Annotated in this window: 38 protein-coding genes and 1 tRNA gene (1 of these 39 only partly in view); 21 read left to right on the top strand and 18 right to left on the bottom strand. The window is 37.7% G+C overall.

All coding sequences use genetic code 11. The features are described from left to right. Window positions 1–185: 185 nt before the first annotated feature. The 8 genes from ACFO3O_RS12185 to ACFO3O_RS12220 form a co-directional block, all read right to left on the bottom strand. Window positions 186–2,864 (bottom strand): T9SS type A sorting domain-containing protein, encoded by a 2,679-nt coding sequence (locus ACFO3O_RS12185; protein ID WP_379979161.1) that lies wholly within the window; start codon window positions 2,862–2,864, stop codon window positions 186–188. Window positions 2,865–3,283: 419 nt separating this feature from the next. Further along, window positions 3,284–3,931, bottom strand: coding sequence for a response regulator transcription factor (locus ACFO3O_RS12190; RefSeq protein WP_379979163.1), 648 nt, complete (start codon window positions 3,929–3,931; stop codon window positions 3,284–3,286). Next, a complete protein-coding gene (locus ACFO3O_RS12195) occupies window positions 3,918–7,031 on the bottom strand; it encodes a sensor histidine kinase (protein WP_379979165.1) in 3,114 nt (1,037 codons plus the stop codon). Before ACFO3O_RS12195 ends, ACFO3O_RS12190 begins: the two co-directional genes overlap by 14 nt. 50 nt (window positions 7,032–7,081) lie before the next feature. Further along, complete coding sequence (locus tag ACFO3O_RS12200) at window positions 7,082–7,522, bottom strand: retropepsin-like aspartic protease (protein WP_379979167.1); 441 nt, start codon at window positions 7,520–7,522, stop codon at window positions 7,082–7,084. Beyond that, window positions 7,506–10,088 (bottom strand): CHAT domain-containing protein, encoded by a 2,583-nt coding sequence (locus ACFO3O_RS12205; protein WP_379979169.1) that lies wholly within the window; start codon window positions 10,086–10,088, stop codon window positions 7,506–7,508. Before ACFO3O_RS12205 ends, ACFO3O_RS12200 begins: the two co-directional genes overlap by 17 nt. A gap of 27 nt (window positions 10,089–10,115) precedes the next feature. Next, complete coding sequence (locus tag ACFO3O_RS12210) at window positions 10,116–12,122, bottom strand: DUF7849 domain-containing protein (protein WP_379979171.1); 2,007 nt, start codon at window positions 12,120–12,122, stop codon at window positions 10,116–10,118. A gap of 3 nt (window positions 12,123–12,125) precedes the next feature. Next, on the bottom strand, window positions 12,126–13,112 hold the full coding sequence (locus ACFO3O_RS12215) for a hypothetical protein (RefSeq protein ID WP_379979173.1): 987 nt from the start codon (window positions 13,110–13,112) through the stop codon (window positions 12,126–12,128). A 139-nt stretch (window positions 13,113–13,251) separates the two neighbouring features. Beyond that, window positions 13,252–14,298 (bottom strand): hypothetical protein, encoded by a 1,047-nt coding sequence (locus ACFO3O_RS12220; protein WP_379979175.1) that lies wholly within the window; start codon window positions 14,296–14,298, stop codon window positions 13,252–13,254. A gap of 209 nt (window positions 14,299–14,507) precedes the next feature. On the opposite strand from ACFO3O_RS12220, the gene ACFO3O_RS12225 reads away from it, so the two are divergent. The 9 genes from ACFO3O_RS12225 (at window position 14,508) to ACFO3O_RS12265 (ending at window position 30,177) form a co-directional block, all read left to right on the top strand. After that, entirely contained in the window at window positions 14,508–15,092 is a 585-nt protein-coding gene (locus ACFO3O_RS12225; RefSeq protein WP_379979178.1) for an RNA polymerase sigma factor, read from the top strand. A gap of 2 nt (window positions 15,093–15,094) precedes the next feature. After that, window positions 15,095–15,829: a tetratricopeptide repeat protein gene (locus tag ACFO3O_RS12230; protein ID WP_379979180.1), complete on the top strand. Its 735-nt coding sequence runs from the start codon at window positions 15,095–15,097 to the stop codon at window positions 15,827–15,829. A 77-nt stretch (window positions 15,830–15,906) separates the two neighbouring features. Beyond that, entirely contained in the window at window positions 15,907–16,686 is a 780-nt protein-coding gene (locus tag ACFO3O_RS12235; RefSeq protein ID WP_379979182.1) for a TatD family hydrolase, read from the top strand. 74 nt (window positions 16,687–16,760) lie between these two features. Further along, on the top strand, window positions 16,761–17,882 hold the full coding sequence (locus ACFO3O_RS12240) for a 1-acyl-sn-glycerol-3-phosphate acyltransferase (protein ID WP_379979524.1): 1,122 nt from the start codon (window positions 16,761–16,763) through the stop codon (window positions 17,880–17,882). Further along, window positions 17,879–18,904 carry an asparaginase gene (locus tag ACFO3O_RS12245; RefSeq protein WP_379979184.1) on the top strand — a complete coding sequence of 342 codons (1,026 nt, stop codon included), beginning with the start codon at window positions 17,879–17,881 and terminating at the stop codon, window positions 18,902–18,904. The genes ACFO3O_RS12240 and ACFO3O_RS12245 overlap by 4 nt, the downstream gene beginning before the upstream one ends. A gap of 484 nt (window positions 18,905–19,388) precedes the next feature. Beyond that, entirely contained in the window at window positions 19,389–21,050 is a 1,662-nt protein-coding gene (locus tag ACFO3O_RS12250) for an alpha/beta fold hydrolase (protein ID WP_379979186.1), read from the top strand. A gap of 336 nt (window positions 21,051–21,386) precedes the next feature. Beyond that, a complete protein-coding gene (locus ACFO3O_RS12255; RefSeq protein WP_379979188.1) occupies window positions 21,387–23,732 on the top strand; it encodes a T9SS type A sorting domain-containing protein in 2,346 nt (781 codons plus the stop codon). 1,085 nt (window positions 23,733–24,817) lie between these two features. Then, window positions 24,818–28,384 carry a leucine-rich repeat protein gene (locus ACFO3O_RS12260; RefSeq protein WP_379979191.1) on the top strand — a complete coding sequence of 1,189 codons (3,567 nt, stop codon included), beginning with the start codon at window positions 24,818–24,820 and terminating at the stop codon, window positions 28,382–28,384. Window positions 28,385–28,527: 143 nt separating this feature from the next. Next, a complete protein-coding gene (locus ACFO3O_RS12265) occupies window positions 28,528–30,177 on the top strand; it encodes a helix-turn-helix transcriptional regulator (protein ID WP_379979193.1) in 1,650 nt (549 codons plus the stop codon). 123 nt (window positions 30,178–30,300) lie between these two features. Here the strand turns inward: ACFO3O_RS12265 and ACFO3O_RS12270 are convergent, their stop codons facing one another. After that, on the bottom strand, window positions 30,301–30,498 hold the full coding sequence (locus tag ACFO3O_RS12270) for a hypothetical protein (protein ID WP_379979195.1): 198 nt from the start codon (window positions 30,496–30,498) through the stop codon (window positions 30,301–30,303). A 353-nt stretch (window positions 30,499–30,851) separates the two neighbouring features. On the opposite strand from ACFO3O_RS12270, the gene ACFO3O_RS12275 reads away from it, so the two are divergent. The 12 genes from ACFO3O_RS12275 (at window position 30,852) to ACFO3O_RS12330 (ending at window position 47,681) form a co-directional block, all read left to right on the top strand. After that, a complete protein-coding gene (locus ACFO3O_RS12275; RefSeq protein WP_379979197.1) occupies window positions 30,852–37,223 on the top strand; it encodes a leucine-rich repeat protein in 6,372 nt (2,123 codons plus the stop codon). A 334-nt stretch (window positions 37,224–37,557) separates the two neighbouring features. Then, the gene (locus ACFO3O_RS12280) at window positions 37,558–39,174 is read left to right on the top strand and encodes a tetratricopeptide repeat protein (protein WP_379979199.1); all 1,617 of its coding nucleotides are present in this window, start codon (window positions 37,558–37,560) and stop codon (window positions 39,172–39,174) included. Window positions 39,175–39,692: 518 nt separating this feature from the next. Further along, window positions 39,693–39,953 carry a hypothetical protein gene (locus ACFO3O_RS12285; RefSeq protein ID WP_379979201.1) on the top strand — a complete coding sequence of 87 codons (261 nt, stop codon included), beginning with the start codon at window positions 39,693–39,695 and terminating at the stop codon, window positions 39,951–39,953. Continuing rightward, the gene (locus ACFO3O_RS12290) at window positions 39,953–42,526 is read left to right on the top strand and encodes a T9SS type A sorting domain-containing protein (protein WP_379979203.1); all 2,574 of its coding nucleotides are present in this window, start codon (window positions 39,953–39,955) and stop codon (window positions 42,524–42,526) included. Before ACFO3O_RS12285 ends, ACFO3O_RS12290 begins: the two co-directional genes overlap by 1 nt. Before the next feature lie 23 nt (window positions 42,527–42,549). Next, complete coding sequence (locus tag ACFO3O_RS12295; RefSeq protein ID WP_379979205.1) at window positions 42,550–42,759, top strand: hypothetical protein; 210 nt, start codon at window positions 42,550–42,552, stop codon at window positions 42,757–42,759. A gap of 516 nt (window positions 42,760–43,275) precedes the next feature. Then, window positions 43,276–43,824, top strand: coding sequence for a YceI family protein (locus tag ACFO3O_RS12300; protein WP_379979207.1), 549 nt, complete (start codon window positions 43,276–43,278; stop codon window positions 43,822–43,824). A 345-nt stretch (window positions 43,825–44,169) separates the two neighbouring features. Then, a tRNA-Ser gene (locus ACFO3O_RS12305) sits at window positions 44,170–44,257 on the top strand. A 230-nt stretch (window positions 44,258–44,487) separates the two neighbouring features. Further along, window positions 44,488–45,282, top strand: a complete 795-nt coding sequence (locus ACFO3O_RS12310; protein WP_379979209.1) for a MotA/TolQ/ExbB proton channel family protein — start codon at window positions 44,488–44,490, stop codon at window positions 45,280–45,282. A gap of 28 nt (window positions 45,283–45,310) precedes the next feature. Further along, window positions 45,311–45,775 (top strand): hypothetical protein, encoded by a 465-nt coding sequence (locus tag ACFO3O_RS12315; RefSeq protein WP_379979211.1) that lies wholly within the window; start codon window positions 45,311–45,313, stop codon window positions 45,773–45,775. A gap of 6 nt (window positions 45,776–45,781) precedes the next feature. After that, complete coding sequence (locus tag ACFO3O_RS12320; protein ID WP_379979213.1) at window positions 45,782–46,399, top strand: ExbD/TolR family protein; 618 nt, start codon at window positions 45,782–45,784, stop codon at window positions 46,397–46,399. Between the two features lie 4 nt (window positions 46,400–46,403). Continuing rightward, on the top strand, window positions 46,404–46,871 hold the full coding sequence (locus ACFO3O_RS12325) for an ExbD/TolR family protein (protein WP_379979215.1): 468 nt from the start codon (window positions 46,404–46,406) through the stop codon (window positions 46,869–46,871). Between the two features lie 105 nt (window positions 46,872–46,976). Continuing rightward, the gene (locus tag ACFO3O_RS12330; RefSeq protein WP_379979217.1) at window positions 46,977–47,681 is read left to right on the top strand and encodes a porin family protein; all 705 of its coding nucleotides are present in this window, start codon (window positions 46,977–46,979) and stop codon (window positions 47,679–47,681) included. A 24-nt stretch (window positions 47,682–47,705) separates the two neighbouring features. On the opposite strand, the gene ACFO3O_RS12335 is transcribed toward ACFO3O_RS12330, so the two are convergent. The 9 genes from ACFO3O_RS12335 to ACFO3O_RS12375 all read right to left on the bottom strand — a co-directional run. Continuing rightward, the gene (locus ACFO3O_RS12335; RefSeq protein WP_379979219.1) at window positions 47,706–48,311 is read right to left on the bottom strand and encodes a hypothetical protein; all 606 of its coding nucleotides are present in this window, start codon (window positions 48,309–48,311) and stop codon (window positions 47,706–47,708) included. Continuing rightward, window positions 48,311–49,762, bottom strand: a complete 1,452-nt coding sequence (gene rpoN, locus ACFO3O_RS12340; RefSeq protein ID WP_379979221.1) for an RNA polymerase factor sigma-54 — start codon at window positions 49,760–49,762, stop codon at window positions 48,311–48,313. Before rpoN ends, ACFO3O_RS12335 begins: the two co-directional genes overlap by 1 nt. A gap of 100 nt (window positions 49,763–49,862) precedes the next feature. Continuing rightward, entirely contained in the window at window positions 49,863–50,492 is a 630-nt protein-coding gene (locus ACFO3O_RS12345; RefSeq protein WP_379979223.1) for a response regulator transcription factor, read from the bottom strand. Further along, entirely contained in the window at window positions 50,485–51,282 is a 798-nt protein-coding gene (locus ACFO3O_RS12350) for a sensor histidine kinase (protein WP_379979225.1), read from the bottom strand. The genes ACFO3O_RS12345 and ACFO3O_RS12350 overlap by 8 nt, the downstream gene beginning before the upstream one ends. 87 nt (window positions 51,283–51,369) lie before the next feature. Beyond that, a complete protein-coding gene (locus tag ACFO3O_RS12355; RefSeq protein ID WP_379979227.1) occupies window positions 51,370–51,972 on the bottom strand; it encodes a hypothetical protein in 603 nt (200 codons plus the stop codon). Between the two features lie 124 nt (window positions 51,973–52,096). Beyond that, the gene (locus ACFO3O_RS12360) at window positions 52,097–52,732 is read right to left on the bottom strand and encodes a hypothetical protein (RefSeq protein ID WP_379979229.1); all 636 of its coding nucleotides are present in this window, start codon (window positions 52,730–52,732) and stop codon (window positions 52,097–52,099) included. 118 nt (window positions 52,733–52,850) lie between these two features. Beyond that, complete coding sequence (asnS, locus tag ACFO3O_RS12365; protein ID WP_379979231.1) at window positions 52,851–54,293, bottom strand: asparagine--tRNA ligase; 1,443 nt, start codon at window positions 54,291–54,293, stop codon at window positions 52,851–52,853. Between the two features lie 239 nt (window positions 54,294–54,532). Then, window positions 54,533–56,959, bottom strand: coding sequence for an efflux RND transporter permease subunit (locus ACFO3O_RS12370; protein ID WP_379979233.1), 2,427 nt, complete (start codon window positions 56,957–56,959; stop codon window positions 54,533–54,535). Between the two features lie 65 nt (window positions 56,960–57,024). Then, on the bottom strand, window positions 57,025–57,671 hold the end of the coding sequence (locus ACFO3O_RS12375) for a DUF5686 family protein (RefSeq protein WP_379979235.1). 1,471 nt of this gene lie beyond the right edge of the window; 647 of the gene's 2,118 nt are visible here — the last part of the coding sequence; its start codon lies beyond the right edge, outside the window; the stop codon is at window positions 57,025–57,027.

Consider the following 57,671-nt stretch of genomic DNA (forward strand, 5'->3'; position numbering starts at 1 on the left):
CGTTAATCACATCTCTAAGTATCATTGAAAAGTATTAAGATTATAAGGTTATTGAACGATTATGACTGTTTTATAAGGAATAAAAGACCGAACATACGTTCGGTCTTTTCTATAAAATGGTTTCGTGATCCCCCAATCAATACGCCATTTTAGGGTGAGTGTTCTTATATGATAGGAGCACCCAATTATCGTATTAGTAGCTTTTTAGTAACGGTAGTTTCCTGCGATGTAATCTGCATAAAATACATCCCTGTTGCAAGATCCCCTAGATCCATCGTCTGTGTTTGATCAAAGTTTTGAAGATCGATGCGTTTGATGATTTTTCCGTTGATGTCTGTAATGACAGCTTTTTCAAGTGTTGAAGGTCCAGCATAAGCCACTGTCACCTGACCCTGTGATGGGTTAGGATAGAGGTTAATTACGCTTTCGCGAAAGCTTTCTCCGTCTGCACTCAATACGTCACGATCTTGGAATACAATCGTGAATCTGTCTGTGTGTAACCCTTTCTGAGCTGTAAATGTATAAGGTTGTTCATTTAAATTGACAATGGTATTTAACACATGATCAATAATAAACACGGTTGCATTTTCTATAGCGATTCCTTCAAATTTATCAATGCTTATAGTGTACGGAGTTACTTCTTCAATAGACGTAGAAAAACCAAGGGCAATCTCCATATCTGTATTAAAAGTTTCTCTGGCTTGAATGCCTAAAAGTTCCCCAGAATCCACCGTTGTAAATAAGGATAAAAACGTTCCCAATCGCGGGGTATCATAGCCTTTGTCAATAGCTGGAGTAGCATTAGAGGTAAAGCCAATCCCTGTTTGTGCCATCGCTTCTTCAAAAGCGGTAGTGGTCAGATTGAGCCAAAGTTTATCAATTCCTGTTTGAGTTTCAGGATTTCTAAAGCCATCATTATTTCCTGTTACTCGGATGCTATTGGTAAAGACTACAGGTGTCCCTGCCATCATTTCGGCTTGATCTGCTTTGATTCCAAATCCCTGTCCAGAGGCCATAAACTGGCCAGGCTCTGTTCCACCGTTTACAGCAGCAATACCCATCATGGCATTGCGTACAGAAACATCATTCATAGAGAAATTACTGGTTCCAAAACCAGGAAGATCAGATGATGGACTGGTGATATGATCCCAATAATACACTTCATTTACCGCATCATTTGCATTGATAAACGCAGTGACATCTATTGCCGATGGATACGGATTACCAAGAAGGTTATAGTTATTTGTTGTTGCAGGACCATTGTAATTAATAGGAACAGTGATGGTGCCAGAATTGAGAGTTCCTATGGTATAATCTAGATTATAGGTTTGTACTGGATCATCTACGGAAGAAGATGGGAAAACCAATAGAGCTTGACCTGGATTGCGCATACCTGGTATTGGTGGTGGTCCTTCACCTGGTACAAATGGATCATAAGGAATTTCAAATAGATAATCATTGTTGTCATCTAGGAAATTTTCTGAAAATTCAAATTCAGGGAAAACATCAAAATCAATTGGAAAAGGAACGAAATTCCAAGGGATAATAGAAAATACAGCCCTGGAATTTTCATAAACGTTATCACGAATTCTACCATTAGTCATAGGTTCACCCATAACTACAAAATTATTAGCAGCAATAGGTGGGGTGATTTTATGTATAGTAATATCCCCATTTTTAATGGTAATGGCATCTTCTGCTACTTGTACCACACTACCAGTGTTTGCTACATCAAGCATTCCGTTTATGGTGATATCGTTTTCTACGCTTATAAAATTACCATCTGAAACCGTAAGAGTGGCTCCTGTATTTACAATCAATTCGCAGGCGGTGATATCACCAAGACCCATAGTGGCTGTATCATAATCTTCAGTAATGATCGCTCTTACAGAAGATGTAGGTGCGCCATTGTCCCATCCTCCTGCAATGGTATAGGTAGTGGTTGTAGGACAAGAAACCGTAAGAATAACCTCTGTAGAAGTATATGTGATGTTAAATACACCATTTGGAATAGTAGGGAAGTTTACAGTATCAAATGTACCAGAAATTGAATTTGAAGTTAAAATGGTAAAACTATCTCCTATTTGAGGAACAAAGGCAGACGGTAAACTCACATTGAGGGTGCCAGCCAATTGTGTATTTCCAATAACCTCCACTTGATCGTAGTCTGTTCCTACTGTTGTGGCTCCTACGATTTGGATGTCTAGACGTGCCGTCATCTGATGCGTATAGTCGTTGTTAAAACGGTAGATACCAATGCCATTTCCAGGAACTAAAATACCTGAATTGATTTGATTACCTATATGAAAGCTATTTCTTCCGAAAAGAGTGCCATTTTGTGAGAGTATTATAGAACCACTATTGTTTATTTGTCCAGATCCATTATCATTTCTTAGTAATGCACCCCCATTATTATTCAGAGTCCCACTCAGGTTATTGTTTATAGTAGCAAAGTTGACAATGGTTCCTCCGCTGTTATTATTTATGACATTATTGTTATTTATGAAACTACTAGCATTATTATTTAAGACCCCACTATTATTAATTGTTAGTGTTCCTGTGTTGGTGTTGTTTAATACTGAACGGTTTAAGAAACTTCCAGTAATAGTTAAAAGGCTATTATTGTTAAATTCTCCAAAATTAAATACCTGCCCTTGTATCATTGTAGAAGTAGTAGTACTAACAGTTGCCCCTGCTTCTATAAATGCGGTATCTCCCGTATTTAAGGTGGTGCCTGGATATGAGGGACTCCAATTTGCAGTGTCTGTCCAATTACCCGTTCCAGTATAGGTAAAGGTGGTTTGCGCTTGTAATACACATATAGTAAGTACGGAAATAGAGAGTAATAGTAATACTTTTTTCATAACTATGGGGATGTTAGTTTAGGATGTAAAAATAGGCATAAGATTTTTCTTTATATACGTACCTACCGCAAAAAATACGTAGGGGGACGTAGTGTTTGAAATTGATGTCGAAAAGAGAGTGAATGTTTTGAGAATACTAAAGTTGTTAATGATGAGGTTTCCGCCTTCACGAGAATGAAAAGGGATAGAGAATATGATATAGCCCTAAAAAAGAGGCTTTATATATGTTAGTATCGGGAAAGTGTATGTCTCTTCGAGAGGAGTTAAGAAGTTTTTGATAGTTAGTTCATAGCTACAAGAGCTCTAGACTGTTCCTTCGACAGGCTCACGATGACAGCTTGAGGTAACCTTTATATGTGATGCGTATCACGATGAGGTTTCAGTTTATATGATAAGATTCCCGCCTTCACGGGAATAAATTAGATGGAGAGGAGGAGTTCTTGATGTTCTTGAGTCCATATAGATAAGGAATCTATCCCTGTAGGTAATTCTAATTTGTTAATGATATTTGCGCGATGTTTTTGTACCGTACGTATAGAAATGGTCAATAATTCTGCGATTTCTTTAGAGTTCTTGCATTGAGCAATGAGACGTAAGATGGTACGTTCAGAAGGGGAGAGGAGTTTTACTTTTTGTAACTCTGGATTAATTTGCCGTTCAAATATGGCATCAAAAGTAGCACTAAAATAGGTGTTTCCTGAGGCGACGGCTTGGATACATTTATCAATCTCACTGAAGGGTTCATCTTTAATTATATACCCAGCAATGTTGAGTTTTTTAGCTTTTAAAATAAAGCCTTTCTCTTTATGTGAGGTAAGTATGATAAAACGGGTTTTAACATGTAGCTCTTGACATTTTTTAATGACTTCAAATCCTGTTAATAAGGGCATTTCAATATCGAGTAGTGCGACATGAGGTTTTTCATTTTGAACATAATCTAGTGCCAAAGCGCCGTTGCTTACCGCCTCTATATGAGGATATCCTTGGGCATGTAACGCATTTTTTAGCCCTTCTAATAATAAGGGATGATCATCTGCAATGAGTAGTTGGATGTCAGTTCTTTGCATGGCTATGGGGGATTTGTGCTGTAATTACTGTTCCAGATGTTGGATTACTTTCTATGGTTAACGTCCCTGCTAATATACGAATACGTTCTTCCATGGTTTTTAAACCGAGACTATTGTTTTTTTGTTTTTCAGTAACATCAAATCCTTTCCCATTGTCTTGGATGGTTATAAGAATGGTTTTTTGCTGTTGTTGAATGGTGACTGAGATCGCTTTCGTGCTTCGACGTTGCTCAGCATAAACTTCTTCGTCGCTTTGCTCCTCGAAAGCGTGCTTCATCACATTAGATACATTTTCTTGAACAAATCGGTAAATATGTAATGCGGCTTTTGAATCAAAACAATCATCTATGTCGGCAATATCGGCAGATACAAAAAGGTCGGTTTGTTCATCTATATCATATAGCATTTGTTCAACACTGCCACTAAGACCCAGTTGTTTGATAATACTAGGATACAATCCGCGAGATATATGGCGTATGTCTTCAAGTGCTTTATGTGTAAGTTCACTTACGTCTGTCTTTCCTTGTTCTTGAAGTTTTTGTTTGATGAGCGTAAGTTGCTGACCCACACTGTCATGCAAATCTTTTGAAATCCGAGCGCGTTCTTCTTCTTGTGATTGCATTAAGTCTTGTGAGAACCCTTCCTGTAGGCGTTTTCGTAATTGCTGTTGTCTAAGCATCCAAAGAAGAATACTCATAATGCTAAGTGTGATTGCTAGAAAAAACCACCAGGTTTTATAAAAGAAATCTTCAGAATGTATCGGGACTAAAAGTGATTTTCCAATTTTTTTACCTGAAAAATTCAAGGCTTCAATTTCAAGTATATATCGTCCTGCGGCAAGGTTTGGAAAGCGTATGGATTGTGTATTTCCAATAGCTACCCATTCTTTGTTATCAAGTCGATAGCGGTAACGTTCGTTTCTGGTAATATCGAGTTGGGTGAGTGCAAAATCAATTTCTAATGCACGATTTTCTGACGGGAGAGTGATGGTTTCCGCTTTACCACTTCGCTCTCCCGATGGTCGTGAATCTCGCAAGCTCGATTTCGCGCCATACCTGTCGGCAGGTAAAAAAGCGTACTGATCATGAGATATGGTATACTTTTTTTCTTGTGTATTATAAGCGCTCACCCTTAAAAGCGTAATTTGAGCATCGTTAATTTCTGGTTGTAAAACGTCAGGCTTAAAAAAATTCAATCCTTGTATCGTACCAACTAAAAAGCCTTGTTTTGTTTTTAAAGCACTGTACCGATTTGCTTCATTGTTTGTAAATCCGTCTTTTACAGAAAAACGATTTGTTTTTTTTGATTCAAGGTTGAAGGAGACAATACCGTTAAACGTATTGATCCACCAGTTGTCTTGATCGTCAAAAAGTATCGTAGCGATACCTGCTTGCAGTTCATCTTGATAAAGGGTTTTGAATTCTTTGGTTGCGAGGTCAAAAGTGGTTACGATTCCTGAGCGCGATCCTTGGATATATCCGTATTCAGGGTGGTACTCTCCCATGAGAAGAAAGGGGTCGGGAAGTTGTGTAGGGTCATTGTAAAATGCATGCTCCTTTGAATTGAGGTCATAGGTAAGTAATCCTTTGTTTGTACTTGCTACGATATAGTTGTCAGCCTGACGCCATTCAAGATCAAAAATATCTAAGGAATCTGTTGATATTAAAGGAGTATGAGTTTTCTGATGTGTATTAAACTCCATAAGATGATATCCATTGGTTCCATATATGATGGTAGAGTCTGTTGGTCGTACCATACAGATGGTTGGATAATGTCTGTAATATTGTGTTTCTCTTGTTAAGGTGTCTACCTTAATAATTCCTCCAGAAGTATCATTACTCCAAATGGTACTGCCTTCTAGAAAAAAATTACGGGAAGAGTATGGTTTTAAAACGTCTCCTTTTTCGAAAGTGGCATAGGGTTTTATGGTGTTATTCGTACTATTAAAGAGATACCATCCATCTTTCTCCGTGGCAATAAGATATTCTTTTTGAGAGAGGGAAGTGATGGCTCTTATTTCTTTGTTAGGAAGTAAGGTTGTGATGATGTCTGATGAGAATTTTATATAATGTAGTGTGTTATTAGCCGTAAACCAAACATCATGATTTGTATCTTTTGATACGATTTCTATGCGTCCAGTATTACCAAAACTTTTATTATTGTATACAGTAGTTAATTGATTGGTGTCGTCTAGCGATTGTATAGATAGTTCTTTATTATACGAAGAGATAATGGTATGTCCTCCTTTTGGGTCACTATACGTCTTTAAGTTGTCACTGAAAAGTTGATTTTCATTAGAAGTTACTGCAATTAACTCCATGGTCTTAGGTGCGATGCTATATAATTGAGGATTATTGTATAAGAGGACGTAGTGTTGTCCATTTTTTAGAAAGTGTGCGTCTATCCATTTTTTGCGTAAAGAGCGCTCTCTTTCATTTTCAAAATCGCTGGCATCAATAGTTTTTAAAACTTTTCCATCCCAATTAACAAAGGTGATAGGAAAATTGTCGTCACTTATTACTATGATATCCTCAAAAGGAATAAACTGTGTTTTTTTATCTATTAGAATACGATTTACCGTTGTAGTAAATCGAAATCGTTCTACGAGACGTAGATCAGGGTGTATGCTATTGATAATGATTTCAAGCCCATTTTGAGTGATGATATAGTTTTTCCCTTCATATTCAAAAACAGGGGATATTCCTGTGTCTTCCGGCACTTTTATTTGTGTAAACTCTGTGCTAATTGGATTGAAAAGGAACAATGAACTATCTGTAACGATGTAAAATTGCCCATCCTTTCTTTTGAAAATATCAATAATGTTGTTGTTTTCTTTATCGGTGGGGAGTGGGATGGTATGAAAAGAGTTTCCGTTGAAACGTTGTAACAGTGTTGGGTTGGTATTGGTTAAAATTTTAGAGCGAGATGGGTTTGTGCCACCTCCTAGCCAAAGAAATCCATTTTGATCAAATGCGAGTGCCTGTACCTCGTCTATTTCTAACCCGTCTTGTTGGCTAAATTGTTTTTTATATAGGCTGTTGTCTTGTGCAAGACCTACTATATTGATAAGCAAAAAAATAAACAGCAGTAATACTCTCATTAGGGATGAGGATTTTGAGTAACATCACAGCTTACAAGATAACTATATTTTTATTTCTTAAGATAAAGGCAATTGTATTGATAATCAATGATCCCTTTTCCAAGGTTGAGAATATCAGCTCCCAAAATTCCGTGTACAGCGGGTGTATTGTGATTTTCCAAAGCGATGTTCACGTGAGAGAGGTCAAAAAGAACAAGATTAATATTCTGTCGTTTCCAAGTGCCTATTTTGATACTATTTTCTTTTGATAATTCGGTACGCATATCGGTAGCGCCAGCTCCAGCGGCTAGGACTTCACTCTCTTCACTTGTGATTTTAAAATGCTCTGCATATTTAAAATCAATGCAGGAGTTAGAAGCTCCAGTATCTAATATAAAAGAACCTTTTACGCCATTAATTTTTGCCGTAATTTCTAGATGTTGCGTAAGTGTCGGAAATAACCGTATGCGTGTGTATCCTTTTTCTATTAAAAATTCACGAAGTGATGCCATACTTTTTGTAAACAATGAGCATCAAAAATAGTCCAAAAATTATGATTCCGAGAATCCATATCCACGAAAATGAGGTCACTACTTCTTCAGGTGTACCATAATAGACAAAGGCGCCCCAATAATAGGGTGATTTTTTTGCGTTAGAAATGGTTTTGTCACTTAGGTAGGTTTGTTGTGCCTGTTTGAGACTTATTGTTTTTGAAGACGTATCCTTCAGGTTTTTGTAAAAATCACCCATCAGTTGGGAGGTGGCTTTATCATTTACTTTCCATAGAGAGAACAATAGGTTGGGAGCACCCGCATATTGAAACCCTCGCGCTAGACTCAACGTTCCTTCCCCTGTAGCGATACTACCCACTCCTGTCTCACAAGCACTCAAAACGACAAGATCTGGTTGTAAGTTGAGACCATACAATTCATTAACAGTGATTGTCTGACCCATAAATTGTAGCTCGGCTGGAGTGTTAAAGCCTCCGCCACGCGCATGGGTAGAAAAATGTAAAATGGTATAATCATTTGTAATACCGTCCTTAAATGCGTTAGAGGGAAATACCGCTTCTGCGCCTGCTTCATCTCTCATTAATAGTTTCGTAGGAAATATTTCCTTGATCGCATTGGCTTCTTCAATAGAGTACGTAAGTGCCAATTCTGAACCTTCAAAAACTGGAAAAACCCCCAGCACAGACGTGGGTTTTGTTGATGTTTTTGGTGCCTTGAGATACTGCGTTGCTGAAAGCTGATACGTAATGGTTGTCGATTGAAGTAAAAAAGACATTTGATCAAAAATAACCCCTTCCGATGGTTCAGTTAGTAAAGTACTAAAAGGTAAAAAAGCGAGCATTCCATCTGGAATAATGATTATTTTTTCAGTCACAGGGAGTTTGAGAAGGGTGTACAATGCATGTGCATCATTTTTAAAAGCATCAGGCGCATTGTTGATCTTTGAGGCGTCTTCAAAATACCGATTGTAACGCACACAGATATTAAATATCATATCTCGCGCTGTTTGATCTGGTGCGATTTTTTCAAAATGCGTTGTCGCCGGCCCTATGATGAATTGATAGATTGCCTGTTTGCCAAAAAAATAACTGACTACCGTTTCTTCTTTTTCTTTGACCTTTTCTTTGAGAAGTGGATACGATATTGAAGATTCTTGTGTGTTTAATGTAGGATATTTCTCTGCGATACGAAGCCGTAAGTTACGTTGCGATAGCATGGTATTGCTATATGCCATTTGTAACTCCTCTATCTGTTGTAAGTTAGTTGTTTGGGCGCTACGAAGTTTCCATAATTGGGTCTCTAATCTTGAAAGCTGTACGCCTTGATGCTGATAGGCAATCACCAAGCTGTCGTTAGCGTGTTTTGATAACAAAGCTTTATCTTGACTTGATTCTAGTACCACCGTCGATTTTGAACGTTCACTGATGCGAAGTGCTTTTTCTAACCAGATTTCCTCTTTTTCATTTTTATAAAGATCATAGATCAGAGCAAGTCTTTTTTCTGAACGGACTTTGTCACTGGCTTGTAATCGTAGTTTTGAGACCTGCTGTAGTTGGTCATTATTTAATAAATCGGCTACGTGGGCGGCAAGTGCATACGCCTTGAGAGCCTCTTCGTTTTTATGTTGGAAGGAGAAAAGCTCGGCATGAAGATCTAGCGCGTCTACTAAAGTGTTTTCGCCAAAAAGTTGCGTCTCATTTGGGAATTCCTGATCATTTGTATAATCTACAAACCAGATGCGATACAGCTGCTGTAGCTGCTCTTTCGCTTCTGTTATGTTTTGATTTGAAGCATACGTCTGCGCCAGTAAAAGCTTTATTTTTGCAAGTGAACGTTGAGGTGTAGATGTCTTAGAAAGTTGTACTTGAAGTGCTTTTTGTAAGCGTTGTTCCCCCTTTAGATAATTTTGTTGTCGTATCGCAATTTGTGCCAGTAATTTATATCCGTTGACTTGATTAGGATCTGATGCGATAACTTCTTGCGCTAATGCTTCCGCTTGGGTATGATCTCCCTTGCTAAAGTAATTTGTCGCTAAATTCATCCTAATGTCAATATTTTCAGGGCTTAGTTTTTTGGCTTCTTCCAGCACACGTATGGCGTTTTCATACTTGCCTTGATTTTGTAGTGGGACAGAAAGATTAATCAAACCTGAAAGGAGGTGGTTGTTTTGGTTCGCTTTTCGCGAAAGCGCAATATACCCCCGTATCATATGTTCTGCTTCGGTATATGCATTGGTTTGTGTGTATAAATTACCTAGCGGAATCATCGCAGCGTCCACCATATCATATCCGCTTAACTGTTGTGCCTTGTAACGATCCAAAGCCGCTTCATATCGATAGATGGCCGCAGCAATATCGCCATAGCGAGTTTGGTAATACGCAATGTTACAGTCTACGACCACTTTTGCTAGGTGGCTATCAGCATCTGAAATGGGTAACGTATCTGTTTCTTGTATGAGTTTAGAGAGTTCTTGAGGCGTTGGGTTGTTTAAAAAGGCATCTAAAGCGTTGTAAAAAAGGTCTTCTTGCGCATGACTAGTTAACGTGCAAAAAACCACTAGTAACATATAGAATAGTTGGCGCATTCTCATCGGTCAAAATTTCCAAAGTCCGTAGACTTGAATCTGAGCATTAGGGGCATTAAAATTAGAAACATATCGAATGCCTGCGCTTGGACCTATCCGAACACCACCAAAATTAATGTCGGCAAAAACTCCAGATTGAAAATTGCCTACGCCTTTATTACAATCTGTTTCTTGGAAAGTATCTTGCGTTTCGTCGCGGATTTCACCTTCTCCAGGAATATTTAAGAAAAATTCGCCCGTAGTGGTTTGATTACATTCACGGCTTAGGTCTAATTTAAGTTGGAGACCCGCTCCTACAGCAATAAAATTGTTGAGGTTATATAGATAGGATATAGGGACCAGATAGGTAGTAATATTGCGTGCTGTTGCCTCTTCTGTGAATCGCGTGATACTTTCTATCCCAATATCATTGGTTTCGATGGTTTCAAAATTCCGAAAGTTGTCAAAAGAGGTGGTGGAGAAGAAAAGTTCTGCTTGCAAATACCCACGATACGATTTAAAAGGGGAGAGGGTGATGCCTGCAAATACTTCGGTGGCATTGTCTAGATCGGGATTAAAAATATACCCAGCTCTGGCGCCTATAGAAATGCCAGGCGTAAATCGAGTGGTGCTATAATTGGTATAAATCGGCTCGTTTTTATCAAAGTAAATAGCCGTACGACTTCGGGTTTTCTTTTTGTGAAAATCCTTGCCAAACTTCATAGCATATTTCACAAATCCTTTTGTCGAATCCTTTTCGGTGACGTTTTTTTGAGCGGTACCTGGGAGGTAAATACGTTTAAATGTAAAAATGATTTTATCTTTTTGAAGAATAGTGTCTAGGCAGGAATAATTGACTTCACGATCTTTGGGACAGATGCGACATTGGGGATACATGTCTTTAATCTCTAAGGTGTTTTTGTCAAACATCTCAGGGGTATCTACCTCAAGCCTAATCGTATTTGCAGGCCCTTCACCATCATTTTGGAAACGGACTTTAAATTTAAGTTTTTTAAAGCGTACCAAGCGATAATTCATCAGCGTGCCATTGGAGGACATTTTATTAGGGTCATGAGAAGTGACAATTTCTAGTTCGGTGTCTTTTACGGTGTGGTTTTCATAATTTTCGTCAGGGACATAGATACTTCGTAGGGTGACAATGGCACTGGTATCTTTAATCATTTCTGGCGTAGTTTCTAGCGTACGAAAGACATTGCGCTCTTCGCCAGGTTGCATATTGGTAAAGGTGATGACTTGGCTGTTAAGGTACAACTCTTGAGATTCTTCAAGCGTGAGCGGAAGGTTGGTTTTTTTTGTACTGTCTTGGACAACGAGCGTGCGTTCTCGTAACTCTGACGGATAGGTGGAGGCAAGGTATTCTTGAGAAAAATCAGTACCTGCATGATGTACAAAATCTTCATTTTGTTCTATTTTTTCGTTGTGATGCAGTCGGGTGTCTGTAAGTATAAAGTTTTTGTCCTTAAAACTCTTGTCGTTATAAAACAGGTAGAGTTTTCCGTTAGTGACGTAGTCTTTGGTGTTTTTGTAACTCGTGATCAGTACCATTTCTTGACTTGGTAAAGGGTCTCTATTGGTACGTATAAGTAGATCTTCATCGGGTTTGAATACTGGGTTCGCTTTCGCGAAAGCAAAACCATCCACACTCGCTTCTTCATCGGAAGCATCAGAAATCACCACTTTTTTAGGCCGGCTGGCAGGAGGTTTGCCATTGTCATAATTATTGGTGCTCCATAATTTTACCTCGTAGGTTCCTTCTTTTTTGTAGGTGTGCTTAGGTTCTTTTTCAAAGCTATAGTTGCCATCCCCTAGTTCCCAGTAATAGGTGTAAAATGCTTTAGGAGCGCCTGCAATTTGATTAAGTTCGGGCATTTCTGCGCCATACGTGACTTTGTTGCCCAACACATCATAAAATATAGGAGCACTTCTGGTCAAAGTGTCTAGCGGAATTGTTTGCGTGTAGCCCGAAAATGTTACAAGACTTACAAAGAGAACGGTATTGAAAATTCTTTTCGTCATGACTTATAGCGAATTAATAACCGTTATTGTTTGATCTTCGGCAAGCTCACTGGTATTGGTGGTGGCTCCAATGATATCTTGTGTTACGCTTATTTGAGACGTATCTAGTCGAAATATCCCATCGAGTCTTGAGATAAAAATAAGGTGTCCCTGAGTGTCTAATGGAATTTCGTTATACACCTCACTAAAGACGCCTAGATTCAGGTCGTACTGCTCGAAAAGGCTTACCGCAATCTTATCGTTGGTATAGCTAAGGAAGACATTGCTATTGGTGTCGTTAAATCCAGCCGGAGGGACATTATATACTGTTGTTCTTTCATTTTGACTAGGATTAAACTGTGCGATACTATACCAACCCGTCTGAGAAGTACTGCCGCTATAGCCTGTAGTGATGTTTCCTATGGGATCGTCTATTTCTGTAGGGAAAGCACTTCCAATAGTTTCCCAAGTGACCCTACAATTGAGGTCTGGGCAGGAAGGTGAATTGAAAAATAAAAGCTCCTCTGTATTATTTTCTTCGGGAATAAAAATTTGTATTTCTCCTTGTATGACGACAGGTTCTCCATTAAAACGAATGTCAAAAAATAACAAGCCCTCGCTTAGGGTAGGTTCAATGGTTCCGGTAGCATTACGGGTATTGGTCGATAATTGGCAAGCGACAATATCACCTGAGGTAAACATTTCTAGCATACTGACTTCTACCTCGCCATCTATGATCGTACCATCTGGATTAAATAAGGATTGTCCAGGAATCGAAACAACGCCTCCTTGCGCACCAATAAGTTGACCTCCTGCAAATCCTTGTATGGTAAACGTCTGTACTTTGGGTTGTCTGCACTCCATAAGACTTGCTGCATAATCGGCTCCGTCTATAGGGGTTATGGCATTGGGAGTTTCAACGATGCCCTCCTCGCAATCGTGATCTTCAGAACAGCTTATAGCTAGGCATCCCGCCAAAACTATCGTGCATAGGAATTGAACATATTTCATAAGATAGTTAGTTAGTTATATGCAAGAAGGGGATAGTAAATGCATTTAAATATAGTTAAAAACAATGAATGTCACTAAAAGGGTAAACCTCAGAGCGATAGTGCTGCTCTGAGGTTTATCCTGATTTTATTTAAGATTCTTATGGTAACGCATTGATTAATGCGGTAAGGCCTGCTTCTGTAGTGGTTTGTGTCGTAGCGAAGGTCTCGATATGATCTGCACCAATAGTAGCTGATTGGATGGCATATACATAATCACCGTCTTGTACAGAGACAAATATAAAGTGAACGTCTAATCCGATAGGCATTTGTCCATAATGTTCTGTAAACATTTCTAAGTTTGTGTCATAGGTGTCAAACAGTGCGAGTGCATTTGGTTCTCCGTCGTAGGATACATATACAGCGCTGTTAGTTTCATTAAATCCTTCAGGAACATCTGCAAATACCATGGTTTTAGGACCTGCATACGACCACCATCTATCTAAGTTAGTCCATCCAAAGTTGGTAAGCGGTGCAACATAGGCAGAGGTCCAATTTCCGTCAGCATTTTGAATTTCACCTCCTTCTATAGCAGCATCTTCATCTTCTTCCCATACCACATCACAATCTAATCTGTCACAATTTTCTGGTACAAATACCGTCATTTCTGGATCAAAAGTATCTGTAGGTGCGGTAAGCTCAAAGGGGACTTGCGCTACCAGTTGGTTCCCGTTTTGAGTGGCATTTATAAAGAACTCCCCTCCAGAAATAATCGTCACTACATCGCCATTATCTTTTTTTCCATTGGTCGGTAGGTTTTGTGTAAGCATATCTGCTCTGCTGTAAATTTCTATGAATGCGATATCTACATCGCCAGTGACTGCTTCTCCTCCCAAATGTGTAAGTCCGTTAGGCGGAAAATACAATTGTGTACCGTCTTCTCCTATAATAAGCCCTCCTGTTGAAGCGTCTATCGTAAAGTTTTGAATAGCATTTTCACGGGCTTCTGTGATACTATTATTATATTCTAATCCTCCAAAAACTTGAGCGATATCATCTGGTATTTCTGTTATGATATCAACATCATCTGCTGTTTCACAGCTCGTCAAAAGAATGAGTGATACTAAAAATAAGGTCATTGATTTTAATACGGTATACACCTTCATACTGTTTTTCTGATCTGTGTACATAAAGTTTGTTGTTTTCATAATACTATTAATTTGATATGTTATTTTTTGTTTTACACCCTTATATCATTACCCGCTTCATATTGTTACCCCTCTTCTAGAACTTTTTTTTATATTTACTCGATAATGAAGCAGTACATACGTTGAGGACAGCCTTAACGTCAAATTCTTTTTTCTTAATATACTTCTTGGGCTTTTCCCGAGGTAGTCTACTTATAAATCCAGCAAACATGGGAGATTCCAAAGTACATCCTGACCAGAAATATGTACAGGCATTGCTTATACATGATCAAAAACTGATTGCTGAGATATACACTCGTTTTGCGCCTAAGGTGATTGGGTATATTCAAAAGAATAGCGGTGATGAGGCTGCTGCTAGAGATATTATTCAAGAAGCACTTATTACCCTATACGATCAGGCAAAGACAAAAGGACTTACTTTGAGTTGCCCTTTTGATGCCTATTTTTTCTTAATCTGTAAACGCAAGTGGTTGAATCTCTTGAAAAAAAACAAGCCAGAAGGGGTAACAATAAACGATGAGGTAACATCTATAGATAGAAATGTACAAGATCAAGCAGATCAGACCGCTTTGTATGAAGAAAGAGCTCATTTATTTAACCAAATGTTGGAGCAAATGGGGGATGCCTGCAAGAAACTTTTAAAGCTTAGTTTTTCTATTAAATCGATGGAAGAAGTGGCTAAAAAACTAGAAGTTTCTTACGCATACGCTCGGAAGAAAAAATCCCTTTGTATTGGGAAACTTACAGCAATGGTGCAAGGATCTGTGCAGTACCAAACCCTTAAACATCTATAGTTATGGACGAAGAAACCCTTTTGCTTTTTGACGATTACCTTCAGGGAGCGCTTTCGCCTGAAGCCAAAAAAACTTTTGAATCAAGGCTGAAGACAGAACCCGCCCTTAACGATGCCTTTATCATTTTTAGAGATGTCAATCAGCATTTAAGTCATCATCTCTCAGAGGAGCGAGCAGCGTTTAAAGACACGTTGAAAACAGTTGCAGACCAACATTTAGATACTTCAGTGGCACCTAAAAAACCGGTGAAAGTGATTCGTTTTAATCCTTGGAAGTATGCGATCGCAGCCGCTGTTATTGTGCTTATTGGGCTCACTTTTATGTTTTCATCTGGCGATCCACTATACGCAGATTATGCTTTTAATGAATCCATCAGTCTTGTGGAGCGAGATGGGGAAGGGACCGCTTTCGCGAAAGCGGAAACAGCCTTCAACGCCAAAGAATATCAAGAGGCTATTACGTATTTTAATGCAATTCTCGCCTCAGATGACGCCAATGCTGAGGTGCAATATTATAAAGGAATTGCACTGGTTGAAGTTGAAAAATATGACGAGGCAGATGCTATTTTTAGTCAACTAGCTGACGGAAATACACTGTACAAGCATAAAGCGACTTGGTATGGCGCTCTCAGTAAACTGAAGCAAGGCGATAAACAAGCGTGTAAACAATTGTTAGAAAAAATTCCTGCTGGTGCCGAAGATCATGAGGTGGCACAAGAACTTCTAAAAAAGCTATAATCCTTGTATTTACAGAATGTAAATTAAAAAAGTAAAAATGACTTCATAGACCTCTTGGGCTTTGTTATTTTTGCAGTATGAATTTTACAGATACCCACACCCATTTATATAGTGAAGCTTTTGATGAAGATCAAGACGTGATGATCCAACGTGCTATGGATGCAGGGGTGACTCGTTTTTTTATTCCCGCCATCGATTCTGAATACACAGAACGCATGTATGACTTAGCGGCGCGCTATCCAGATCAGGTATTCTTAATGATGGGATTACATCCTACCCATGTAAAGGAGAATTATGAAGAAGAATTAGCGCATGTAGAAGCGCAATTTGCCAGTAGGTCTTTTTATGCCGTAGGAGAAATAGGCATTGATTTATATTGGGATAAGAGTACACTGGATATTCAAAAAGACGCATTTAAGCGGCAGATTCAGCTTGCTAAGAAGCATCAATTACCGATTGTGATTCATTGTAGAGATGCCTTTGATGAAGTGTTTGAAGTGCTAGAAAGTGAAAAAGGGGATGATCTTTTTGGGATTTTCCATTGCTTTACAGGCACTAAAGAGCAGGCATTACAAGCGATAGGGTACAACATGAAGTTAGGGATAGGTGGAGTTGTAACGTTTAAAAATGGAAAAATTGATCAGTTTCTCTCTGAAATTGATTTAAAGCATATTGTCTTAGAAACTGATGCTCCCTATTTGAGTCCAGTTCCATATAGAGGGAAGCGTAATGAGAGTAGTTATGTGACCTTAGTGGCAGAAAAACTGGCCACAATCTATCAAAAACCGTTGGAAGAAATTGCTAAAATTACGTCTGAGAATGCTACGGCTGTATTTGGTAACGTAAAAACCACCTAAACTTAGTTAATTATATATAGACGAAACTCAAATAAATTTGTTTCTTTTGTGGCTATTAATCTAAATGCAACGTTATTTCTACATTTGATCACATACGACCCTATCACGATAGTGAAGTGAATGAGGCTTTACAACAAGCTTCAAGACATCCTATGTTTAAGGTATTGTTGCAGTTTACATTCCCAGAGGCCTCTGCAGAGGAGATACAGGCTATTTTATTAGACTGTTATTCTATTCATGATTTTCAGACAAAGGTTATTTATAAATCGGTACAGCATTTACTAGCAAAAAGTTCTGAAGGTTTTACTACGGCAGGTTTTGATACGTTATCACCCAATAAGCCTTATTTTTATATATCAAATCATAGAGATATTGTATTAGATACCTCATTACTTAATGTAGCGCTGATTGATAACGGGCTTATTACAACGGCTTCTGCGATAGGAGATAATTTGGTACAGAAGGATTTCTTGATGGCTTTGTCTAGGCTTAACAGGAATTTTTTGGTATTGCGTAGTCAGTCGCCAAGAGAGTTATTACAGAGCTCCAAAGTGTTGTCTGAATATATGAAGCTTTTGTTGTCAGAAGGAAGGTCTGTATGGATGGCACAAAGGGAAGGCAGAACGAAGGATGGGAATGATGTCACGCAGCAAGGGGTGCTTAAGATGATTACGATGGCGAGAGGTAAAACACCTTTGATGCAGTATATAAAAGAATTGGATATTGTTCCTGTGGCCATCTCTTATGAGTATGACCCTACAGATATTTTGAAAGTGCCAGAGCTTGTCGCAAAGCAAGAGAATATACCTTACATAAAAACCAATAATGAAGATTTTAATAGTATTCTCAAAGGGGCATTAGGATTTAAAAAGCGTATTCATATAGAAGCAGCACCTTTGGATCCTTCTATATATGATCTAATAGAAAATGAAGCACAAAGCGATAATGATAAATTACAGCGATTGGCTTCTGAAATCGATAAGAATATCCATCGTCATTATAAATTATGGCCGTCTAATTATATTGCATACGATTTGTATCATAATACATCAAAATATGCATCGTATTATGACGAGAAAGAATTACGTCATTTTGAAAGACGTTTGGAGCGTAGAGTAAATAAAGAAAATCCATTAGAGATGGAGAGCTTCTTATTAATGTATGCAAATCCAGTAATCAACACATCAAAATTATGAGCGTAAAACCTAGTATCCTTTTAATATACACTGGAGGTACTATTGGGATGATTAAAGATTATGAAACGGGGGCATTAAAGGCTTTTGACTTTGATCAATTATTGCAAAACATACCAGAGCTTCAGTTATTGGATTGTGATATTAAAACATCATCATTTGAGACGCCTATTGATTCTTCCAACATGAATCCTGAGTACTGGAATGAGTTGTGTTCATTAATCGCTTCAAATTATGAGTCTTTCCAAGGATTTGTGGTGTTGCATGGAAGTGATACAATGAGTTATACGGCATCGGCGATTAGCTTTATGCTGGAGAACTTGCATAAACCTGTGATTTTTACAGGGTCTCAATTACCTATAGGAGATTTACGAACAGATGCCAAAGAAAATTTAATTACGGCGATACAAATCGCAGCCTTGCAAAAACGCAATAGGCCAGTTGTCCAAGAGGTGTGCCTGTATTTTGAGTATAAATTGTATCGAGCAAATCGGACGACGAAAGTAAGCTCAGAGCATTTTGAGGCATTTGACTCTCCCAATTATCCACCATTAATTACTTCTGGAGTTCATCTCATGGTTAATCAGGAATTACTTTTTAAACCTAGTAAAAAGTCATTCAAGGTGCATGGTAACCTTGTCACGGATGTGTTGCTTTTAAAAATGTATCCTGGCATTCCTGAGCATTTAGTCTTGGGTATGTTGGCTATTCAAGAGGTAAAGGGGGTAATTTTAGAAACCTATGGTTCAGGTAACACAACAACAGCTACTTGGTTTATAGAGGCCTTAAAGGCAACTATAAAAAGAGGTATTCCTGTGGTAAATGTAACACAATGCATTGGAGGAGGCGTACAAATGGGGAATTATGAGACCAGTATTGCACTCAAAAAAATAGGAGTGATTAGTGGTGGCGATATTACTTCTGAGGCAGCCATTACAAAAATGATGTATTTATTAGGACAAGAATTAGGTCCTAAAGTCTTTAAATCTGTCTTTGAAACGCCTTTAAGGGGAGAACTCACATAATTTTAATACATATCTTTTTAGCAGGTCAGTTTTTGTGTAGTATACTATTTGTTTCTTGCACTAGTAAATTAATAACATCACAGAAATTAGTAAACTTCAAAATAATACAATAGTTGCTATAAAATCTTCTAGATCCCGTGTTTATAAAAAGATGATTAGATGCTAAGCAAGACCGTATTGCTTTTCCTACGGTTCAGATTCTACTTCTTGACGATCTTAAGAGTGCTGTATATGCTGCTTCTTTATACGCTTTCGCGAAAGCGAACTAAACCTGAAAACCTATAGGGAAGATTTTGCACTACGATGGAATTGAGTAATGGTATGGGGCTGCTTATAAGTAAATTAACAATGTCGCTACCTTTTTGCTACCCTTGTTTCTTTGGCGTAACTAACTTAGGATAGTTACTTTGTTCAAAAAGAAAATGACAACTGTTTTTTGCATCATAAGTAAGCATAAAATGGATGAAAAAGAAAAATTACTCGCATGAAACCCTCCATACAATACACAAAAAGCGGAAATATCAATATCGCCTATCAAGTCTTTGGTTCAGGCTCTATTGATTTGGTGTATATACCGGGATGGGTTTCTAACATAGATTGGATGTGGGCGTGTCCTGAGTTAGTTAATTTCTTTCAAGAATTAGGGAAGGTTGCGAGGGTGATTCTTTTTGATAAACGAGGGACAGGGCTTTCAGACCGCGTTGTAGAGATTTCTACATTAGAAGAACGTATGGAAGATATCAAGGCCGTTATGGATGCCACAGGATCTGAAAAAGCAGTCCTTTTCGGACATTCCGAAGGGGGAAGTGTATCTGCTTTATTTAGCGCTACCTATCCTAATCGTGTATTAGCATTAACCGCTTTTGGGATTTTTGCAAAGCGGCGGTATTCTGAAAATTATCCTTGGGCTCCCACCGATGTCGAGCGTCAGAAAGTATATGATATGATTGAGCATAGTTGGGGGAGTGGTCAGATGAATCTGGAAACACTAGCCCCTTCCAAAGCAAATGATCCGCAATTTATGGGCTGGTTAGCGAGTTATTTTAGATCTGGTGCGAGTCCTCAAGCAGCTATGCAGCTTACTAAAATGAATACGCAGGTAAATATCATCGATATTTTGGAGTATATAAAAGTACCTACACTTCTCATGCAACGCACTCATGATATTGATGTAAAAATTGAAGAAGGACGGTTTATTGCAAAGCACATCAAAGGAGCAAAATTTGTGGAGTTTGATGGAGACGATCATCTTTTTTGGGCAGGAAATACACAAGAGGTTCTAGACGAAATAAAAGATTTCATTCAAGAACTACCCCCTAGTAATGAACCCAAAAAAGGATTGATTACGATACTATTTGGGAAAGTAATCGCTACCTCATTAGGAAGAACAAATTCAACAGCTATAAAGCAATGTATCGCTAGGCAGTCTGGTGTACTATTAGATATCGACAATGAGCGTTTTATTGCAGGGTTTAAAGTCCCAGGGAAAGCGGTACAAAGTGGTCTCGATATCTTAGATAGTTTTCAATATCAAAATAGCCATATACACCTAGGACTCTACGTGAAAGAGGAGTGTTTAGATGGGGGATATAAAATAGATAAAAGGGATATGTATATGTATCATACATTACTCCCACATTCCGTATCTAGTAGCCTCATTGTCACACAAACGATTAAGCACTTACTCTCAGGTTCAGAATTTCACTTTTCTGAAGAAAGCTCTATGTTACGCTATAATTCTGGATCTTTATGTAAACTCTATCAGGTAAATAATACGCATGCTGTTGAGAATACACCAATGGTAGGACATTCCACTAGTTTTTCAAAATATGATTCGTTTTTAGAAGATCTTATCAAGATTATAGATGAGCATATTGACAACTCTTCTTTTGGGGTAGAAATGCTCACAAAGAGCCTTGGGATGAGTGAGCGCCAGTTACAACGCAAGGTAAAAGAAGCTACGGGTAAGTCCCCTGGACAATTGATTACATGTACCCGTTTGAGTAAAGCTAAAGAAGCATTGACACATCGTAGATATACCGTATCCGAAATTGCATTTTTATGTGGATTTTCTAGCCCTTCTTATTTTACAAAATGCTTTAAAAAAGAGTTTGGTTTTACACCTACTGGCATTGCTATTTCCTAATACATCTTCTTAAAAAGTACACACAAATACAAACGTATTAAAAGTATAAAACCGCATACAATATGTCGGTTTTGTACTAGCATTGTGCGGTATTGTTATACGCCATTAGTAGGCGTGCTACTAGTTTTGTATGTGCATTCGTGTACAGTGAAAATGTAGTATTAAGATGGGAAAATCACAAGTCATTTTATTCCTTTTCAGCGTTGTTTTTTCATCTTAACGTATGTTTTTTTTCTATAAGAGTGACCAGGCTCTAGTATTGTGCCATGAATATATAAGTGTTGTGTGCGCTTTCGCGAAAGCGTACACACAAATAATAATGACTAATATAATGTAATGATGAAACATTTTACACTTGGGATAGCATTGCTACTCGCATTCTTTACGATGAGTGCGCAGGATATTACCCTTTCTTTTGAAAACCCAGAGATTACCACAGAAGGGCCGGATTCTTTTTATGAAGTAGATGTGATGATCTCTTCAGATGTTGCTTTTGGTATGGGATCAGGGCAATTTTTCTTAGATTATTACTCCGCAGCTTTTGGAGTCCAAGTCGATAATAATGGAGCTATTGCGTATGAGCGTCCAGAAAATTCACTGCTTGGAGGGGAAGTAGTTGTTGATGTGGGTGGGACTCCCGTTCCGTTAGGTGATCATTATACAAGTTTTATCTCTAATGACACGACGGATTCTAAAGTATCCTTTATCTGGCAGCAAAATGCGAGTGGAGGGATGTATGGAACAAATGTACCTGCGGGAACACCTGTAGCACTTGTTCATGTAAAAATAAGGTTTCTTCCTGGAGCAACCGGAGAAGATCCGTCTGTATGTTTTGATGCTGCCAATCCTTTTGATGATCAATTTTTTACAGCTTGTGGTCCTTTTGATCCTTTGGTAGGGTTTGATTTTGAAACCGCAGATTGTCAAGGTGAGCCAGGATCTCAGATTTTTGACTATACCCCAGATTGTAGTGAGCCGGTAGTATTTGAAATTACGTGTCAAGATATTACCGCACAATTAGATGAAAATGGAGCCGTAACAATTACTCCAGAAGCAGTTTTTGCAGGTGATGCTACTGATCCTGATATTGATACCTTAACCCTAGATGTAGATACTTTTACTTGTGATGCTATTGGAGAAAATACCGTCACTCTTACAGTTACTACGGTAGGCGGGAGTAGTGCTACGTGTACGGCAATTGTTACCGTAGAAGATACGCTTGCACCTGAAGCACTTTGTCAAAATGTTACCGTACAGCTAGATGCTGATGGGAATGCAACGATTACCGCATCACAGATAGATAATGGAAGTACTGATAATTGTGGGACGGTCTCGTTAAGTAGCTCTCAAGAAACTTTTACAACGGCAGATGTTGGAGAAAATATAGTGACTTTGACAGTTACAGATGATAGTGGTAATACCGCAACGTGTGATGCTATTGTAACGATCGTAGATCAAGCTTTTCCAGAAGCCATCTGTCAGAATATTAGCGTGCAATTGGACGCAAACGGTATAGCTAGTATTACTCCTGAGCAAGTGGATGGGGGCTCTATAAATGCTGAAGTTCTAACACTCGATGTCACTAGTTTTGATTGTTCCAATATCGGAGAGAATACCGTTACACTTACTGTAACGAGTGTTGATGATAACAGTGATTCTTGTACGGCAATTGTTACCGTAGAAGATACGCTTGCACCTGAAGCACTTTGTCAAAATGTTACCGTACAGCTAGATGCTGATGGGAATGCAACGATTACCGCATCACAGATAGATAATGGAAGTAGTGATAATTGTGGGACAGTCTCCTTAAGTAGTTCTCAAGAGATTTTTACCACGGCAGATGTTGGAGAAAACACGGTGACTTTGACAGTTACAGATGCTAGTGGTAATACCGCAACGTGTGATGCTATTGTAACGATCGTAGATCAATCTTTTCCTACGGCCATCTGTCAGAATATTAGCGTGCAATTGGATGCAAACGGTATAGCTAGTATTACTCCTGAGCAAGTGGATGGGGGCTCTATAAATGCTGAAGCTCTAACACTTGATATTACTAGTTTTGATTGTTCCAATATCGGAGAGAATACCGTTACACTCACTGTAACGAGTGTTGATGATAACAGTGATTCTTGTACGGCAATTGTCACTGTAGAGGATGTGATCGCTCCGACAGTGAGCTGTCCAGACGATCAGACCATTGTATTAGAAGAGGGCAATACAACCTTTGAAGTGCCTGATTACTTTGCCACAGGGGAAGCATCTGCAGAAGATAACTGTACAAATCCTATTGCCCAATTCTCACAAGACCCACTTCCAGGAACATTGTTAGATGAAGATGTTTATACAGTAACACTTTGTGCAACAGACGAATTTGGTAATGAAAATTGTTGTGAATTCCAACTTACGGTAGATGATAATCTTAGTGTACAAGATGCCATTGATAGTAGTCTTAGCCTGTACCCTAACCCAGCAAGTAATCAGGTGTTTATTTCTAATCCTAATGGATTATCTATAGACACGATTGCTATTTATGATGTAAGAGGCAGACGTGTAGCAATCAATAAATCAAATGGCATTCTAAATGAAATATCAATGGATATTTCAAGGATCTCTAACGGCACTTATTTTGTTAGAATTGAAGGTGCCTTTGGAAGTATAAGTAAACAATTAATTAAAAGATAACTAGGTTTTAGTTTAGAAGATGGCCTTTTTCTTATTTGGGGTAAGAATGAGGTCATTTTTTTTGCGGTCTATAGAATCTACTACGATTGATACTGAAGTTTTGATTGAATAACGGCTATTGATTTTGCGCAGGATACCGCTTTCGCGAAAGCGTACTAAGTATTTGTAATATACTTCAAAACACAGGCTAGCAATCTTTGAACTTCGTGATACTACGTTCTCAAAACCGATAGTTTAAATGCTAATTTCAAATACGTAAAAGTGTTTTGTGCCGAGGTACATGTCGGTTTTGTGCTAGCATTACGCTCTTTATCCGCGACGTTGCTTTTTGAAAAAATAACTCAAAGGGATATTGTTAAGTATATAATCCTATGTAAATGAAGTAGAAATAGAATTTATTTTTTTTAGACCTGAGGTTTCTAGAATTTAATGCCAAAGAGAAAAGACTATTATATTTCATAAAATTTGGTTCAACCACTAATGCGATAACAAAAGTCTAGAATACTTCCGTTTCTTCAGTGAAATCTACAAAATATCGTATCTGAAAAAATTAAACATCGATCTGAACATAGATATTAGTGCGCATATCGAGCAACATCTATCAATTGAAACAATAACCATAAGACCAAATACCCACTTTGAATTATGTAAATAGTTGTGTAATCTTTCTGTAAAAGTAGATGTTCAAAATAATGTAAGCAAGGATATATGAAAAACGATGTGTTAGTTTTACCTCCGTTCACAAAAAATTAAAGGCGGGATTGATCCTTTTTTACTTCTATAAAGAATCATTTTCTTACTCATTTTACAGATGAATCCTTGACCGTAAGGAAGTGCTTTCCGCTTTAACGTTGATTTTTCACGTTCACGTTAGTGACTGAGTAAACAAAAAGTATTTAAAAAATTGAATATCAAATAGTTGTGAAAATCGAGGCTCATTTGATGCCTTTGTTTTCAGGGGATAAATCATTGCTCTTGGTACTTTTGAGTTGAAGAATTTCAATAGCTATACGCTAGGTTTTGTGACATAAAATACAACAAAACAATTCCTACAGAATAGTACTGAATTAAAAAACTTAATTAAGATGAAAACAAAAATTGTCATTATACTTTGTATACTCTTTAGTATTTCTAGATCATTTGCGCAAACCTTTACAGTAGATGGTTTAAACTACACGATAGTATCTACGACACCTAATGAAGTTCAATTAACAGGAGGCACGCCACCTACGTCAGATTTAGTGATCCCAAATATCGTAAACGATGGTATTGACGATTTCACTGTCGTTGCTTTAGGCAATAACGCGTTTGAGAGTAAGAGTATTACAAGCATTTCATTTCCAACTACGATACGGAGTATCGGTGATTTTACCTTTGATCAAAATTCATTGACGACTATTGAATTGCCTGAAGGATTAGAAACCATTGGTCAAAGAGCTTTTAGATTTAATAGTATTGCAAATATTACCTTTCCAAGTACAATGGTATCTATAGGGGAGAGTGCCTTTGGAGCCAATCCTTTGGCAATCATTACAGCAGAAGGCACAACACCTGCTACCATTGGAACGACAACATTTGGAGGTAGCAGAAGTAATATAGATTTAACCGTACCTGATGGTACAGAAGACACTTATCTCACCGCAGGTTGGACTGGTTTTAACTCTATAAATGGTGTTCAACAACCTATCATTGGTGGCCTATTTGAGGTAGATGGATTATCCTACGTTATTACAGCTTTAGTTCCTAATGAGGTTCGATTAACAGGAGGTACGCCACCTACGTCAGACCTAGTCATTCCTGAAACTGTTTCAGATAATGGAACAGATTTTACGGTTGTAGCTCTCGGTAATAGTGCCTTTGAGGGTAAAGGTATTACAAGTGTTTCATTACCAAGTACATTGAGGGATTTAGGAGAAGCAACATTTCGAATTAATGGGATTGCCGAAGTGGTTATTCCAGATGGGATTACTGACATTCCACAACGCTGTTTTTCTAATAATGACTTGATAAGTGTAAGCTTACCTATTAGTGTAGAAACGATTGGTTTTCGATCTTTCGAAAATAACGATCTTACAAGTCTTGTACTACCAGAAAATGTAACCAGTATTGCACAATTCGCTTTTACAAACTCTCCTTTAACTAGTGTGAACTCTTTGAATCCTACACCGCCAAGTGTTGTTACTGGTGCTGGAAACAATGATTCTTTTACTAACGAGAGTAACATTGATTTAACCGTTCCTGATGGAACAGAAGCAGCTTATGAAACTGCAGGTTGGGTAGGTTTTAACTCAGTGAATGGAGTGGTTAATTTTGAAGTGGGAGATACCTTTATTGAAAATAATTTGAATTACACGGTAACCTCATTAGCTCCTAATGAAGTGAGCGTTACAGGGGGAAATTCAGTTCCTCAAAATCTAACGATTCCAGAAAATGTAAGCAGTGGAGGTTCAGATTTTGTAGTGACTGCTGTAGGAAGTAGTGCGTTTATTTCTAATGGTTTAACAAGTGTTTCGTTGCCTAATACAATTACAACGATAGGAGGGCAGGCATTTCGTAATAATCAATTAACGAGTATTACATTTCCTGAGACTGTTAGTAGTATTGCTTTTCGAGCATTTCAAGGAAATCCGCTCGTAGCTGTTATTGCTTTGGGAAGTACTCCTGCAAATATCACAACTGACGTAACTACTGATTCTTTCAGTAATCGAGGTAGTATCGATTTAACCATACCCATAGGCACACAGCTGGCCTATCTCAATAGTGGATGGACAGGATTTGCAACGATCAATGGAGAATTATCACTAGAAGTAGGAAATACATTAGAGGTTGGTGGGTTTTCCTACACGGTTACAGCCTTAGATCCTACAGAAGTTGAAGCAGCGGGAGGAACTACCATACCAACCAATTTAATAATTCCTGAAGCCGTATTAATCCAAGATGTTAGCTTTACTGTCGTGGGTATTGGCGATGGGGCTTTTGAATCTTCTGGTTTGACAAGTGTTACGTTTCCTACTACAATTCGTGCTATAGGGACGGCAGCATTTCGTTTTAATGCGCTTGAATCTGTAGTGATTCCAGAGGGCGTTACAGACTTACCTAACAGGTGTTTTTCCAATAATGATTTAACGAGTGTTACATTTCCAAGTAGCTTGGAAACCCTAGGTTTTCGATCTTTCGAAAATAATGACTTAACAACGCTCATACTACCAGAAAATGTAGTGAGTATTGGTCAACTTGCTTTTAATAATTCGACTTTAAATAGTATTAACTCTTTAAATCCAACACCACCTAGTGTTGTTTTAGGAACAGGTGATGATTCCTTTGATAACGAAAATGATATAGACTTAACAGTCCCAGAAGGCACAGAAGCAGCTTATGAAGCTGCGGGTTGGGTAAATTTTAATTCGCTAAATGGAGTGATTAATTTTGAAGTGGGAGACGTCTTTACTGAAAATAATTTAAACTACACGGTTTCATCAGTAGCGCCTAATGAAGTGACGATTACAGGAGGAATCGCTGTTCCTCAGGACCTTGTTGTTGATGCTATGGTTAGTAGTGGTGATTCAGATTTTACAATCACCGCAATAGGAGGTAGCGCGTTTGATGCTAGCGATTTAACAAGTGTGATCCTTCCTAATACGATAGTGAGTATTGGAGCAAGTAGTTTTCGCAATAACCAATTAACGAGTGTTATACTACCCAATAATTTGGTGTCTATAGGTGGGCAAGGCTTTCGTAATAACGAATTGACAAGTATTACATTTCCTGAAACTATAAGTAGTATTAGTTTTCGTGCCTTTGAAGGAAATCCACTATCTGAAGTGATAGCATTGGGAAATGTACCTGCTAGTATCACCACAGGAAATAACGATACGTTTAGCAATCGACCAAACATAGATCTAGCCATACCTACAGGAACGACACAAGCTTATGAAGATGGGGGTTGGATTAATTTCAATTCTATTACAGAAATAGATGTAGCTATAACCGTTGCGCCCAAAGTATTTTTACAAGGAGCCAGTCTAAACCCAATTACAGGAGAAGAAAACTTAATGCGTGATGATTTACGAGTAAATAATTTACTCCCTACACTTTCCCCCTATGGCGACGGCGCTACCGTAGACCCAACTGTGTTTACTACTACGGGCGCCAACGCCATTGTAGATTGGGTCTTCGTAGAGTTACGTCAAGGAACAGATAACGAAAATACAAGCGTAGTTGCCAGTACCTCAGCCTTATTGCAACGCGATGGAGATATTGTAGGATTGGATGGCACCTCTTTTGTTACCTTCATAGAAGAGGAAGGCGATTATTTTATTGCCATCAAACACCGCAATCATATAGGTATTCTTGCAGCGGTGCCAGCACCCTTAAGTAGCACTGTAAGCACCATTGACTTTACACAAGATGCCGCTTTCGCGAAAGGAGAAAACCTCGCCCTTACCCAGGTCAATGGCACCTTTGCCATGATTGCCGGTGACGCAGACGGCAGTAGCCAGATTCTCAATACAGATATTACGGAAGCTTTAACGCTGGCAGGAGGTAGTGAAGCCTACTCGACAGCAGATGCCGATATGAATGGCTTTGTATTGAACAGTGATATACAACTACTGGTGCTTGCAAATTCTGGAACGGTGCAGCAGTTTGAGTAAGTATACTTCCTATAAGTGCACAGCTAGTAAGCTAAGTGATCACTGAGGGGTATGGTATCATATGGGTATCGTTTTGTTGCAAATAGGTGTCATTTGATACCTATTTGTATTTTTGCGTATATAAACATTCCTCTACGTCTTTAATGAAAACCTACCTACTCCTCTTTCTCCTCTTTATAGGGTATTTCGCTACCATAGCACAAAATGAAGATGCAACTATTTCACAGTTTCAAGAAAGCATTCAACAAGCTAAAACAGATTCTGTAAAGTTGAAATTAAAAGTAGCGTTCTCTGATTATCTCTATGATACTGATGTGAATAAGGCAAGATCGTTAGCTGTTGAAGTCAAAGAGATTTTAGAACAAAAAGACAGTACTCCTTATTTTCTAAAATTGAGAGGAAGTGCACTTCGTGTGATGGCCAAGTGTGATGTGGAACAGAATAAGCACTTGGAGGCACTTGCTACTATTCAATCCTCAATAGATATTGCAAATGTGCTTAAAGATTCTATTCTTTTAGGACGTGCATTTATCGTACGAGGAAATTTGTCTAAAGTGCGTAATGATACAACAACTGCCATCCATTATTTCAAAGAAGCAGAAAATATACAAAAAAAGTTTAACGACAGCATAGGCCTTGCTGATACATACATGCATTATGCGGTATTATTAAATGACTATCGGGTGCGCAAAGACTCAGTTCCCTTTTTCTTAAACAAGGTAAAACAATTAGACACCACCTTTGCTATTCGTATTAATGCAGATGCTAATATGGGAGCATATTATCTGTATAATAAAGAATATGCAAAAGCAATTTCATTATATAAAGGGAATATAGCAGCACATAAGGAGAAACATCGTATGATAGGATTACCTGCGTGTTTTATGAATCTAGGAGTCGCTTACGCTTTTTCAAATAATAAAGAGGCTGCTTTTCAGGCACTAGATAGTGCAATATATTATAGCAAGCGCTTGGATAGTAAAGGGAGCCTGTTAAGTCAGTATTTGTCTAAAAGTAATATGGCACGCTATTTTGGTGATTATGAAATCGCATATGAAAATTATGTCATTTACAAGCAGTATTCAGACTCTTTAAAAAATATAGATGAAACCAAACGATTTACAGAACAAGAGCTTAACTATGAATTTGATAAAGAACGAGAAATTGCTGCCATCCAACTAGACAATGCCAATACCAAGAAACAACTGTATATAATACTCTTCATCACAGCACTTACACTAGGACTTAGTATCATATATGTTGTTGTAAAAAATAAAAGACAAAAAGTAGCCCTCGCACGCAACGAAACTGCCCTAGAGCAAATGGAAAAAATGAAGGCAAAACTAGCACTGGCAAATAGAGAAAGCGAACTGAAAAAGATACTAGTAGAAAGCTCTATTACAGAAGAAGTCCTCAATAAAACCCTTGACGACATTAAGGAGATTATTACTAAACATGATATAGCGCAGCGTGACAAAGAGCTACGATCCCTTTCTACATCCCTCCTTGCTGAAAAATCAAACCAACGAGCCGTAGCAAGTTTGCAAGAACATATTGATGAAGTGTCTGTAGATTTTAAAGTCTATTTGGACAAGCAGTACCCTATGCTGAAACCAAAAGATAAAGAGCTGTTATATCTTATGAAGGTTGGATTAAGTACCGCAGAAATAAGCAAGCTCTTAAAAACTTCGGTCGCCTCTGTAAAATCAAAGCGATATCGGATACGCAAAAAGCTTAACCTAGGCTCAGATGTTGACATAGTCGCACATCTTGAAAAAGAAATGATACGCTAGTTCTTGTACTCTTTGTCAAAATCGCCTATGGGATTTTTTAGTGAGCTACTATTTTTTGAATAACACTATCAAATTCTTGCAACAAGTGTTTCATTAGTACATTTCTATAGTTAATCTGCTATTTTATTTTTCAAAAAAGGCTTCACTGCTTTGCGCTTCTGATGATAGTGAACCTGATTGCTGGTTTACATGCCAAAAAGTATGGAGGTAGTTCTCACAAACCCGTATCGCATTAGATTGTGTATTCGCTTTCGCGAAAGCGTACATCAGAGATGCAAATGCAGTGAGACCGAAGCAATAAGTTAAAAAAGCGACATTCATACTGAAGCTAGAAATACCTACATAGGATTGTAAGTGGTTGATAATTTTATTTTTAAATTATTACAACGATCTGTTCGAGCCTGCCTGCACGGCAGACAGGCGCAGTCGAGAACTATGGGCAAAAGTAGGTTGCGACTATGACATTCTACTTGCTAGTTTACATACCTAAAATAATCCAAGAAGAATTACAATCTCAGTACCTAGAATGCAGTAAAATAGTGCATCTTTCGTTTATTAAAAATCACATTATCAATAAATTATAAAAACGATACCCAGTTGATACCAACTGTTTGTTGGTACTACCACAGATGTATGATTATTTTGAAGTTTATTTTAATAAGAAATAAACTACTATGAAAAAAATAATTCTCGTATGCACCTTTCTGTGCTTGGCATTTAACAGCATTGCTCAATCCTTCACCGTAGATGGTTTAAATTATACGGTGACATCCACTAGCCCTAACGAAGTACGAATTACAGGAGGGACTCCTGCTACTTCAGATCTAGTGATTCCAGAAACTGTATCTGATGGTGTTGATACCTTTACAGTCACCAGTGTGGGTGATTCTGCATTTAGAGGAGCACAATTAAGTGCAGTCACTTTTCCTGCAACGATTGTAACTATAGAAGATCAAGCTTTTAGAGATAATGGTATCTCTACACTGAACTTACCAGAGGGAATTACGACTATAAAGGTGCGGGCTTTCAGAAATAATAATATTGCATCAATCACGCTACCGCAGAGTCTTATAACAGTAGAACTTCAAGCTTTTCTAGAAAATGATATAGCGACTATTGATTTACCAGAAGGCCTCAATACTATTGGAAGTTTAGCATTTGCACGTAATAGTATAGATAACATTGTTTTACCTTCAACTATAAACAGCATAGGTTCAAGAGCTTTTGAAGACAACGTGTTATCATCAATTTCTTCATTAGCTACCAGTCCGCCTATTATTACAACAGGCACTAATGATAGCTTTGGGAATAGAAGTGCTATCGATTTGACGGTACCGCCAGGAACAGAAGCAGCCTATGAAGCGGCTACCTGGATAGGTTTTTTTACAGTAAACGGTATTAGAGATTTTGAAATAGGAGATACGTTTACAGATAACAATCTTAATTATAGCGTGACTTCGTTAACGCCTAATGAAGTAGCAATTACTGGTGGCACACCAGCTACAAGTGAACTAATAATTCCAGAAACTGTTACAAATCTAGGTTCAACCTTTACAGTCACTAGCGTGGGTGTGGAAGCTTTTAGGAATAATCAAATTGTTACACTCAGCTTACCAGATGGTATGGTTACTATAGATGCGCAAGCTTTTCAAGATAATAATATTGCAGAACTTTCCTTGCCACAGAATCTTGTGAGTATAGGTAATAGGGCTTTTCAGGATAATAATATAACAACCCTTGCCATACCACAGAGTCTTGTGAGTATAGGTTTTCAAGCTTTTCAAGGAAATAATATCTCAACTCTTGACCTCTCTGAAGGTCTTACCATCATTGGAGGTCGTGCATTTATTGGTTGTAATATAGCAAACCTTACCTTACCTTCAACAGTCACTAGCGTGGGTGACCGAGCTTTTGAAGCTAATCCTTTAACAACAGTAAATGCTTTAGCCACTGCACCACCTGCCATTACTACAGGCACTAATGATAGCTTTGGGGATAGAAGTGCTATCGATTTAACGGTACCGCCAGGAACAGAAGCAGCCTATGAAGCGGCTACTTGGACAGGATTTTTTACAGTAAATGGCATTAGAGATTTTGAAATAGGAGATACGTTTACAGATAACAATCTTAATTATAGTGTGACCTCGTTAACGCCTAATGAAGTAGCAATTACTGGTGGCACACCAGCTACAAGTGAACTAATAATTCCAGAAACTGTTACAAATCTAGGTTCAACCTTTACAGTCACTAGCGTGGGTGTGGAAGCTTTTAGGAATAATCAAATTGTTACACTCAGCTTACCAGATGGTATGGTTACTATAGATGCGCAAGCTTTTCAAGATAATAATATTGCAGAACTTTCCTTGCCACAGAATCTTGTGAGTATAGGTAATAGGGCTTTTCAGGATAATAATATAACAACCCTTGCCATACCACAGAGTCTTGTGAGTATAGGTTTTCAAGCTTTTCAAGGAAATAATATCTCAACTCTTGACCTCTCTGAAGGTCTTACCACCATTGGAGCTCGTGCATTTATTGGTTGTAATATAGCAAACCTTACCTTACCTTCAACAGTCACTAGCGTGGGTGACCGAGCTTTTGAAGCTAATCCTTTAACAACAGTAAATGCTTTAGCCACTGCACCACCTGCCATTACTACAGGCACTAATGATAGCTTTGGGGATAGAAGTGCTATCGATTTAACGGTACCGCCAGGAACAGAAGCAGCCTATGAAGCGGCTACTTGGACAGGATTTTTTACAGTAAATGGCATTAGAGATTTTGAAATAGGAGATACGTTTACAGATAACAATCTTAATTATCGTGTGACTTCGTTAACGCCTAATGAAGTAGCAATTATTGGTGGCACACCCGCTACAAGTGAACTAGTCATTCCAGAAACTGTTACAAATCTAGGTTCAACCTTTACAGTCACTAGCGTGGGTGTGGAAGCCTTTAAAGATGAACAATTAACAGCAGTCACTTTTCCTGCAACGATTACTACTATTGAGGATGAAGCTTTTAGGAATAATCCTTTATCAAGTCTCACATTATCAGAAGGCTTAGTAACTATAAGTAATGATGTATTTAGAAATAATGAGCTTACAGACCTAACATTGCCTTCAACAGTCACTAGCGTGGGTGACCGAGCCTTTGAAGGTAATCCTTTAGCAACAGTAAATGCTTTAGCCACTGCACCACCTGCCATTACTACAGGCACTAATGATAGCTTTGGGAATAGAAGTGCTATTGATTTAACCGTACCTCCAGGAACGGAAGCAGCCTATGAAGCGGCTACCTGGATAGGTTTTTTTACAGTAAACGGTATTAGAGATTTTGAAATAGGAGATACGTTTACAGATAACAATCTTAATTATCGTGTGACCTCGTTAACGCCTAATGAAGTAGCAATTATTGGTGGCATACCCGCTACAAGTGAACTAGTCATTCCAGAAACTGTTACAAATCTAGGTTCAACCTTTACAGTCACTAGCGTGGGTGTGGAAGCCTTTAAAGATGAACAATTAACAGCAGTCACTTTTCCTGCAACGATTACTACTATTGAGGATGAAGCTTTTAGGAATAATCCTTTATCAAGTCTCACATTATCAGAAGGCTTAGTAACTATAAGTAATGATGTATTTAGAAATAATGAGCTTACAGACCTAACATTGCCTTCAACAGTCACTAGCGTGGGTGACCGAGCCTTTGAAGATAATTCTTTAACAACAGTAAATTCTTTAGCCACCACACCACCTGCTATTACTACAGGTACTAATGATAGCTTTGGGAATAGAAATGCTATCGATTTAACGGTTCCACCAGGAACAGAAACAGCCTATGAAGCGGCTACCTGGACTGGATTTCGTTCGATAAACGGCGTTATTAATACGGGAGTAGGTAGTGCATTTACAGATAACGACCTAGATTATGTAATTACCTCGCTTTCGCCAAATGAAGTAGAAATTACCGGAGGAATATTGCCTACAACAGATGCAGTCATTCCGGAAACCGTATCTAATGGTATAGATACCTTTACAGTAACCAGTGTGGGTAATACTGCTTTTCAGCAATTAGGGTTAACGTCTTTGGCTTTACCTGAGACGATACAAGCAATCGGTCAACGTGCTTTTTCAGGAAATCAATTAACAAGTATATTACTCCCAGATAATCTTACAAGCTTGGGACTAGGAGCTTTTCAAAACAACTTACTGCAAAGTATAGAAATACCTCAAAATCTAACAGTCATAAGAAATCAGGCTTTTGCGGGCAATCAAATAGAAAATCTGCAGATACCTGAAAACATAGTAGAAGTTGAAAAAAATGGCTTTAGAAATAACAATATTTCGACACTAACATTGCCTAATAGCCTTACTAGTATTGGAGAAGAAGCTTTTGCATTTAATAATATAGCAACACTTACCCTACCAGCAACTATCACAGATATTGGCAGGCTAGCTTTTGACGGTAATCCTTTAACAACAATCAACTCACAGGCTACCATACCACCTATCATAACTACAGGTGCTAATGATAGTTTTGGGGACAGAAGTACGATAGATTTAACCATACCTTTCGAGAGTGAAGCAGCCTATGAGGCAGCTAGCTGGACCGGATTTAATTCTGTAAATGAATTTACTGAAAACAATCTGCGATATAAAATTACTTCGTTAACGCCTAATGAAGTGGTTATTATAGGAGGAACTCCTGCTACTTCAAATTTAGTGATTCCGGAAACGGTGTCAAATGGCGTAGATACGTTTGCGGTAGTAAGCGTTAGAGAGCGTGCATTTGAAGCAGCTGGTTTAACGAGCATAACATTTCCAAACATTGTAAGAGAAATTGGTAATGCAGCATTTAGAAATAACCAAATTTCTGCAGTAATCCTGCCAGATGACTTGACCGTTTTAGGTGATTTTAGTTTCCAAGACAACCAGATTTCAGAGCTTACTATTAATAGTAATCTTACTGTAATTTCTTTACAAAGTTTTTTTAGAAATCAGCTAACGAGTGTAATTATTCCAAGTAACATAATAAGTATTGAGAATAGTGCTTTTGCCGAGAACCTAGTAACAAGTCTCGTTATTCCTAATACAGTAACGCAAATAAGTGGTGCTGCTTTTAGAGCCAACAATCTTGAGTCAGTAACACTTTCAGAAAATCTAACGGTAATAGGAAACTTAACTTTTGCAGACAATGACCTCACAAATATTACCATTCCCAGCAACGTAACATCTATTAATGAAAGGGCTTTCCAAAATAATAATATAGAAACACTTACCCTACCAGCAGCTATCACAGATATTGGCACGCAAGCTTTTGACGGTAATCCTTTAATAACAATCAACTCTCAAGCTACCACACCACCTACTATAGCTACAGGAGCTAATGATAGTTTTGGAGACCGAAGTACTATCGATTTAACCATACCTGATGGTACCGCAACCGACTATGAAGCTGCCAATTGGACAGGGTTTCTTTCCGTAAATGGAATTCAAGTAGGTACTACACTTTCAGAAAACAATTTGAATTACACCGTCACCTCTATAACACCTTACGAAGTAGCAATTACAGGAGGAACAATAACCGCTACAGATTTAATCATTCCAGAAACCACAGACAATGAAGGTATAACCTTTACAATAAAAGAGATAGGCAACGCCGCCTTTGCTAACAGAGGCTTAGAGCGTATAACCTTACCTTCTGGATTAGACCGTATAGAAAGCAATGCTTTTAATGGGAACCCATTAACGCAGATTACTACTACAGACACTTCTCCTGCCTTTGTGCAACTGAGTAGTTTTGGTAACCGTCGGGATATTAATCTCATTGTACCCGAAGCGGCACTGGATGCGTATTTAAACAGCAGTTTGTGGAACACAAGTACCAATGATGATGATAATCAAAGCCCAGAGGATGCCTTTCGTTTTTTTAGTATCAATGGTGTGTATACCTCTACCATAGGACGCGGTGGTGTACTTCAAAATATAGTATTTGAGTTTATCAATAGAAACCAAGCAGTAAACAAAATGCGTCTGCTGAGAAAAAACACGGGGTCTTTACCCTCAAATTTTGTAATGCCTAGTACCTTTAATTTTAAAAGTACAGACTTTATAGTCACAGCAATAGATGCCAATGCTTTTGATAACGAAGGCCTGGTAAATGTTACCTTACCATCCAGATTAGAAAGCATAGGAAGTAACGCTTTTTCTGGGAATCCATTAGAGCAGATTACCACGACAGACACTTCTCCTGCGTTTATTCAAGTGAGTAGTTTTGGAGACCGTTCTAACGTAGATCTTTTTGTGCCTGCAGGTACCACACAGGCGTATTTAGATGCCGGTTGGACAGGGTTCAGATCGATTACTGAACTCGTGATCACAGTCAATTTAAAAGTATTCTTACAAGGTGCGGCCACAAATCCTATTGCAGGTGAAGAAGGCTTGATGCGAGATAGCTTACGCGAAAATGGATTACTCCCTACCACTTCCCCCTATGGCGATGGTGCGACGGTAGCTCCCTCTGTTTTTACTACTACAGGCGCCAATGCCATCGTTGATTGGGTACTGATAGAGTTACGTTCTGGTGTTGATAATGACAATACCACACTCGTCAACAGCACATCTGCATTATTGCAAAGAGATGGCGATATCGTCGGGTTGGATGGTAGTTCGAGTATCACCTTTACAGAAGATGCCGGCGATTATTTTATTGCCATCAAACACCGCAATCATATAGGTGTTTTGGCAGCAGTACCCGCTTCTTTAAGCAGTACAGTGAGTACCTTAGATTTTACGCAAGATGCCGCTTTCGCGAAAGGAGAAAATCTTGCCCTTACCCAGGTCAATGGCACCTTTGCCATGATTGCCGGTGACGCAGACGGCAGTAGCCAGATTCTCAATACAGATATTACCGAAGCCTTAGGTCTTGCAGGAGGCGGAGAAAGTTACTCTGCTGCAGATGCCGATATGAATGGCTTTGTATTGAACAGTGATATACAACTACTGGTGCTTTCCAATTCAGGAACGGTGCAGCAGTTTGAGTAGACGGCTGTACCTTATAATCATTCGCAATACATATTCAAAAATATCTCAAACAAAAAATAGCGTAGTTCTCTTATTTAGAGGACTACGCTATTTTTTATTTTGAATGTTTCGTTAAAATAAAAGCAATACCATACATATGCTATTGCTTTTTCTATTCCAATGTAACATTGAAGTGAGTGCTGCTAGGGCCTCAAATAGGCCTCGTTTTGCTTTAAATGTGTATCTTATGGGTAGTAATTACCTATTTTTGAGGCCCAATTTGTTCATAAATCCTATATATAGTCCCTTGCTTGCTATGGTAAAGAGATCATTTTTATTTTTTTTGGTATTCTTTATGTTTTTCTACTCACTGTCTGCACAGTCTCAAGACAGTATTACAAAATCTCTTCAACTCAAAATAGAAAAAGCAACCTCCGACTCTATTAAAATACCACTTCGAATAGCGCTTGCTAATTATGTAAGAAATTCTGATGTAGAAGGAGCAAAAACAATTCTTAATGACGTTTTACAAGAGATAGAAGAACATGAGTATAGTAGTCTATACTATCTAAAACAAAAGGCAGATGTTTATAATGGATTTGGAGAATGTGCGCAGGATCAAAGTGATAAGGCAAAAGCATTGGACTATTTTTTAAAAGGCGTAAAAATTGCAGAAAAGATTGTAGACTCCGTAAGGATGGGAATTTCATATCACAACCTAGGATATTTATACTATGGAAAGGATGATCAAAACAAAGCAATGTACTATACCAATAAAGCGATAAAAATTAGGCAAGCTTTAGGAGAAGAATATTCATATGATCTCGCCATGACATATAATGTTTTGGGGCTAGGTTTTCAACAATTTAAGCAACCAGATTCTGCTTTGTATTACCTAGAAAAGGCAAGAGACATCGATCCGTCTGAGAACGCTCTTATTGTTACAAATTCAAATATGGCCTTCGTATATGTTGGGCTGAAAAAATATGAGAAAGCCATTCCTTTATTTGAGGAAAGTATTAAAATAGCGCGGACTCAAAAAGATTATAAAACGCTAAGTTCACATTTTCAGAACCTAGGCTACACGTATAGACAGCTTAAAGAATATGATAAAGCGATAGCACTTACCGATAGTGCCATTTTTTATGCACAAGCTATCGGCAATAAGAGGCAATTAGAAAATGAGTATTATAGTCGACATACGATACATAAACTCAAAGGAGATTATAAAAAGGCGTATGAAGATTATAAAATATCAAAGACATATTTAGACTCTATCCATAACATTGAAGAGTTAAATCGCTTTACAGCCTTAGATTTAAATTATCAATTTGAAAAAGAAAAGGAGGTCGCTACGTTGGCATTACAGGCTGAGGAATCCAAAAAACGTCTTTATTTTATTCTTCTATTTGTAGTACTCCTCTTGGGACTATTCATCGTTTATTTTTTAGTAAAAGACAAAAGACAAAAAATCATCCTTGCTAAAAAAGAGATCGCTTTAAAGGAAATGGAAAAAATACAATCAGAACTCACCCTAGCCAATCGCGAGAACGAACTCAAAAAAGTAGTTATAGAAAATTCCATTACAGAAGAGGTGTTGAATAAAACTCTAGATGAGATTAAAGGTATTATCACATTAGAAAGTGAGAAAGAACGTAAACAAGCACTGCGTACGTTATCTATGTCTTTATTGACCGAAAAATCAAGAAATAAATCGGCATCTAGTTTGCAGTCCTATCTTGATGAGGTGCACATTGATTTTAAGCTACATCTAGATAAAAATTTCTCCCAATTTAATAGAAAAGAAAAAGAGCTTATAAGTCTCATCAAGCTGGGTCTTACAACCGATGAGATAAGTAAAATCCTGAATACCTCTATCGCGTCTGTAAAGTCTACACGATACCGTGCGCGTAAAAAATTAGGGATTGAGCCTTCTACTGATATTATAGAGCATATTGAGCAGTCTCTTTAATACTTCCTCAAAAACTTCACTTTGTAGTGCTACAGTATGCGCTTTTTCTGCCTCTATAAGTTTGTACCACAGGTCCCATAAGTACGCTTTCGCGAAATCGAGGGACGAGATTCACGACCAAAGGGAGAGCGAAGCGGTAAATCGAGGGACGAGATTCACGACCAGAGGGAGAGCGAAGCGGTAAAGCGTACATCACAAATTTCTCACTTTTAAAGAGATTTTAGAAATAATACTCAGCGTTCATTTTTACATCCACAAAATAGATAGTCACCTTTTGACTCTTCCTATCAATGTCGGGATTGTTATATGTTTTTGCGGGATTGTTACAGCGTTTTTGTAAGTGTAGAATTAATTTTACATACTTGTAAATACGCAAGTAAATATATGCTATGAAGGTAAAAAAAATCAATTGGTTTTATTCCTGTTTAGTGCCATTTTTTCATCTTCAAGTATATTTTTTTTCTATAAAAGCACCTAGACGCTAGTATTGTACCGCGAAAATAGCAAAGCATTATAAAATGAAACGAAGACTATTCAATTTTATATTTTTTTTAGTAGCCGTAATATGTTTTGCCCAACCTTTTAAGGTAGATGGTGTAAACGACACTGTGATCGCTACCCTTCCCAACGAGGTAGCGATAACAGGCGGCACATCGAGTACACTGGAATGTTTCCGAGAGATGATTCATAACAATGCTAATAACGCTTTCAATATGTCAAAATATGAAAGCGATACACCCATAATAAATTATAAAACAATAACTACAAATACAATTTAATGATGAAACAATTTACACTTGGTATAGCGTTACTGTTAGTGTTCTTTACGATGAGCGCACAGGACATTACCCTTTCTTTTGAAAACCCAGAAATCACTACCGATGGGATGGATAGTTTTTATGAAGTAGATGTGATGATCTCTTCAGATGTAGCTTTTAGTTTAGGCTCTGGACAATTTTTTTTAGATTATAATCCTGCTGCTTTTGGCATACAGGTAGCAAACAACGGCGCTATTGAATTTGAGCGTCCAACTACTTCTTTATTAGGTGGGCAAACCATTGTTGATGTCGGAGGAACCCCTGTCCCGTTAGGCGCTAATTATACAAGTTTTATCTCTAACGATACCACAGATGATAAAGTATCCTTTATTTGGCAGCAAAACGCCAGTGGAGGAATGTATGGAGATAATGTGCCCACAGCAACCCCTGTGGAATTAGTGCATTTAAAAATACGTTTCTTGCCAGGTGCTACAGCAGAAGACCCTTCGGTATGTTTTGATGCTACCAATCCTTTTGATGATCAGTTTTTTACGGCCTGTGGTCCTTATGATCCGTTGGTAGGTTTTAGTTTTGAAACCGCAGACTGTTTCAATGAGCCTGGGAGTCAGATTTTAGATTATACCCCAGATTGTTCAGGAGCTGTAATTTTTAATGGTGTGAACTTTGTTTGGGAAAACGACGCATGGACACCACAAGACCCAGAAGGAGTGTCTACCCAAGCAGATAACATTGAAGTACTGTCTCCCGATGCGATCTTAGTAGGAGATGTTGTTGCCAATAATGTAACTGTAGCAAGTGGAGGAACACTTGATATCGCAGCAAATACGTTAAGCTTACACGGAAACCTGGATGTGGCAGGTACCTTAACCGCAGATCAATCGACTATTGCTATTTCTGGAGCAGCGGCTCAAGCTATAGGAGGAGACTTCAGTGTTTTAAACCTTGTAGTCAATAATACAGGTACAGCAGATGCTTCTTTGACAGGGACAGTAGATGTTCTGGGTACAGTGACGCTTACAGATGGAGTTCTTAACGTATCTGGAGGTACCCTTACATTTAAGAGTAACGCATCCACAACCGCGATGCTTGATGAGGTAGCTGATGGAACGATTACGGGGGATGTTACTGTAGAGCGTTATATGTCTAGCCGTCGTGCTTTTAGGTTAACGACAAGTGCCGTAACAACTACCTCAACGATCAATGCCAACTGGCAAGAGGGTGTCAATAATGTAGATGGAACCAACCAAGATCCAAACCCAGGATTTGGAACACATATCACAGGAGGAGATGCTGGCGCCAATGGTTTTGATGATACCGAGACAGATAATGCCTCTATGTTTGTTTTAAATAACGTAGGGCAAGCTTGGGAAGCTCTGACCAATACAGATACCGATGTTTTAACTGCAGGAAAAGGATACCGTCTTTTTATACGTGGTAGTCGTTCGATAGATTTAACGTCAAACACACCAGCACCTTCAGAAACGATTTTAAGGGCTACAGGAAATCTAGCGATAGGTGATGTGTCTCAGACCGATTTTAGTCCAGTAGCAGGGGATTTTAACTTCTTCGGAAACCCATACCAAGCCTCTGTAGATATGGGAGCAGTTACTACTGCTTCTACTAATGTAAATACGAATCAATACTTTATGTGGGATCCGTCTTTAGGAGAACGTGGGGCGTATGTAACGGTATTACTTCCATCAGGAACTAATACGTCTATGTCTGCAGCCAATCAATTTCTACAACCAGGTCAGGCAGGATTTGTAACTACGGCTACTGCGGGAGCTGCATCCATCTTATTTACTGAAACCAGTAAAGCCGTAGGAGAAAATACAGCAACTTCATTTACAGAAGACAATCCACTAGAAGAGGCGCATATTATTGGTCAATTATACCGTACAGATGCTTATACTAATGGGGCATCATTACAAGATAGTTTTGGTATCTTTTTCTCCCCAGATCATAGTAATAGTATCACTTTAGAAGATGCCCCTAAGTTCTTTAATCAAGATGAATCTATGGCAATTGCCAATGGAGATCACATCTTAAGTATCGAACGTCGTTTTTTGCCAGAAGAAGGAGAAGTGATTCCATTAGTTAACACAACCTACAGAGCAGAGGCGTATACGTTGGTCGTAAATGTAGCTTCTTTAGGAGAAGTGACTGCCTATCTAGTAGATGCCTTTACAGGAGTTTCTACAGCGCTCACAGAAGGTGAAAATGTAATTTCTTTTACGGTAAATTCAGGCGATGAGAGTTCAGCGAGTGATCGTTTTAGTTTTGCTTTCGCGGAAGCGGCATTAGCCACAGAAGATACTGAAGCGTTTACACTTACGATGTTTCCAAATCCAATAGGCGATTCAAACCTGAATACTGTATCTACAGATTTGCAAGGAAAAGCAGTAAACCTTACTGTTACCAATATGTTAGGACAACAAGTGTATCGTAAAGAGCTACAGTTTGCTGGAAATACACTTACGACAACAGCAATGAGTACTGTAGGTAAAGGAATTTATTTTGTCACCTTAACTAGTGATAAAGGGACCGTGACACGCAGAATTATCAAACAATAATCATAACATAAAACAGACATAAAATGAAAACATATATAAAGGACATAAGAACCCTATTACTCATCGCTGGATTGATGGTGTCTCTAAACGTTAGTGCTACTACAACTCAAATTACTTTTGAAGATGATGTAGAAGATGTACCACCACCCATGCCTATAGATGGCTTGTTAGGTCTAGGGCTTGCAGCAGGAGCATATCTAGGATTACGTAAGAAAATTAAAAAAACGATTTAAGAGTTTTTTCTAGGCATAATTATTTTAGTGAGATATTATAATTGGTTTAGTGAGCGACGGGGCTCTTTTTTTGGGGAAGAGCTCTTTTCTCTCTTAAAATAATTGTGTAAACATAGGCAGTAGTTAGTTTGTGAAATGACCCTCTAGAAATTTTCAGGGGGTTGTTTTGCGAACTAAAGCAAGTTTCAAAAAGATATGTTATTAGTGAAACGTTGTTTTGTAAAGTCTGAAAGACGCATTCAGAATAGTTTGTTGAACTCCTGCCCGTCCGGCAGGCGGGAATCTCGCTTTATAGCGGGATCTATGGTGTAATACCTCGACCCTTAGGTCAATTTTCAGGATCTAGGGCTTGTCCTGAGGTTTAACTTATTATTGTAGAGGTTAGCAATACTTTATTGATAATCCCCCAGAGATGGATACTAATGCCTGTGAGATTATAGTTGCCTTGTCAAATAAGGTTTTTCCCACTGTAATTGAGCAGGACAGTATCTATATTAGGAGTAATTAGTAATTAATATGAATAAAATAGTTTTTCTTTTCCTTTTTATAACTCCTATAGCGACCTCTCAGAAACTATCCAGTAGCTATAGTACCAGACTAGGGAAGGTGACTATCTCCTCTTGTACAGTGGCAGAGGATATTGAGGCTATCAATAATCAGGCATTTTGTGTTTTAAATCCAGAAACAGGTGATATTGCTTTAGATATATTAATGAGGGCATTTGTATTTGAAAACACACTCATGTATGATCATTTTAATGAGAGTTATGTAGAATCTGACTTGTATCCTAAAGCCGTGTTTAGAGGTGAAATCATTGATTTTGACCTTACTCAATCTGATACTCAAATACGAATGATTGAAGGTTTTCTTACATTAAAAGACCAAACAGTTCCTTTAGCTTTTAAAGTTGAGATTGACAATACACCTACCTCTTATGTGCTGTCAGGAACTACAGTAGTGTTGCTAGAGGACTATAGTATTAAAATTCCAAAATTATTGACTTCAAATATTTCAAACAGTATACACGTTTCGTTTCGTTTTGAATGTAAAGTTTCTAATATGTAGGGAGCTTTTATCTCTTTCTACAAGGAAGTATTCGCTTTCGCGAAAGCATTCCATCAAGGGATAGCTTCAAATGAAAGCATAGGTACATTAGAAAATACCAATCATACCTTTGTTTTACATTATAATGGGTGTTATTAGAGGTCTATTTTTGTTTACAATACTCTTTATAGAATATTGTTTCTTGTGTTTTCATACAAAAGCTGTTTCAAATCTCAATTAGGTAAGAGAAATGTTAAGTTTTTGACATTTTTTCACTTTTTACAATTTTAGGGAAACGTTTATTTTTTTATTACTAACTATTTTAGTTCTTTTGTCAGCGCTGATAAAAATAGATATTAGCTAACTAGAGAGGTGGCCGAGCGGTCGAAGGCGCACGCCTGGAAAGCGTGTATACGCCAAAAGCGTATCGAGGGTTCGAATCCCTTCCTCTCTGCTTTAATAAAGATAGTTGGTATTCTTTATTTATGTTCATAGAAATAGAAACTAATCAAGGACTTTTTTTACTATTAAAAATGACCTATTATATTCTAAGTAAGGAAGTCTAGTCAATATGACGTGCTTACTAGGTTTGTGTAAATAGTTTCTATCTGCTATTTTTTTAGAATTAATCTAATTAATTACTATATTTAACCCTTTACTAATTTAAATTTAAGATCAAGAGCAATGAAAAAATTATTCTCTATTATGGCAATCGCAGCTGTTGTAGCTTTGGGTACTTTTACAACACAAGCCAGCAATGCGCAAACAACCCTTCCAGTTCAAGTACAGCAAATCGTTGCTAGTGTTGACTCAGGAGCAACATTTCAAGATGCACCAGCAGAAGAAGAACTATCTTTTACACAAGATTTAAAGAAACGTTTTATAGAAGGAGGACCTGGATTTATGGGAATTGTTCTTTTATGTCTTATCTTAGGTTTAGCAATCGCAATAGAAAGAATCATTTATTTAAACTTAGCTTCTACTAATAGTAAGAAACTAGCACAAAGCGTAGAAGATGCGTTAAATAGTGGTGGTGTTGAAGCTGCAAAAGAAGTTTGTCGTAATACAAAAGGACCTGTAGCATCTATCTACTATCAAGGACTTGACCGTGTTGGTGAAGGCGTTGAAGCAGCAGAAAAAGCAGTAGTTTCTTATGGAGGTGTTCAAATGGGACAACTAGAAAAGAACGTTTCTTGGATTTCATTATTTATTGCACTTGCACCGATGCTTGGATTCATGGGAACGGTAATTGGGATGATTCAAGCGTTTGATAAAATTGAAGCAGCAGGAGATATGAACCCAGCCTTAGTAGCAGGGGGTATTAAAGTAGCACTTCTTACAACCGTATTTGGACTTGTAGTGGCTATTATACTTCAAATTTTCTATAATTATATTATCGCAAAAATTGATAGTATCGTAAATGATATGGAGGATTCTTCTATCACACTTATCGATATGCTTGTGAAGCACAAAAAATAATAGTAACACCTAAACACTTTAAAAAATTATGGGTTTACATAAAATATTAAAAATAATAGTCGGTGTTCTTGGAGTCGTGGCTCTTATTATTGCGGGAGTAGTAGCTTCATTAGACAGCGAAGGACTTCAGGAAACACTGAAAGCAGCAAACGGAGATGTCACTGCGATTGATGTACCATCAAGTATTAGTTATTTGATGATGATTGCATACGTTGTACTTGCTTTAATTCTAGTGCTAGTCATTATATTTGTTATTAAAGGACTTGCTAGTGGTAACGCTAAAAACACTTTAATAGGTGTTGGTGCTTTTCTAGCAGTGATCGCTGTGTCATATCTCTTAGCTAATGGTGTTGAAACACCAATGAAAGATGGAGAAGTATTATCGGCAAATGGATCAAGATGGGTAGGCGCTGGTATAAATGCATTTTATATACTTGCCTCGATAGCCATTGGCTTAATGTTGTTCTCAGGAGCAAAGAAACTTGTAAAATAACATATTATGGCAAAACGCTCAGCACCAGAAATTAATGCAGGATCTATGGCAGATATTGCGTTCTTGCTTCTTATTTTCTTCTTAGTTACTACAACTATAGATAAAGATAAAGGATTAGTAAGGCAATTGCCACCACCTCTCGATGAGGAGATTATACCTCCAATTATTAAACAGAAAAACCTGTTTGTTGTATTGGTAAATGGTAATAACGAACTTCTCGTAGAGGATGAACGAATGGAATTAAGAGACCTGCGTCAAGCAGCTATTGATTTCTTAGACAACGGTGGTATTCCAGCGGGGCAAGAAGGACATTGTGAATTCTGTCAAGGAGCTAGAAGCCCTAGTTCTTCAGATAATCCCGATAAAGCGATTATCTCTATGAGTAGTGATAGGAAAACAAACTATACTACCTATGTAGCTGTTCAGAACGAATTAGGAGCAGCGTACAATTTTCTTAGAGATAGAGAGTCACAACGACTTTATGGATGGAAATATACAGAAGTTAAGGCAGCTATTGATGCTGGAAACTATGATGGTAACGTAGAGAAAACAGAGGAGAAATTAAAAGAAATTAGAACACTAATTCCTTTTAAATTGTCTGAAGCAGAACCAAAAAGCAACTAACATTATGTCAAAGTTTAAAAAGAAAAAAGGAGGAGAACTTCCACCAGTTAATACAGCATCCTTACCAGATATTGTATTTATGTTGTTGTTTTTCTTTATGGTAGCTACTGTACTTAGAAAGAATGATCTTAAGGTTCTAAATCAATTACCACCAGCAGATCAAATTGAAAAGCTGGACAAATCTAGAACGGTTTTCATTTATATTGGAAAACCAGGTGAAGGTTATACTGGAAAAAGTAAAGTAGATATCGTACAGATAGGAGATCGTATTGTAGATGTTACTGAAGTAAAATCTGCTATTCTACAGGAAGTAACAAATTTACGAGAAGAGCTTCAAAGCTCTGCTATTGTAGCTTTGAAAATTGATAAAGATGCAGAATCAGGAATTGTATATGATGTAAAACAAGAACTGCGTGAAGCAAACTTGCCTAAAATTATATTTATTACTACGCCTAATAAGTCAGTAAATTAATCGAAGATTTTATAATTAGTAAAAAAACGCCTTGATACTTCAAGGCGTTTTTTTATGCCTTTAGCTAGTGATCATTTCTTGTATCTTTGTGATAAACCTAGTTTTGTGAAATATACTGTTTTTTACATATTGCCATTTTTACTGTGTTGTCCATCTGTTTTTAGTCAAGATGAGATTGTAGAATACACCGTTATTGATTCTTTATATAGAGAAGATCAAGTCTATGTTGGGGTTACGTTTAATTTAATCTCCAACAGACCAGACGGAATTTCCCAAAATGGTCTCAGCGGAAGTATGCAGCTAGGATTTATACGAGATATGCCTTTTAATAAACAGCGTAATAAAGCAATAGGTGTTGGTTTAGGAGTTTCTCTAAATACGTTTAATCAAGATCTTTTTATAGGAGAGGAAGAGGATGGTTCTACGACTATTTTTTCTACCATACCAGAAGATGTTAATGCAGATAAGAACCGATTTACTTTTTATTCATTAGATATGCCTATACAATATCGATGGAGGACGTCTACCCCTACAAAATATGCTTTCTGGCGAATACACACAGGCATAGAGTTTAGTTACATTTTTAGATTTAAGTCCACCTTCATAGGTGAAAATAACCAAGTAAATCAAACAGATGTTCCTGAGCTAAATAAACTCCAATATGGTTTGACATTTGCCTTTGGCTATGGCGCCTTTAACTTTCAGGCCTATTACGGTTTAAATACTCTTTTTAGTGGTGATGCTACAATTAATGGGGAAGATGTAAGCCTACAGGTTATCCGGTTGGGACTTCAGTTTTACTTTTTATGATCAATACATTTGCTGGTTTTGATCTTACAACCAATATTTAAACGACATAAGTTGAGGCAGTGCGCCCACAAAAAAACCTATAATTAATTCTATATAGGTATGTGCTTTTGCATCTAATCTTGAGGTGGCAGTACCCCCACATCCTATGACTAACAAGGCGATAAGTAGTAATAAGTTTTGATTAAAATGAATGCTCAATCCTATAATAAACGTGAGTAAACCAGAAATACCTATCATGTGAAGACTTGCCTTAAATTTAGCAAACACCAATATAAGCGCTGCCAGACTAGATCCTAAAATACCTACAAAGAAAAAGTAAACCTCAGGAATCTCATACCCCTTAAAAACAATTTTGAGTAATAAAAGCGTGAATAAGAGTTGCATCAGTAATGGATATCGCCGCTCTTTTACTTTTTTTAAGTGTATTTCTGTGACCAAATTCAGGTTTTTGAGCATGAAATAGCTTAAAATAGGAATGATAACCGTCATAATGACGGTGGCAAATACCTTAGAAAAGAGAAAAGAACTATTAAAAAATCGTGGCGAAATCTGAAAATATAATAAAACGCCAGCTATAGGCATAAATAGCGGATGAAAAATATAAGACAAACTTCGGATGATGTACTTCATTAGATTTGTTTGCGGAGTCTGGCAACGGGAAGATCTAGCTGTTCTCTATATTTAGCTACAGTACGTCTAGCTATAGGATATCCCTTCTCTTTTAAAATACCAGCGAGTTTATCGTCAGTTAGTGGTTTTTTCTTATCCTCTTCCTGAATAACAGTTTCTAGAATTTTCTTGATTTCTCTGGTAGATACTTCTTCCCCTTGGTCATTGGTCATACTTTCACTGAAAAATTCCTTAATCAATTTGGTGCCGTAAGGGGTATCTACATACTTACTATTGGCTACACGAGATACTGTAGAAACGTCCATGCCAATTTCACTAGCAATATCTTTAAGTATCATAGGGCGTAAATTACGTTCGTCGCCTGTAAGGAAGTATTCTTTCTGATAATGCATGATAGCACTCATCGTCACAAATAATGTCTGCTGGCGCTGTAAAATAGCTTCTATAAACCATTTTGCAGCATCTAGTTTCTGTTTTATAAACATCACCGCATCTTTCTGCGCTTTTGTTTTCTCTTTAGAAGCTTTATACCCTTTAAGCATATTGCTGTAATCTCTAGAAACCCGGAGCTCAGGTGCATTACGTCCATTAAGTGAAAGCTCTAATTCTCCCTCTACAATGCGTATGGTAAAATCAGGTACTACATGTTCTACAATTTTTGTATTGCTAGCGTATGAACCTCCTGGTTTAGGATTTAAGTGTTCAATCTCTTGAATAGCATCTTTGAGCTCCTGTTCAGAAATACCAAATTTAGACATTAATTTTGTGTAATGCTTTTTGCTAAAGTGATCAAAAGATTTTTCAAGGATGTTAATGGCCAGTTCCACTGATTTTGTAGGCGCTTTTCGCGAAAGCTGTAATAGTAAGCACTCCTCAAGATTACGGGCCGCCACTCCTGAAGGATCTAAATCTTGCACTTTAAAAAGGACCTCTTCTATTTTTTCTTCAGTGGTGTACACGTTTTGAGTAAAAGCAAGATCATCCATTAAGTCAGGAATAGACCTTCTTAAATACCCACTTTCATCAAGACTTCCTATAATAAATTCGGCAATATCTCGCTCTTCCTCTGAGAGACGAACCGTGTTCAGCTGTGTTTTTAGATACTGATTAAAAGAAGTTCCAGACGCATAAGGTACCTGCCTATCCTCATCATCAGCGCTGTAATTATTAGCGCTCAAGCGATAGTCAGGAATCTCATCATCACTTAAGTATTCATCTACATTGATGTCGGTTTCTATGGTGTCGTTTCCGAAATCTTCTTCGGTGTTGCTAAACTCATCAAACTCATCCTTTATTTCTTCCTTACCGCTGTCTAGTGCAGGGTTTTCTTCAAGCTCTTGCTTTATTTTTTGCTCAAAAGCTTGGGTAGGCAATTGAATAAGCTTCATCAACTGTATTTGTTGAGGAGATAGCTTTTGCGAAAGTTTAAAATTAAGTTGCTGTTTTAACATACAACAAAAATAAGCAAAAGAGAGAAGATCATAGCGTTATATTTTACACTAGAAATCGTAATTATTGAAGCTATTGAAAATAAAATCTCACAAATCTTAATTATGGCTTAAACAACCCGTGTTTTATGGCGTAGATTACAAGCCCTGTTCTATTTTTTAAATTCAATTTAGAAAAAATACTATCTCTGTATCCTTGCACTGTTTTTGGACTTAAGAACATACGGTCTGCAATTTCATTGTAGGTCATCTCTGTACAGGCGTGTTTTATGAATTCCAGTTCCCTTTCTTTAAGGGTAAGTGAACTCTCTTCATGCAGGCTTCTTACAAGGATTTGAGAGACGGTATTGGTGTGATAAAACCCTTGGGTCATCAATTCTTTTAAAGCGCTTTCTAGCACTGATTTTTCAGTGTCTTTTAGTAAATACCCTTTGGCTCCTGCGCGGAGCATTTTTAAAATCGTGCGTTCTTCTTCTTCTACAGAGAGCGCGAGTACTTTGATGTTAGGATAGTGTTCTTTAAGATATACGGTGGTCTCTATCCCATCCATAATAGGCATATTGACATCCATAAGTACGATGTCTGGGCGCTTGTTTTCAAAAACCAGCTGATCGATAAGTTCTTGCCCATTTTTACAGGTGTACAACACTTCAAAATCTTCAAAAGAATTAACAAGTCCGCTAATGGCCTGTGAGAGGAGGGTATGGTCGTCTACTACTACAAGTTTATTCATATGATTCGTTTTTTGGTGTGTATGAGAGATGTAGTTGTGTGCCATCTCCTTTTTTGGAAGAGACAAGGATCGTCGCTCCAATCAATTTACCTCTAGATTCTATGTTAGAAAGGCCTATGCCATTTTTTGCTTTCGCGAAAGCGATATCAAACCCAACCCCATTATCTTTTGCTTTGATATCCAAGGTGTCTTTTGTGTAGGTGATACACACATCCAGATGACTCGCCTTCGAATGTTTAATCGTATTCGTAAAAAACTCCTGAAACATCCGGAAAATAATTGTTCCGATTTTTTTATCTATCGTAATCGGTGTGCCTGTAACGTTCAAACTTGTGGTCAGATACTCCATACGTGTGAAGCGGTTTAATTCCAGCTCTATCGCCTCAATGAGGGTCATATTATTCAAGGCTTCAGGGTTGATCAGTTTAGACAGTGCACGTATTTCCGTCAATCCTTTTCCTATGGTGTTGGCAGCTTCATCTAGTTGCGCCTGATCTCCACCCGCATTTTGGGTTTGTATTTTAGCAAGCGTTAGGAGTTGCCCAATATTGTCATGTAATTCCCAGCTAATATTACGTAAGGTTTCTTCTCGAATTTCTATCTGTGACTCTGCAATCTCACGTTCAAAACGTTTTTGAGAGGTTTGTTGTTCGATGAGAAGTTCATTTTTGCGTTTGATGAATACAGAGAATAATACCCCAACTACAATTAATAAAAGTAGTAATATTGTTATAGATACTAACGCTAAAATTAGCGTGTTATCATCAGGATTACTTAAGTGAATGGGCAAATTTTCTTTTGTTTATAATATTATGAGATACTAAAAATGGTGTTTTTCAATTTAAAAAAAATTGAAGTTTGATATTCTTAAATATAGTTAATTATGTTGATGTCTTTTTTCAGACCATATAAATCCAAAAATGATAATCAAATTGGAAACGATACTTATAATTGAAATTACTATAGGTAATTGAATATTAAAAAGTTTTTTGTCAATTTCTGATAAGTCAGAAGGCTCATAAAAAATTTGAATAGCTAAAATAATAGGGTAAGAAATATTAAATATTAAGAATCCTATATTTATCCATAATAAGAGGTCTTTTTTAATTTTTGAAATCTGAGTGCTTTTAATAAGATCTATAGAGTAATACATAATAGCTATGACAGTTATTATCGCGCCATAAATAAATGAATAGTCTAAAAAGAACCTTATTGGATTTTCAAATAAAGAATTTATTAAATAGAATAGCCATACGGTATATAATAATACAGTTACAATACGTTGTCTTAACTTCTTGGGGTCATTAATATTTCTTTTTATGATCCATATTATGACAGAGAACCTTATAACGTCTAAGATGTTATAAAATATATTATTTGAGACAATTGTGGGAGATGTTTTTTTGTAATACTCCCAATACTCAAATGCAAGTATATCATTAATAGCGATATACCAAAACAGAAACAAGAATAATCTCATTTCTGTATGCTTATATTTATAGAAATAGAAAGTAGCTGTGATGGCAGTAATAAAAAGGATAACAAATTGTAAGTTGCCTAAAAACTCCATAAATACTTTCTATTCCTATAAACTTTATATATTATTAATAATCTCCTTCATCCGTCGCTGGCGGTGGTCTTCTTCCTCCGTGATTCCCAGCAAGGCTCGTAATAGAGTCTTGTACGGTAAGCGTTAGATTAGTTCGGCCAGCAGGTTTTTTCCCATAGTCTAGAATTTGTCCTACGGGAACAGCCATGCTATTTCCGTTTTGATGTTGGATAGCAAAAGACACTTCTTGGTTGTCTTTATAAACCATCGTCGGATTAAAAAATACCGTTTCTGCCCTTGGATGTTTTTCATTCTTAGTGTCGGAATACTGACCTAAATACACGCGCAATCCTTTGATTCTTGTTTTTGATTTTTTGGCTTCTTTATCAATGTATTTCATGTATTGTTTTAACTCCTCAAAGTCAAATGTCACGGAAGTTGTCGCTAAATAAGGATCTTGTCCTTCTGGTAAATCAGCGTTTTCAGTTTCTTCAATTAAAGAAATTCTATTCTCTCTATAGTTGGCAAACAATTCAGCGCCTTTTTCTACAGGAATGATCATGTCAGGTGCTTCTACAACCGTAGGAGGGTCGTTATTGCCATCATCTTGATTATTAGTGTGCTCTCCTTTACAATTAACAAGCAATAATGCCATCATGGATAGGGGAATCATAAAGTTTGAAAATTTCATAATTGTTTTTTGGTTTAGTGGTTATGAATGTGATTTGTCGTAAGGTACAATGATACGTGTAGTTATTGCAAAAAAAAAGGGGCGAAAGCCCCTTTTTTGTATTGTATTATACCTGAAATTAAAATTCAGCATGTCCAGGAAACCTAGGATAAGGAATCACATCTCGTATGTTAGTCATACCCGTAGCAAAGAGCACTAAACGCTCAAAACCAAGACCAAACCCACTATGAACGCAGGTGCCAAACTTACGAGTGTCTAAATACCACCATAGTTCTTCTTCTGGGATATCCAACGCCGCCATTTTTTCTTTAAGCACATCTAGACGTTCCTCTCTTTGGGAGCCTCCTACGATCTCTCCTATACCTGGAAATAAAATATCCATCGCACGTACCGTTTTACCATCCTCGTTCAAACGCATGTAAAATGCTTTGATGTTTGCCGGATAATCAAAAAGAATCACAGGGCATTCAAAATGCTTTTCTACCAAGTAACGCTCATGCTCACTCTGTAAATCTGCGCCCCATTCATCTATAAGATATTTAAATTTCTTTTTCTTATTTGGTTTACTATCGCGTAATATCGCAATGGCTTCCGTATAGCTTACACGTTTGAAATTATTGGCAATCACAAACTCCAGTTTCTCTCGTAATAACATGGTTGCACGCTCTGCCTGTGGTTTTTTCTTGTCTTCGTCTACCAGACGATTTTCTAGGAATTCGAGATCATCTTGACAATGTTCTAACACATATCTGATCACGTATTTGATAAAATCTTCAGCAAGATCCATGTTGTCTGCCAAATCATTAAACGCAACCTCCGGCTCAATCATCCAAAACTCAGCAAGGTGTCGGGAGGTATTACTATTTTCGGCTCTAAACGTAGGACCAAAAGTGTATACTTTTCCTAAACCTAATGCATAGGTTTCTGCTTCTAGCTGTCCAGAAACCGTAAGATTGGTTTCTTTCCCAAAAAAGTCTTGACTGTAATCAATACTACCGTCTTCTTTTTTAGGTGGGTTTTCTAGGTCTAATGCGCTTACGCGAAACATTTCTCCGGCACCTTCTGCATCACTTCCCGTAATAATAGGGGTGTGTGCTTGGTAAAAACCGTGTTCGTTAAAATACTGATGTACGGCAAATGAAAGCTTAGAACGCAATCTCATTATAGCACCAAATGTATTAGTGCGAACACGTAAATGTGCTTGCTCGCGAAGCTTTTCTAAGGTATGGCGCTTCGGAGATAAAATCGTTCGTTTTACGTCTTCTGGATCGGCATCTCCTTCAATGTGTACAGTTTTTACTTTGATCTCTACGCGTTGTCCTGCTCCTTGACTTTCTTCTAGTACGCCAGTAACAATAACAGCAGCGCCCGTAGTAATCCGCTTTAAAAGTGCCTCGTCCATGTTTTCAAAATCGACGACACATTGTATATTTTTAATGGTAGAACCATCGTTAAGTGCCATAAACTGATTGGCTCTAAAAGAGCGTACCCATCCTTTTACAGTAAATTCCTGATGTATAGCATCACTAGCTAAAAGGTCGATTACGGATATATAGGTCATAGTTTTTCTTGTTTTAAATCCCACGGCGGATTTTTGGTTACTTCGACTTTCTTGATCGAAATTTAATGATGTTTTCTAATCGATTTTTGATCCCTATTAAAAGAGAATCAATTAGGAGAGGCAAATATAAAGATGTTTTGAAATTGAGACCGTACTTTAAGAAGGTAAATTTTGATGATCCGCTTTCGCGAAAGCGGATAAAGAATCATTCCATACCACTCATACGTATTTGGAATAGATTAGTGCATAGCATCTTCTTGAATTTTGTCTTTTTCAGCTTGCTGGTCTTCGGGTAATTCTGTAATAATTTGAAGCGAAGGTTCCTTAAGCGTTTTCTTGTTGGCAATACTACGTTCTAACGAAAGCAACAAGGAAGGAAGTAGTAGTAAATTGGCAAGCATGGCAAATAATAAAGTCGCGCTTACAAGACCTCCCAAAGCAACGGTTCCTCCAAAGCTACTGATCATAAATACTGAAAAGCCAAAGAAAAGGACTATAGAGGTGTAAAACATACTCACGCCTGTCTCACGTAACGAAGCATACACCGATTTTTTTATTTTCCATTTGCTCGCACGCAATTCTTGCCTGTATTTGGCTAAAAAATGGATGGTATCATCTACAGAGATTCCAAAAGCAATACTAAAAACAAGTATGGTGGAAGGTTTAATAGGAATGCCTATAAAGCCCATCATACCCGCAGTTACTAGTAATGGTAATAAATTGGGAATTAGCGATACCAAAATCATCTTAAAAGATCGGAACATCCAAGCCATAAATAAGGCAATAAGCAAGATGGCAAGAGATAGACTTATGATCAGGTTATTTACCAGATAATTGGTTCCTTTTTGGAAAACCAATGCTTTTCCGGTAAGGGTCACCTCATACCGATCTTCTGGGAATAAGGTTTTTATTTTGTTTCTTAAGTTTTCTTCGGCACGCTCCATTTTGTCGGTGCCTATATCTTTCATAAAGGTAGTGATACGTGCATATTGCCCTGTGCTGTCTACGTAGGCGCCCATGAGATTGGTTTGATCAGAGAAGGAGCTTGTGTAGGGAAGAATAAAATTACGCTCGTTACTACTAGGGAGTTGGTAATATTTTGGAGAGCCATTGTAATACGCTTGTTTTGCGTATTTCACCAAATTTACAATAGACACAGGTTTTGATAACTCGGGTTGCTCTTCTATCACAACGCTCAGTTCTTCCATTCGTTTGAGTGTGGCGAGTTTCATAACCCCTTTAGGGCGTTTAGTGTCTATTAAGATTTCCAAAGGCATAATTCCATCAAATTCTTGTTCAAAGAACTTAATATCTTTAAAAAATGCGGTGTTCTTTGGCATATCTTCAATCAGACTACCTGAAACGCGAATCTGATTAATGCCAATCATACTTGCCGTTAGCAGGATGACACTAACTATAAAAATAGCAATGCGTTGGGTTTTGACCATACGCTCCATCCAATTGACAAATCCTTCGATCCAGTTTTTGCCCAAATGTTTTAAATGCTTGTCCTTTGGGGGTGGCATATAACTATAGATAATGGGTATGATCAATAAAGAAAGAAGAAAGATTCCTATAATATTGATACTAGCTACGACACCAAATTCTTTAAGTAACGAACTTTCAGTCAGGATAAATGTAGCAAATCCAGATGCTGTGGTGATGTTTGTCATCAACGTAGCGTTTCCTACCTTGGTAATCACCCGTTGGAGTGCTTTTATTTTATTGCCATGGGTTTTGTACTCCTGCTGGTATTTATTGATTAGAAAAATACAATTAGGAATACCTATCACAATAATGAGCGGAGGAATCAGTGCGGTGAGCACCGTGATTTCGTATTTTAATAATCCCAAAAATCCAAAAGCCCACATCACGCCTATAACTACAGTAATCATAGATATAAACGTAGCCCGATACGATCTAAAGAAGAAAAAGAATAATAATGAAGTCACTAACAAAGCACCTCCAACAAACCAGCCTATTTCATCAATAATATTTTGTGAGTTGAGTGTTCGTATGTAAGGCATTCCACTGGTATGTACTTTAAGACCAGAATCTGCTTCAAATTTTTCTATAAGTGGTATGAGGTCATTGACTATAAAGTCTCTTCTTGCTGGTGTATTTACGATTTCTTTATCAAGATAAATAGCAGACCGTACGGTACCGGTTTCCTTATTATAAATTAAATTTTCATAAAAAGGGAGGTCATTAAAAAGCTGCTTTCTATAATCAGATGCTTGTTTTAAGGAAGTAACGCTATCTGGAATAAATGATTTTAGATCAAATCTAGAAGGATCTTCTTGTTTGTCTAATAACTTAAGGTCTTTGAGAGATATAGATAGAGTGACTTCTGAGTATTGATCAATTTTTTGTGATAAGTCGTTCCAAGCATTTAATAAATTGGGTGTAAATAGACTGTCGTTTTTAATGCCAATCACAACGAGATTACCCTCCTCTCCAAATTTATCAAGAAACTTGTTGTATTCTAAGTTGACTTCGTGGTCGTCTGGAAGGAGATTTGCTTCTGTATAGGTAAATCGCATGTGTTGCCACTGGAAACCTAAAAAAACAGTAGTGGCCAAAACAAGGATAAGAATAAGAGGTCTATTACGCAGGATAATTCCTGCAATGCTCTCCCAAAATCCCGAACTTAAAAATTTTGCCATTACCTCTGTTTACAGTCGCAAAGGTATTCTTTTATTAAAGAAAATCCGAGAGGTGAGATACTTTTCTAAAGTTGTAAATTAAAAGTGAATTTAAATGCAATATTATCTTCAAAATTGGGTAGATGGTACGCCCCATATCTATAGGTAAAACTGGTTCCAAATCCGAAAAGTAATTTATTGATTTCAAAACCAGATTCTGTGTATCCTTCTTTTAATGAGCCAAATTGGATGTCTAAATGATCTTCAGGGTTGCGAATATCTCCAATAGCAAAACGGGTAATAAATACCATTTCTGGCTTAAAGCTTTTGCCTATGTTAAAAGGAGCGAGTCTGTGTTTAAGTTGAGCAGTTACAAGCCTATCAGAGAAAAACTCACTAAAAAACATGGTTTCAAAACTATTGACTCCCGCCACAGAAAAACGCTGCAGTATGGTTTCTTTAGTAGGGGCATTGGGGTAGGCTTGAAATAGGTGCGTGATGGGTAAATCTCCAAACCCAACATTCCCTTCTACTAGTAATTCGGTCGCAGATTTGTTTAATCGGTCTAATCGATAGAAAACTTTAGCGCCAAATTTTGTAAAATTAAAATCACCTTCCAAGCCATCGATACTTTGAGATATTTGAGCAGTTACTTTTGGATATCCATCATACACTTCATTGATTCCAGCTTTGGTTTTCATAAACTTACTGCCTGGACTCCATCGTATGCCCG

This window comes from Dokdonia ponticola (assembly GCF_042653865.1).
In the GTDB taxonomy this organism is placed as follows: Bacteria; Bacteroidota; Bacteroidia; order Flavobacteriales; family Flavobacteriaceae; genus Dokdonia; species Dokdonia ponticola.

What these genes read in the sequence shown, in the direction of transcription:
- ACFO3O_RS12185 (WP_379979161.1), bottom strand. Translation starts at nt 2,864, where the DNA reads ATGAAAAAAGTATTACTATTACTCTCTATTTCCGTACTTACTATATGT.
- ACFO3O_RS12190 (WP_379979163.1), bottom strand. Translation starts at nt 3,931, where the DNA reads ATGCAAAGAACTGACATCCAACTACTCATTGCAGATGATCATCCCTTA.
- ACFO3O_RS12195 (WP_379979165.1), bottom strand. Translation starts at nt 7,031, where the DNA reads ATGAGAGTATTACTGCTGTTTATTTTTTTGCTTATCAATATAGTAGGT.
- ACFO3O_RS12200 (WP_379979167.1), bottom strand. Translation starts at nt 7,522, where the DNA reads ATGGCATCACTTCGTGAATTTTTAATAGAAAAAGGATACACACGCATA.
- ACFO3O_RS12205 (WP_379979169.1), bottom strand. Translation starts at nt 10,088, where the DNA reads ATGTTACTAGTGGTTTTTTGCACGTTAACTAGTCATGCGCAAGAAGAC.
- ACFO3O_RS12210 (WP_379979171.1), bottom strand. Translation starts at nt 12,122, where the DNA reads ATGACGAAAAGAATTTTCAATACCGTTCTCTTTGTAAGTCTTGTAACA.
- ACFO3O_RS12215 (WP_379979173.1), bottom strand. Translation starts at nt 13,112, where the DNA reads ATGAAATATGTTCAATTCCTATGCACGATAGTTTTGGCGGGATGCCTA.
- ACFO3O_RS12220 (WP_379979175.1), bottom strand. Translation starts at nt 14,298, where the DNA reads ATGAAAACAACAAACTTTATGTACACAGATCAGAAAAACAGTATGAAG.
- ACFO3O_RS12225 (WP_379979178.1), top strand. Translation starts at nt 14,508, where the DNA reads ATGGGAGATTCCAAAGTACATCCTGACCAGAAATATGTACAGGCATTG.
- ACFO3O_RS12230 (WP_379979180.1), top strand. Translation starts at nt 15,095, where the DNA reads ATGGACGAAGAAACCCTTTTGCTTTTTGACGATTACCTTCAGGGAGCG.
- ACFO3O_RS12235 (WP_379979182.1), top strand. Translation starts at nt 15,907, where the DNA reads ATGAATTTTACAGATACCCACACCCATTTATATAGTGAAGCTTTTGAT.
- ACFO3O_RS12245 (WP_379979184.1), top strand. Translation starts at nt 17,879, where the DNA reads ATGAGCGTAAAACCTAGTATCCTTTTAATATACACTGGAGGTACTATT.
- ACFO3O_RS12250 (WP_379979186.1), top strand. Translation starts at nt 19,389, where the DNA reads ATGAAACCCTCCATACAATACACAAAAAGCGGAAATATCAATATCGCC.
- ACFO3O_RS12255 (WP_379979188.1), top strand. Translation starts at nt 21,387, where the DNA reads ATGATGAAACATTTTACACTTGGGATAGCATTGCTACTCGCATTCTTT.
- ACFO3O_RS12260 (WP_379979191.1), top strand. Translation starts at nt 24,818, where the DNA reads ATGAAAACAAAAATTGTCATTATACTTTGTATACTCTTTAGTATTTCT.
- ACFO3O_RS12265 (WP_379979193.1), top strand. Translation starts at nt 28,528, where the DNA reads ATGAAAACCTACCTACTCCTCTTTCTCCTCTTTATAGGGTATTTCGCT.
- ACFO3O_RS12270 (WP_379979195.1), bottom strand. Translation starts at nt 30,498, where the DNA reads ATGAATGTCGCTTTTTTAACTTATTGCTTCGGTCTCACTGCATTTGCA.
- ACFO3O_RS12275 (WP_379979197.1), top strand. Translation starts at nt 30,852, where the DNA reads ATGAAAAAAATAATTCTCGTATGCACCTTTCTGTGCTTGGCATTTAAC.
- ACFO3O_RS12280 (WP_379979199.1), top strand. Translation starts at nt 37,558, where the DNA reads ATGTTTTTCTACTCACTGTCTGCACAGTCTCAAGACAGTATTACAAAA.
- ACFO3O_RS12285 (WP_379979201.1), top strand. Translation starts at nt 39,693, where the DNA reads ATGAAACGAAGACTATTCAATTTTATATTTTTTTTAGTAGCCGTAATA.
- ACFO3O_RS12290 (WP_379979203.1), top strand. Translation starts at nt 39,953, where the DNA reads ATGATGAAACAATTTACACTTGGTATAGCGTTACTGTTAGTGTTCTTT.
- ACFO3O_RS12295 (WP_379979205.1), top strand. Translation starts at nt 42,550, where the DNA reads ATGAAAACATATATAAAGGACATAAGAACCCTATTACTCATCGCTGGA.
- ACFO3O_RS12300 (WP_379979207.1), top strand. Translation starts at nt 43,276, where the DNA reads ATGAATAAAATAGTTTTTCTTTTCCTTTTTATAACTCCTATAGCGACC.
- ACFO3O_RS12310 (WP_379979209.1), top strand. Translation starts at nt 44,488, where the DNA reads ATGAAAAAATTATTCTCTATTATGGCAATCGCAGCTGTTGTAGCTTTG.
- ACFO3O_RS12315 (WP_379979211.1), top strand. Translation starts at nt 45,311, where the DNA reads ATGGGTTTACATAAAATATTAAAAATAATAGTCGGTGTTCTTGGAGTC.
- ACFO3O_RS12320 (WP_379979213.1), top strand. Translation starts at nt 45,782, where the DNA reads ATGGCAAAACGCTCAGCACCAGAAATTAATGCAGGATCTATGGCAGAT.
- ACFO3O_RS12325 (WP_379979215.1), top strand. Translation starts at nt 46,404, where the DNA reads ATGTCAAAGTTTAAAAAGAAAAAAGGAGGAGAACTTCCACCAGTTAAT.
- ACFO3O_RS12335 (WP_379979219.1), bottom strand. Translation starts at nt 48,311, where the DNA reads ATGAAGTACATCATCCGAAGTTTGTCTTATATTTTTCATCCGCTATTT.
- rpoN (WP_379979221.1), bottom strand. Translation starts at nt 49,762, where the DNA reads ATGTTAAAACAGCAACTTAATTTTAAACTTTCGCAAAAGCTATCTCCT.
- ACFO3O_RS12345 (WP_379979223.1), bottom strand. Translation starts at nt 50,492, where the DNA reads ATGAATAAACTTGTAGTAGTAGACGACCATACCCTCCTCTCACAGGCC.
- ACFO3O_RS12355 (WP_379979227.1), bottom strand. Translation starts at nt 51,972, where the DNA reads ATGAGATTATTCTTGTTTCTGTTTTGGTATATCGCTATTAATGATATA.
- ACFO3O_RS12360 (WP_379979229.1), bottom strand. Translation starts at nt 52,732, where the DNA reads ATGAAATTTTCAAACTTTATGATTCCCCTATCCATGATGGCATTATTG.
- asnS (WP_379979231.1), bottom strand. Translation starts at nt 54,293, where the DNA reads ATGACCTATATATCCGTAATCGACCTTTTAGCTAGTGATGCTATACAT.
- ACFO3O_RS12370 (WP_379979233.1), bottom strand. Translation starts at nt 56,959, where the DNA reads ATGGCAAAATTTTTAAGTTCGGGATTTTGGGAGAGCATTGCAGGAATT.